Genomic DNA, 55,579 nt, shown 5'->3' on the forward strand with positions numbered 1-55,579 from the left:
CCAACGCCACCTCGGTCTGTTTTGTCGGTGCGCTTTTGGGGGGAAATGGCCGGGGGCCCGACCACCCCCCCCTGGCTGGCTGGGGGGGGGGACGTGCCCGCCAGGCCACCGACGTTCCGCCACGCACGGTCACGGGGGTGCCGAGCGCGGCAGGGGACGTCGGTCACGGTGACGGCCCCGGCAGGCGATGCCTCCCGGGGCCGTCATCCTTCCCCGTTCACTCCCCCTGCGGGCGCCTGAACTTCTCGATGGCCTGGTCGACCGCCCTGTGCGGCAAACCGGTCCTGCGGGACAGGTCCATCGGCTCCATGCCGCTCAGTACCTCGTTGACGCTCCTGCCCTCCACGCTCGCGATCTCGCACACGTAGTGCTGCACCCGGTGGACCGGGAACGGCCGGAACGGCTAGGACCCCGAGGCAGGACCCATCCATTCCGCCTCGTATCCCGCGTACGTCCCGTCGTGCGTCGCCAGGTGCGTGAACTGGTCGACGTACGCCTTGAACTCCTCGTCCCCGCGGGGCAGCGCATAGGCCTTCTCGGAGAAGGTGAAGGGCTTGTCGGGGTGCAGGGAGCAGAGCTCGGGGTGGATCTTGGACTGGTAACGGGTCTCGCTCGCGTCCGTCATCATCACGTCGGCACGGCCCGCGATGATCTCCTTGAAGATCGTGGTGTTCTCCGGGTGCAGCTTGATGGTGGCCTGCTTGATGTTCTCGCGCGCGAACTGTTCGTTCGTGCCGCCGGGGTTGACGATGACGGTGGTGCCCGGCTTGTCGATGTCCTTGAACGTGCCCTCGCCGAACTTCTCCTTGTCGGCGCAGCGCACGATCGGCGTCTTGCCGTCCTCGCGGGTCGGCTCGCTGAAGTAGACCTGGCGGGCGCGCGGCAGGGTGATGGAGACACCGCCGACGGCGATGTCACAGCGTCCGGCCGCGACGTCCTTGGTGAGGTTCGCCCAGGTGGTGGGCACGTACGTGGGCTTGGCGTCGAGGCTGTCCGCCAGGTCCTCGGCCATCTTGATGTCGACGCCGCTGTACGTCTTGTCGGCGGGGTCGAGGTGCGTGAACGGGCGGTAGTCGCCGGTCGTGCAGACCTTCAGGACGCCTTTCTTCGGCACGGAGTCCAGGAGGCTGCCGTGGTGGCGGTCCTTGCCGCGTCCCGCGTCGGGTGACGCGGGCGCGGCGGCCGTGACGGCGAGCAGGCAGACCAGGGCGGACAGGGTGGCGGCACGCTTCACGGGGGCTCCTCCGGACGGGTTCGCGGCTCGAAGGGATCACCTTCGCAGAAGCGATCTGGCCGGTGAAGCCCCTTCTCACCTGCCGAGCGGCGTCAACTGGGCCGCTGTCAGGTCGGGGCCCGCCCCGTCGTCGTACGCGTCCTCGTCGAACGGGTAGAGCGGGCGCTCCACCCGGTGGTGGCCGAGCCGCAGCAGGTCCTGGTCGACACCGCCCGGGGTGAGGGCGAGGAGCCAGTCGGCGGCCATGTCGTGCAGCTCGGGCTCCAGATAGCCGATCTTGACGACGACCAGGTCGAAGGTGCGCGGGTCGATGCCGAGGCCGCCGTCGGCCGGGCCCATGAAGTCCGCGAGGGTGTGGAAGGGCTTGCGGCGCTCGACCAGGATCACGGTCACGCCGCCGGTCCGCACCGCAGCCATGTCGACCCCGCGGTCGTAGGCGCCGCCCTCCGCCCGGTCCTTCTGCTCGGTCGCGCGCTGCAACGCCACTACGGTGCCAGTGAGTTCGTACGGTCCGCCATGGTTCGCGTCGACCTTGCCGCCCACGCTCAGGGCGACCTCGGCGCCCACTCCGGCCTCGAAGCAGCGGGCGACGGCGACCGGGTCGGTGATGCCGGGGTGGACGGCGGTGACCTTCCCGGAGCGGATGTCCTCGTTCTCCAGGAGCTTTTTCAGCATGTAGGCGAGGTCGCCGGCGCCGCCCGCGGTCGGATTGTCGCCGGAGTCGCTGATCAGGAAGGGCCGCTTGTCCGATGCCACCGCCTTCTCGATGCATTCCTCGGCGCCGCCGGTCGGCCCGACGAAGACGAAGTCACGGCGTGCGTCCCAGTAGCGGCGGGCCAGCTTCTCGGCCTCGGCGGCGGCCAGTTCGGGGTCGTCGCCGGTGACGACGATCGCGGCCTTGCAGCGCGGTTCATCCGCCCAGGCGTAGCCGACCCACATCGCGGCGTCGAGGATGCCGGGCAGCTTCTCGATGTCGGCGAGCGAGGAGTAGAGGGACTTGGCGGGCTCCAGGCGCGTGCTGGTCTTCTCGCCGGGCAGGAGCACCGGCACCTGCACCCAGGCGCGGTGTGGCCGGACCCCCTCGCGCAGACAGCGCACGAGATTGCGGGCGGCGCGCTCGCGGGTGTCCCAGGCGTCCTCGTGCGGGGCGAGGCGGTGGGCGGTGAGCAGGTCGATCGGCTCGGCGAACCGGCGTGAGACGTTGCCGTGCAGGTCCATGGCGGTCGAGATCATCGGGCGGCCGCCGTCGGGGGTGCCGACGGCGTCGAGCGCGGCGCGCACGGCTTCGGTCAGGTCGGCCTCGGCGTCGGTCAGCCCGATGACGCTCATCGCGCCGTGGATGTCGTAGACCAGGCCGTCCAGGGGGCCCGCTTCCCTTATGCGGGTGACCAGTTCGTCCTTGAGGATCAGATACGACTCCGCTTCCACCGGGCCGCCGGGCAGCGAGGTCGCGTGCAGGAGCGGCACCCATTCGACCGTGTGGGCGAGGTCCGATTCCGGCCGGGTCCAGGTGTAGCGGTCCAGGAGGTCCTGGCCGCGGGTCTGGCGGAAGTCGTCCACCGTGGAGCGGTGCGGGCAGAAGGTGGACGACTCGATGCCGATGCCGCCGATGCCGATGCGGAGGCGGCGCTGACGGGTGGCGGGGGAGGTCATGCGGGGGCGCTCTCTTCCTGGGGTGCCGGGGTCGTCGGGAGGTTCTGGCGCAGGGCGGTGAGCCCGGCGCCGAGGAGGCCCGCGTCGCGGCCCGTCACGGTGGTGGTGATCTCCAGGTCCGCGGTGGCCAGGGGCAGGCAGCGCTCGTAGAGGACACCGCGTACGGCGGCGACGAGCGGTTCGGCGGTGGCGAGGACGCCGCCGAGGGCGACGGCCTGGGGGTTGAAGAAGTTCACGACGACGGAGAGGACCGTGCCGATGTGCCGTCCCGCGGCGCGCACGAGCGTGGTTGCCTGCGGGTCGCCGTCGGCGACGAGCCGCAGGAGCGCGGTGGTGTCCTCCACCTCGACGCCCTGCAGGGCGAGTTCGCGGATGAGCGCGGCGCCGCTCGCCACCGTTTCAAGGCAGCCGATGTTGCCGCAGCTGCACGGGCGGTCGCCCGCCGCCTCGATGCGTACGTGACTGATGTCGCCCGCGGAGCCGTTCGCGCCGTCGTGCGGGCGGCCCGCCACGATGACGCCGCTGCCGATGCCGCGGCCCGCCTTGACGACGACCATGTGATCGAGTCCGGGGCGTGCGGTGCGGTGCTCGCCGACGGCCATCATCGTGGCGTCGTTGTCGACGGTGACGGGGATGCCGAGGCGTTCGGCGAGGACGTCGCGCAGCGGGTAGCGATGCCAGCCGGGCATGCGGGAGGGGCTCAGTACGCGGCCTTCGGCGGGTTGCACGGGCCCCGGAAAGGCGACACCCAGGGCGCGGACGGTGCGGCCCGCCTCGCGCTGCCGGGCGCCGAGTTCGGCGACCTGGCCGCAGAGCCAGTCGACGGCTGACTCAGGCCCGGCGGTGATGTCGTGCGGCAGGTCGACGGCGTCCAGGACGGTGCCGCCGAGGTCGACGACACCGATGCGCGCGTGGTGGCTGCCGAGGTCGGCGGCGAGGGCCACGCCGCCCTGTGCCCGGACGCGCAGGAGCCGGGGACGGCGGCCGCCGCGTGAGGCTCCCTCGCCGGATTCGGTGAGCACGCCTGCGGTGACGAGTTCCTGCACGCGCAGCGACACGGTGGAGGGAGCGAGGCCCAGCTCCCGTACGAGATCGGCCCGGGAGGAGGCGGCGCCCGAGGAGACCAGCTGCAGGATGTGCTGCGCCGACCCCGGTTCGCCGTGCGGTGTTCCGGCCATGCCGCCCCCAGTTGCTTCGATCAGTTCGTTCGACATCGAGAGGAACACTAGGTGCCTTCGAAGCAAGTTGGCCAGACCCTCCCGACTTTAGGACTTCTTGCCGAACGAAGCCCTTGACTTGATTTTGTCGCCAGACCTAGCGTTCAGGCGCCGCCCGTCGATCTCCGGCACGGTCCGGCTCTCGCATCCTTGGAGGCCCTTCGCCATGCGCTCACGGCGATCACGTCCCCGCGCCCGGCGCCGGGCGCTCATAGCCGCGGCGGCATCCGTCGCCGCGCTCGCCCTCACGGCGGTCACCGGCTGCACGCAGGAGGGCGGCCGTATCGACATGGGCCCCACCGGCGGCACTCCGGTCGAGGGCGGCACCGCCACCATGGCCCTGCCGCCCGCCGCGACGCCGAACTGGATCTTCCCGATCGGCGCCCCCGGCTACGGGGCCTCGTACAACTACGGCATCCAGTCGCTGCTCTACATGCCGGTGTACGACGCCGTGCAGGACACGGGCAAGAGCGAGCTGACCACGCACGGCCCGAGCACGCTGGGCCAGGAGCCGAAGTTCAGTGACGGCAACAAGACGGTGACCGTGCCGCTGCGTGAGGGCGTGACGTGGTCCGACGGGAAGCCGGTCACCTCGCGGGACATCGAGTTCTGGTTCAACCTCGTCAAGGCCAACAAGACGAGCTGGGGCAACTACTCGGTCGGCACGATGCCCGACAACGTCAAGCGGTTCGAGACGGTCGACGACCACACCGTGCGCCTGCACCTGAGCCGCGCGTACAACCCGGACTGGTTCACCGCCAACCAGCTCACCCTGATGCGCGCCCTCCCCCAGCACGCCTGGGACGCCAAGACCGACGGCGGTGAGGTCGGTGACTGGGACCGCACCAAGTCCGGCGCCAAGGCAGTCTTCGCGCGGCTCACGCGGCACGCCAAGAGCCTGGGGGCGTACGGCTCCGATCCACTCTGGAGGACGGTCAACGGCCCCTGGAAACTTGCGGGTTGGCGGGACAGCGGCCAGGTCACCATCGTCCCGAACGAGAAGTACACCGGTCCGAAGTCGCAGCGCCCGCACCTGGACAAGGTCGTCTTCAAGCCCTTCACCACCGCCGACTCCGAGTACAACGTCCTGCGCTCCGGCGGCGTGGACTACGGCTACATCCCGCCGTCGGTCATGGCACAGAAGGAGAAGTTCGAGGAGAAGGGCTACCGCACCGACCCCTGGGAGGGCTGGGCGGCGACGTACATCGTCTACAACTTCAACTCCACGCACGCGGGCCCGATGATGGACCAGCTCTACATCAGGCAGGCGATGCAGCACCTCGTCGACCAGAAGGCGATGAGCGACGTCATCTGGCAGGGCAGCGCCACGCCGACGCTCGGTCCGGTGCCGGTGACCCCGAAGAGCCAGTACCTGTCCGAGGCGATGGAGAAGAACCAGTACCCCTTCTCCGTCTCGGAGGCCAAGAAGCTGCTCAGCGAGCACGGCTGGCGGACGGAGAACGGCACCGCCCGCTGCGTACGCCCCGGGGCGGGCCCCGACGAGTGCGGCAAGGGCATCGCGAGGAACGCACCTCTCGAACTCACCCTGCTCTCGCAGTCCGGCTCCACCGAGACCACGAACATGATGCAGGAGCTCAAGTCCTCGCTCTCCAAGGGCGGAATCGACCTGACCGTGCGCCAGCAGCCGCTGAACTCGGTGCTCGGCAACTCCGTGCCCTGCAAGGCGAAGGACCCCGGCTGCGACTGGGACATGTCGTTCTTCGGCACGGCCGGCAGCTGGTACTACCCGCTCAACCCGAGCGGTGAGCAGCTCTTCTCCACCGGCGCCTCGGCCAACTTCGGCAACTACAGCGACAAGAAGGCCGACCGGATCATCCGCGGCGTGCAGTACTCGCCCGACATGAAGGCCGTGCACGAGTACGGCGAGTACCTGGCCGAGCAGCTGCCGGTGATGTGGATGCCCAACCCCGCCTACCAGGTCTCGGTGATCCGCAACGACTTGCGGGGCGTCAGCCAGAACCCGACGGTCACCTTCGCGCCGCAGGACTGGTACTACGTCAAGAAGAAGGGAGCCGACAAGTGACCGGCTTTCTGGTCAAGCGCTTCCTTCAGGCGCTGGTCGTGCTGTTCCTGGTCTCGATCATCGTCTTCACCCTCCTCCACATGCTGCCCGGCGGCCCCGCCCGCGCCATCCTCGGCCCCAAGGGCACACCGCAGCAGATCGATACCTTCAACCACCAGCAGGGCTACGACCGTTCACTGCCCGCGCAGTACGTGATGTACCTGAAGCGGCTGTTCACCGGCGACCTCGGCGAGTCGTTCAAGCTCAACTCGCCGGTCTTCGACCTGCTCAAGCAGCGCCTGCCGAAGACGCTGCTCCTGACGGTGCTGTCCACCGCGCTGGCCGTGATCATCGCCGTCCCGCTCGGCCTGCTCCAGGCCGTGCGGCGCGGCAAGGCGTCGGACTACGCGCTGACGGGACTCGCCTTCCTCCTCTACGCGACGCCGGTGTTCTTCCTCGGCCTCATCATGATCATCCTGTTCGCGCAGGTGCTGCCGATCCTCCCGGCGGAGGCACCGCAAGGCGAGAGCGTCGGCGAACTCCTCGGCGACTTCACGGGGTTGGTCCTTCCGGTCGTCACCATGGCGTTTGGCATCGTGGCGATGTTCAGCCGTTACATGCGCTCGGCGGTCCTCGACAACCTCACCGAGGAATACGTCCGTACGGCGATGGCCAAGGGTCAGTCCAGCCGCCGGATCATGGTCCGGCACGTCCTGCGCAACGCCCTGATTCCGCTGGCCACTCTCCTCGGCCTCTACCTGCCGACGCTCTTCAGCGGCGCGCTCGTCGTCGAGTCGATGTTCAACTACCCCGGCATGGGGCTGCTGTTCTGGAACGCGGCGCAGGGCTCGGACTTCCCGGTGCTGCTCGGCGTGACCCTCGTCGTCGGCGTCGCGACCGTCGTCGGCTCGCTGCTCACCGACATCCTGTACGCCGTCCTCGACCCCCGGATCCGGAGCGTGGCATGAGTACCGCGACCGCAGACGTCACCCCCGAGGCGGCCCCGGGGAACGAGGCGGCGGCCCAGGCCACGCCCTCGCTCGCCCGCCGCACGCTCCAGGTCTTCACCGGCAACAAGCTCGCCCTGACGGGCGTGGTGGTCCTGGTGCTGCTGCTCGGCTTCAGCTACCTCGGGCCGCTCCTGTACACCACCGAGCAGACCCACACCGACCTGTCCCAGGCCAACCTCGCGCCGGGCAGCTCCGGCCATCTCCTGGGCACCACCGACCTCGGGTACGACATGGTCGGGCGGCTGATGGTCGCCGGGCAGACGTCGCTCGAAATCGGCCTGGCGGCGGGCCTGTTGGCGACGCTCTTCGGGACCGTGTACGGCGCCGTCGCGGGGTACTTCGGCGGCTGGGTGGACGCGGCCATGATGCGGATCACGGACGCGGCGCTCGCCATCCCGGCGATGTTCCTGCTCGTCGTGGTCGCCGCGATCATCACGCCCAGCAAGGGCGTCCTCATCGTCATCATCGCGTCCGTCGCCTGGCTCTCCCCCGCCCGCCTGGTGCGCGGCGAGGCGCTATCGCTGCGCGACCGCGAGTACGTACAGGCGATGCGGATGATGGGCGGCGGCGGCGCGCGGGCCGTGTTCAAGCACATCGTGCCGAACGCGATCGGCACGGTCATCGTCAACTGCACCTTCCAGATCGCCGACGCCATCCTCTACGTCAGCTATCTGGCCTTCCTCGGCCTGAGCATCCCGCCGCCGTCGGCCGACTGGGGCTCGATGCTGTCGGCCGGCATCACCTACACCCAGAACGGCTACTGGTGGCTGATCTTCCCGCCGGGCATCGCGATCGTCCTGGTCGTCGCCGCGTTCAACTTCATCGGTGACGGGCTGCGGGACGCGTTCGAAGTACGGCTGCGGAAGTAAGGGAGAACCGACACCATGACCGAGCCTCTGCTCACGATCGACGACCTGCGCGTCGACATCACCTCGCGCGAGCGCACCGTCCACGCCCTCGACGGCATCTCCCTCGAACTCGCCGCGGGTGAGGCCCTGGGCATCGTCGGCGAATCGGGCTGCGGCAAGACGATGACCGCGCTCAGCGTGCTCGGCCTGCTCCCGCCCGGCGGCGACATCACCGGCGGGCGCGTCCTGTTCGACGGCCAGGACCTGGCCGCGGCCCCCGCGCTGGCGCTTCAAGGCGTACGGGGCAACACCATCGGCATGGTCTTCCAGGACCCGCTCACCTCGCTCAACCCGACGATGACCATCGGCGCGCAGGTGGCCGAGCCGCTCGTCCTGCACCGCCCCGAGCTGAGCAGGAAAGAGACATGGGCGCGGGCCGAGGAGATGCTGCGCCTGGTCGGCATGCCGCAGCCGGCCGAGCGGATGAAGGCGTATCCGCACCAGCTGTCCGGCGGCATGCGCCAGCGCGTGGCGATCGCCATGGCCCTGGTCTGCGAGCCGAAACTGCTCATCGCGGACGAGCCGACCACCGCCCTCGACGTGACGACGCAGCACCAGATCCTGGAACTGATCGACGGCCTGCGCGAGCGCCTCGGCATGGCGATGATCCTGGTCACGCACGACCTGGGCGTCATCGCCAACCGGGTCGACCGGGTCGCGGTGATGTACGCGGGCAAGGTCGCCGAACAGGCCGACGTACGCGGCCTGTTCGCGAGGCCCCGGCACCGCTACACCGAGGCGCTCTTCGCCTCGCTCCCCGAGCGGGCCGCGGACAGCGGCACCGCGCTCCACACGATCCCGGGCCTCCCGCCCAACCTGGCGGCTCGCCACACCGGGTGCCGCTTCGCACCGCGCTGCACCTTCGCCACGGACGAGTGCCGTGAGCGGGAGCCGCAACTCGCGGACGACCAACTGCAAGGAGCAGAGCATCGGTTCGCCTGTTTCCACCCGGTGCCGGACAACGCGTCGGAGGACGAGGTCGTGATCCCGCCGACCGTGCCCGCGCCGCGGGCGCCCGGTGACGTACTGCTCGAACTCGACTCCCTGGTCAAGGAGTTCCCGCTCAAGGGCGGCGCCTTCTCCCGCACCCGTGGCACGGTGAGCGCGGTCGGCGGGGTGACGCTGGCGGTCCGCAAGGGCGAGACGTTCGGCATGGTCGGCGAGTCCGGGTGCGGCAAGACCACACTCGGCCGGATCGTCGCGGGCCTGGAGGAGCCGACGGCCGGGCACGTGCGCTTCGAGGGCCAGGACCCGGCGCGGATGTCGCGGGCCGAGCGGCGGGCGCACCGGCGGCGGGTGCAGCTGATGTTCCAGGACTCCACGGCCGCCATGGACCCCCGGATGCGGGTGGGCGAAATCCTCCGGGAGCCCCTCGTCATCCAGGGCGTCGGCAGCCGCGCCGAGCAGGAGAAACTGATCGGCGAACTCCTGGACGCGGTGGGCCTGCCGCGCGGGGCCGTGCACCGCTACCCGCATGAGTTCTCCGGCGGTCAGCGGCAACGCCTGGGTCTGGCACGGGCGTTGACGCTCTCCCCCGACCTGGTGGTCGCGGACGAGCCGGTGTCCGCGCTCGACGTGTCGGTGCAGGCGCAGATCCTGAACCTGATGCGGGAGCTGCAGCGGGAGCGCGGCCTGACGTATCTGTTCATCTCGCACGACCTGGCGGTGGTGCGCCACCTCGCGGACACCGTCGGCGTGATGTACCTGGGCAAGCTGGTCGAGTCGGGGCCCGCCGAGCAGGTGTACGCCCATCCCCTGCACCCCTATACGCGGGGACTCCTCGACACGGTCAACCTGCCGGACCCGAATGCGGCGGAGGGCTTGGAGCGGGCGCCACTGGAGGGCGAGACACCGTCGGCCGCGAAACCGCCCTCGGGCTGCCGCTTCCGCACCCGCTGTCCGCTCGCCCAGGAGGTGTGCGCCACCACGGAGCCGCCGGTGTCAACGCCGAACGGTGCGGGACACCAGGTCGCGTGCCACTTCCCCCTGTCCGCGCCTCGGCTAGCGTCGGCTGTGTGAAAGTCGACAGTGTGAAACTCGCGGATGCCCTGACCCGACGCCCGCTCGTGCTCGACGGCGGCCTCTCCAACCAGCTGGAGGCCGCGGGGCACGACCTGAGCGACGCCCTTTGGTCGGCACGGCTGCTCGCCGACCGGCCGGAGGCCATCGCGGCGGCACACCGGGCGTACTACGAGGCGGGCGCGGACATCGCCACCACGGCGAGCTATCAGGCAACGTTCGAGGGCTTCGCGAAGCACGGAGTCGACGCGGTGAGCACCGCAGAACTGATGCGCCTGAGCGTCGAGTTGGCCCGGGAAGCGGGCGCGGATGCGGGCCGTGAGGTGTGGGTGGCCGCCTCCGCGGGACCGTACGGCGCGATGCTCGCGGACGGCTCCGAGTACCGGGGCAGGTACGGCCTGACGGTGGCAGAGCTCGAACGCTTCCACCGCCCGCGCCTGGAGGTCCTTGCCGACGCGGAACCGGATGTCATCGCTCTGGAGACGGTGCCGGACACCGACGAGGCGCGGGCCCTGCTGCGGGCGGTGCGCGGCCTGGGGGTGCCCGCCTGGCTCTCGTACACCGTCTCCGGCGGCTACACGCGGGCGGGCCAGCCCTTGACGGAGGCTTTCGCGCTGGCCGCCGACGCCGAGGAGATCCTCGCGGTCGGCGTCAACTGCTGCGACCCGCAGGACGCGGAGGCCGCGGTGCGCCTCGCCGCAACGATCACCGGGAAGCCGGTGGTGGCGTACCCGAACAGCGGCGAGACGTGGGACGCGACCGCCAGGGCCTGGCGGGGTCCGTCGCACTTCACCCCGGGCCGGGTCGCGGGCCTGCGGGACGCGGGGGCGCGCCTGATCGGAGGGTGCTGCCGGGTGGGGCCGGAATCGATCGCGCGGGTGGCCGCGGAACTGTCCGGGACCGACCGGCCCACGTGAGGGCCAACGGCGCGCGACACCTCCGCCACACCCGCCCCGACCTGCGAGGACGCCTGGCTCAGGGGTAACTGTCAGTGCCGGGGTGCAGACTGAGCCGTACCTGAGACAACGACGTCCCGGAGGTGGCTCACCATGGCCGAGATCATCCTGACCGTAGGCACCCGCAAAGGGCTCTTCATCGGCCGCAAGCGCGCCGGTACGGACACCTGGCAGTTCGACGACAGCCCGTACTTCAACGCCCAGGCCATCTACTCGGTGGCCATCGACACCCGCGGCAGCGCCCCGCGGCTGCTCGTGGGCGGCGACAGTTCCCATTTCGGTCCGTCCGTCTTCCACTCCGACGACCTCGGCAGGACCTGGACGGAGCCGTCCAAGGCAGCCGTCAAGTTCCCCAAGGACACCGAGGCCTCCCTGGAGCGGGTCTGGCAGCTGCACCCGGCCGCCGCCGAACCGGACGTCGTGTACGCGGGCACGGAACCGGCCGCCCTGTACAAATCGCAGGACCGGGGTGAGACCTTCGAGCTCGTGCGCCCGCTCTGGGAGCACCCCACACGCGGCCGGTGGGAGCCGGGAGGCGGCGGCGAAGGCCTGCACACCATCCTGACCGACCCCCGCGACCCGGACGCGGTGACGGTCGCCGTCTCCACCGCCGGAGTCTTCCGCACCCAGGACGGCGGCAAGAGCTGGACCCCGGCGAACAACGGGGTCTCCGCGGTCTTCCTGCCCGACCCGAACCCGGAGTTCGGCCAGTGCGTGCACAAGGTCGCGCGGGACGCGGTGGACCCGGACCGCCTGTATCTGCAGAACCACTGGGGCGTGTTCCGCAGCGACGACGCGGGCGGGCACTGGACGGACATCGGTGAGGGCCTGCCGTCCGACTTCGGTTTCGCCGCCGTCGCCCACCCGCACCGGGCGGACACCGCCTACGTCTTTCCCATCAACGCCGACATGGACCGCGTCCCCGCCGACCACCGCTGCCGCGTCTACCGCACGTCCGACGCCGGCAAGAGCTGGGAGCCGCTCAGCCAGGGCCTCCCGGCGGGCGACCACTACGGCACGGTGCTGCGCGACGCGATGTGCAGCGACGGCCAGAATCCCGCGGGCATCTACTTCGGCAATCGCAACGGCGAGGTGTACGCATCGGCGGACGACGGGGACAGCTGGCGGGAGTTGGCGTCCCATCTGCCCGACGTACTGTGCGTGAGGGCGGCGGCCATCGGTTGATCGACGACACCGTTGCGGCAGTAGGGTGACGCCGTGGCACCACGACCCTTGCATGAAATCGTCGAGTCGGGCTGGGCGAAGGCCCTCGAACCCGTCGCCGGGAAGATCACCGAGATGGGAGACTTCCTGCGCGCGGAGATCGCCGCGGGACGCACCTACCTCCCGTCCGGGCCGAACGTGCTGCGCGCGTTCCAACAGCCCTTCGACGAGGTACGGGTGCTGATCGTCGGCCAGGACCCCTATCCGACCCCCGGGCACGCGGTGGGTCTGTCGTTCTCGGTCGCGCCCGAGGTGCGCCCGCTGCCCGGCAGTCTCATCAACATCTACCGCGAGCTCGGCTCCGACCTGAACCTCCCGCAGCCGTCGAACGGCGATCTGACGCCCTGGACGCAGCAGGGCGTTCTGCTGCTCAACAAGGCGCTCACCACGGCCCCGGGGCGCCCCGCCGCGCACCGGGGCAAGGGCTGGGAGGAGGTCACCGAGCAGGCCATCAAGGCGCTCGCCGCACGCGGCCGTCCCCTCGTCTCCATCCTGTGGGGGCGTGACGCGCGCAATCTGCGGCCGCTGCTCGGCCCGCTGCCGTCGGTCGAGTCGTCGCACCCCTCGCCGATGTCGGCGGACCGCGGCTTCTTCGGCTCGCGCCCCTTCAGCCGCGCCAACGACCTGCTCGTCCAGCAGGGCGGGCAGCCGGTGGACTGGCGGCTTCCGTGACGGACACCTCGTGGGTCCTCGGGGTGGACTCGGGCGGCTCCGGGATGCGGGTCGCCCTCGGTGGCCCGCACGGCGCGGCTGTCCCGGCCCCGGTGAGCTCGAGGGAGCCGGTGCGCACGGGCGCGCGCGGCATCGACGCCGAACACTTCACCGGGCAACTGGTGCCCATGGTCAGGGAGTTGCTGACCCAGGCGGGCGGGGGGCACATCACCGCCGTCGCCGTCGGTGCGGCGGGCATGGCAAGCCTCGGTGAGGATCTGCGCGCACGGCTGCCGGGGGCGCTCCACCAAGCCCTGGGGGTACGACGCCTGGCCCTCGCGGCGGACGGTGTCACCGCGTACGTGGGCGCGCTCGGCGACCGTCCCGGCGCGGTCGTCGCCGCGGGCACCGGCATGATCGCGATCGGAACGGACCTGGCCGCCTGGCACCGCGCCGACGGCTGGGGCCATCTGCTCGGCGACTGCGGCGGTGGCGCCTGGATCGGCCGTGCAGGGCTCGAAGCGGCGATGCGGGCGTTCGACGGCAGGCACCACGGCTCGAAGGCGCTGCTCGCCCGCGCCGAGGAACTCTTCGGCCCGGCGTCAGGACTGCCAGGTCAGCTCTATCCCCGTACGGACCGGCCCGCGATGCTCGCCTCGTTCGCACCCGAGGTGGCGCGCTGCGCCCCCGATGACCCCGTGGCCGACGCGATCCTGCGGGACGCCGCCCGGCACATCGCCGAGGCGGCGGCCGCCGTCTGCCCGGCGTCCGACGCGGTGAGCCAGGGCGAGATGCCCGAAGTCGCCCTGACCGGGGGCCTGTTCAAGATGGGCAGGGCATTGCTCGGCCCGGTGCACGCGGAGTTGCGGGACCTGCTGCGGCACGTGCGGCTCGTGGCGGCCGCCGGTGACCCGCTGGACGGCGCGGTGCGCATCGCCGCCGATCTAGCCGCGGACCGGCTGCGTCTGCCGCTCGACCCGCGCATGCTGACCGTGCACGTGATGCAGGACGGGTGAAGCGCCGGTGAGAGGGCAGTCGGCCACGCCGGAATTGACCACTCCGGAATATGACAGTCGAGCTTTACGTAACTCATAAGACAAAAGCGGACTTATACCGCCCACCTGTACCCTCCCCGAACAGCGAAGCCCTCGAAACCAGTAGCATGCGGCGCCATGAGCTCCTCCACTGGGCCCGCATCAGGCCTGCCCGTACGAATGCCGCGACCCCGCCAGCCCGGTCGGCACCGCCGCCCGGAGCCCGTGGCGGCTCCCGAGAACGCGCCCGCGCTCGTTCTCGCCGTACCGGGCGTACCCAGCAGCGCCACGCGCAGCCTCGCCGAGGAAGTCGTGAGCATCGCCCGCTCCGAGCTGCCCGGCCTCGACGCCCGCATCGGGTACCTCGACGGAACCGAGGACGCCACGGTCACCTCGTTCCCGGAGTTCCCCTCTCTGCACTCCGTGCTCGCGCACGCCGCCGCCGAGCGCACCGCGCGCTTCGAGCAGGCGCGCGCCGCGGGAGCGGACGTCGCCGAGCCCGACGGCCCCGTCGCCGTCGTGGTCCCCCTCCTCGCGGGCCCCGACAACGCGCTGATGCGGCGCGTGCGCCAGGCCGTGATGGACAGCCGCGCCCCCGCCGAGCTGACCGACGTCCTCGGCCCGCACCCGCTGCTCGCCGAGGGACTGCACGTGCGCCTGTCGGAGGCCGGCCTGGCCCGCGCCGACCGCGCCCGCCTGTTCACGGTGGCCACCGCGGCGGACGGCATCGTCCTCGCCACGGTCGGCGGCGAGGAAGCCGTGCAGGCCGCCGGGATCACCGGCATGCTGCTCGCGGCCCGCCTCGCGGTGCCGGTGATGGCCGCCGCGCTCGACCAGGAGGGCGCCATCGCGAACACCGCCGAGGAGCTGCGCGGCTCCGGCTCCACGCAGCTGGCGCTCGCCCCGTACCTGATCGGTCCCGAGATCGACGCCGGCCTGCTCGACGCCGCCGCCAAGGAGGCCGGCTGCTCGGTCGCCGAGTCGCTCGGCGCCTACCCCGCCATCGGCAAGCTCGCCCTCTCCAAGTACACGTCGGCGCTCGGCATCGCCCCGCAGCAGCCGTCGGGCGCGCCGGTCCACTGACCGCACCGCGCCGGCAGATCTGATGCCGTCACGCCGATGGGCCCGCCCCCTGATGCAGGGGGCGGGCCCATCGGCGTACGCGGGCGCGGAGGCTCAGTTGAAGATCACGCAGGAGGCGGCCGGCGCCTCGATCGAGCCCGCACGCCGCGGAATGCCCGTCTCCGGATCCACCGCGAACCACGTCACGTCGCCGGAGCGTTCATTGGCCGCGTACAGGAACCGCCCCGACGGATCGATGGCCAGGTCACGCGGCCAGTGGCCGCCGCACGGCACGGTGGCGGTGAGGCGCGGCCGGTCACCCGCCTCGTCGACGGCGAGCACCGAGATGACGTCCTGACCTCGGGTCGCGGTCCACAGGAAGCGGCCGTCGGGGGCGATGACGACCTCGGAGGGGTAGGCCTCGCCGTCGCCGTTCGTCGGGCCCGGCAGGACGGCCGCCTCGCCGAGCGGCTTGAGCGTCCCCTCGGCGGCGTCCCAGGCGCAGATGGTGAGGGTGGGGGCGAGTTCGTTCAGGACGTAGGCGCGGTCGCCGCGCGGGTGGAACACGAGATGCCGCGGTCCCGAGCCGGGCCGCAGCGCGATCTCGCGGCGCAGGGTCGGCTCGCCAGCCGCCGAGAGCTCGCAGACGCGTACGGAATCGGTGCCGAGGTCGACGCTCACCACCCACCGGCCGCTCGGGTCGGGCAGGACCTGATGGGCGTGCGGACGCTGCTGACGCTGCGGGTGGGGTCCCGAGCCGGTGTGCGCAAGGACGCCGGAGGGGGCGGGCCCAAGGCTGCCGTCGGAGCGCACGGGCAGGACGGTGACGCTGCCCGAGCCGTAGTTGGCGGTCAGGACGTGCCCTGCGTGCAGGGCCAGATGGGTGGGCGCGTCCCCGCCGACCGCGACCGGCGGCCCGGTCTGCTCGGGCTTGTCGCCGTCGAGGCGGTACGCGACGACAGCGCCGTCGGTGGTCTCACTGACGGCGTAGAGGGTGTCGCCCGCCGCCGACAGCGCGAGGTACGAGGGGTCGGCGACGGTCTCCGTGGCGCCGAGGACGGCCAGCGCACCGCTGTCAGGGTCGACGGCCGCGGTGAGGATCCCGGCACCGCCCGCCGCGGTGAAGGAGCCGATGTACGCCCGTTGGCTGTCGCCGTGCCTGCCGACCACTGCGTTCCCCTCTCGACTGCGGACCGAGCACCGGGTTCGGGGGCGCTCGTGCGGCAGACGCTAGCAGGCGGTCTAGACCAAGGCGCCGTGGCTTTCGCCGCGCGTCCTCGCGAGCGCCGCCGGGCGAGGCCCGTTGGCGTGGCGTACGAACAGGTCGTACGTACGAGCGAAGAGGGGGTCGCGCTGGGGTTTCGTGCTCAAGGGGAGCTTTCCGCGGTCAGGCGCGGTCGCCGTGGTCAGGGGGAGGTCGCCGCGGCCGTGTGCCGCGCGGCGTCTCTGATGGCGGGCAGTGCGAGGGCGCCGGCCAGCTCGGCCAGTTCCTCGTCGGTCGGGCGGACGGGCCCTTCGGCGCCGTCCTCCGCGAAGGCCCGGATGCGTGGGGTGCGGATCCCCGTCTTGTCCGCGATCGCCTGCGGCGTCAGATGACGGCGGCGCATGGTCTGTTGGAGTAGCTGAGACAGGTCGTCCATTGACCTCTCCTGCCCGGCCCGGGCGGTCTCATTCCGTATGCCTGCGCACACGGCCCGCGCCGCGCGGCGCGGGCGGCCGCTAGCGGGGCAGTACGGCCCGGATGGTCTTGCCGTTCGGCCCCCTGGTCACGGTGACCGTCCTTGCCATGTGCTGGACCATGGGCCAGCCGAATCCGCCGGTGCCACCCGCCAGGTCGGGCGCCCGCTCCTGCGGCGGTCGCGGATCGGCGTCGCCGACCGTCACGGCCACCCCGTCCGGCTCCGCCTGCAGGCGCAGGGAACACGATGTCCCGCGCGCATGCCGTACGACGTTGGTGATGAGTTCGGACACCGCGAGCTCGATGCTCACGACGTCCTGGGGCTGCACGGCCGGGCTGAGCCCGTCCACGAAAGCGCGTGCGAAGTCCCGGGCATGGGCGACGGATTCCGGCCGTTTGTCGAAGACCGCTCCGTCCGACGGTCCGGCGTCCAGGTGCGACGGACCTGTGTCCAGTCGCGTCCCGTGCGTCCTCATGAGCCCTCCTCGTACGGGGTTGACCTCTGTCCGAATGTGGGGTGGCCTCTGTCCGAGATGCACACTTGCCCGCAATACGGGCCCTGTAACGCTCCGGCGAACAACGGATCTTGTTGCAAAGTGACGTGCATAAAGCGCCGACGTGCGGGTACGTGCGCTTCACCGGCCGGTCGGGGGACGACGGAGGGCCGGCGGACAGGGAGGGACATCATGACAACGGCCACCGGTACATCCACGGGCACCGACATCGCGGAACTGCCGGAGATCGTCTCTCCCCAAGAGGTCAGTCCCAAGGACGCGCGCGACCTGTCGAAGCTGTTCTTCACCCGGCTCGCCGCGCTCGAAGAGGGCACGCACGAGTACCAGTACGCGCGCAACACCCTCGTCGAGATGAACATGTCGCTGGTCCGGTACGCCGCAGGAAGGTTTCGTCACCGCGGCGACGACATGGAGGACATCGTCCAGGTCGGCACGATCGGCCTGATCAAGGCCATCGACCGCTTCGAGCTCTCCCGCGAGGTCCAGTTCGCCACGTTCGCCGTGCCGTACATCGTCGGGGAGATCAAGCGGTTCTTCCGCGACACCTCCTGGGCCGTCCACGTTCCGCGCCGCCTCCAGGAGGCACGCGTCGAACTCGCCAAGGCCACTGACGAGCTCAGCACCCGCCTCGGCCGCGCCCCCAAGGTCAGCGAACTGGCCGAGCTGATGAACCTCAGCGAAGAAGAGGTCATCGAGGCCCGCACGGCGGCCAACGGCTACAACTCCACCTCCCTGGACGCGACGCTGCACGGCGGCGACCGCGACGACAACGAGGCGCCGCTCGCCGACTTCATCGGTGCGGAGGACCCCGCCATGGAGCTCGTGGAGGACTTCCACGCCCTGTCGCCGCTGCTCGCCCGGCTCAGCGAGCGCGACCGGGAGATCCTGCGGCTGCGGTTCGTGGACGAGCTCACCCAGTCGCAGATCGGCGAACGCCTCGGCGTCTCCCAGATGCACGTCTCGCGTCTGCTCTCCCGCACCCTGTCCCGCCTGCGCGAGGGCATGCTCACCACGCAGTGACGCCCTCGTGGCGAGAGGGCGGGACGAAGGCGGGATGTGGGCCGCCGTCGGGCGCTAGCATCAGTGCACCGCTGATGTTTGATTCAGTACTCCGCTGATGTTTGACGCAGCGCACCGCTGATGTCCGATCGAGAAGGCGACTCCCCCGCGATGGCCGACGACGCATACCTCTTCCTCCTCCCCGAGCGGCACCCCCGGCTGGGGACGGCACTCGCCGCCGTCGGCGCCCTCGAGTGCGCGGAGACCCCCGCCGTACTCGGCTGGCTCCAGGCTCATGACGCTGCGGCCTCCTCCGAGTTGGTCCGCATCCTGCCCGCGGAATCGGAGGCGTTGATCCCCGAGGACGCCGAGCGCCTGCTGGTGCCGTTGAGCGAGGAGGAGGCGCTGCGGGTCCAGCAGGAGTGCGCGCCGCAGTCCGTCACGGACATGGAGGGCGAACTCCTGGAGTTCCGGGAGACGACCCAGGACTGGGAGGCCCTGGTGCACCGGGCCTTGGCCGCGGGTATCCCCGCGGCCCGCATCGCCCGGCTCACCGGCCTCGACCCGCAGGACATCGGCCGCCTGACCGTGTGACCGTTCGGCCGTTCCCGACCGGCGGACGGTGTGGTCAGCGGGCGTCGGTGGACCGCTTCGTGAAGCGGTGCCACCAATGCCGGCGGCGAGGGTGCACGGCACGGCCGAGCCTGCGGCCGATCAGCAGGTAACCGAGCACGGCGCCCGTGGTGTTGAGCAGCACGTCGTCGACGTCGAAGGCTCGCCCGGTGACCAGGAAACCCTGGGCGAGCTCGACAAGGAACATCACCAGTGCCGTGACGGCTATGACGCGTATGAGTCCCCGGGCGCGCGGCACGAGCACCGGCAGCAGCATGCCGAACGGCAGGCCGAGCACGATGTTGCCGCCGAGCTGTTTGACGGTGTCACGGAACGCGGGCTGATCGAGGTAGTCGCGGATCGAGTCGCCGGGTCGCAGATTGCTGTGCGTCAAGGACTCGGAGGCGACCGAGGGTTCCAGCGTGAGGCGGGCCAGCAGCACGGCGAAGACCACCGTTCCCGCGAAGGCCACCAGCATGGCCATCGCCCGCGCCCACCCCGAGAGCGGGGGCGCCGTACCAGGAGCGCTCCCGCCCCCTGCTTCCTTGGTGGCCTTGCCCTGCGGAACTGTCCGTGCCATCGCGAGCCTCCATTCAGGGGGTCTTTCGTCTGCGTCTTCCCTCGGGCGTGCGGTGGATCCGCCTCCGGTCGACTTTCCGCACGCGGATCACACGGGGTCCGTACGGCCGAAGAGACCGGCGTGCCCCGGCGGAAGCTGCGTGATGATGCGGCGCAGCAGGGCGTCGTCGGCGACCTCCGCGACGGTGGCGAGCACCGCGGTGACGGCACGGCGTGCCTGCCGGACGTCGGCGTCGGCGCGTGCGCCCACCGCCGCGACGAAGGCCGCGGGCGTCAGGGGTTCGTCGGCCGGTGAGCCCTCGGTGAGCAGCGCTCCGCACTGCCGGGGCAGCAGGCGTGCGAGGTCGGTGCGGTCGTCCCCCACCAGATGCTCGCCCAGGGCCTCCAAAACGCTCTGCACGGCTCCGGCGGCCTGCTGCCGCTCCGTGTAACCCCCGCGTTCCCGGACACGGTCAAGCAGCACTTCCACGGGCTCGTTCATGTCCGCTCCTCTCCTCCGGCACGCCGTCGTGGTGGGCGCGGGACGGCTGGAGGACGGTGTCGGCCACGTCGAGCAGCGAGAGGCCGTCGCGCGCGCTCACCTTCTGCAGCCATGCCAGCCCCTCGGCAACGGCGCACTCCTGACGGGCGGCCACGTAGTCCGCCGCCTGGTGGATGCGCTCCCAGCGGGCCGCGCGCGTGCTGGTGGTCCACACCTGGCGCCGGCAGCCGGAGCCCGTGTCGTGCACGGGCCGCCAGCGCAGCAGTGCCTCCAGCGCGAGGGCGGCGGCGCGCTGCGCGTGGGTGATGTGGTCGGAGGTCACATCGGTGCGCTCGGTGTAGTAGAGGCACAGCACGCCGACCGGTGTGTGCCGGTCGTGCAGCGGGAGCGCGAGCACCCGCCGGGTGCCCGGCAGTTCCTCGGCCAGGGGCGGTCCGGTGCGGCACGGGTAGTCGCGCAGGTCCGGCACGAACACGGGCTGCATCCCCAGCGCGGCGCTGACCGAGGGGCCGTCGGCGCGGGTGAACTGTGCGGCCTCGGCCTGCAGGGCCGGTTCGTCGGTGGCGTGCAGGAGCTGCCAGTGTTCGAGCCTGGGCAGCCAGGAGAGGGCCGCGCGCTGTGCGCCGAGCGACTGCGTGAACGCGGTGCAGAGCCGGTTGGGCAGCGCGCGTCGCCCGACGGCTGCCGCGACCGACACGTCATGCACGATCGACGGTGATTCCTCCGGCATGGTCAGCATCCCTCTCAGTCGCGCGCCTCAAGGTCCGGCAGCACCCCCGGGACGGAGGCGCACGGCTGGGCCCGGCGCCCGGAGGAGCGGAAGTCCGTCTACCACGCGATGTGCCGACTCATGTCTCGCCGGCCGGAGTCGACGAGCGAAACCGTCGATCGGCATAGTCGCTCAGGCCTCCGAAACGGAGGGAAATGTGCCTGCTCAGGCCCCTATCAGAGGCGTACGGGTCGAACTGCGCAGCGGCACGGCCAATGCGACGAGCGCCTTCTCCAGGCCGTGCAGATGGGCCAGTACGGGCTCCACGGTGGAGGGGTGCGGCAGGGCGGCGGCGTCGGGGGCCGGTCCACGCGCGGCCTCCGGCGCGGTGAGCGCCTCCACCGCGGCCTCCACGCGCCAGCAGGCGGCGGCGAGCCGGTCGTCGTGCGAGGCCTCGGGGTCGGCGGCGATCGAGGCAAGACCGCGCACCTCGTCGGCGCAGGCGTCGAGCAGCGCGAGCACCTGCCGGGCGCGCTCCTTGCGGGCCCGCAGCGGACTGAACGGGTGCACCAGCGGAGCGAGCGAGAACCGCACCTTCCCCAGGAGCTGCTCCAGCTCGGCGACGAGCGGCGCGGGGTCGGCGCTCCCGGAGCCGGCGAGCCGGGCGGCGGCCTCCGCCGTGCAGGCGTGCACGCACCGCAGGGCGCGCTCGATCCAGGCGTTGGTGGTGGCGTGCGTGGTGACGGGCAGGACCAGGAGCACGGCGAGGACGGCGCCGAGCGCCCCCACGCCGGTCTCCGCGACCCGCAGGGCGAGCAGCCCCGGGTTGAGCACTCCAAGGAGGCCGTAGAGCACCCCGGCCATCACGGTGACCGCGAGCATCATCCAGGTGTAGGAGACCGCCGCGGTGTAGAAGATCCCGAAGACGCTGATGGCGACGATGATCGCCGAGGGCACGGGCGCGCCGTGCAGCGGTACCGCGAGGACGAAGCCCGCGCCGATGCCGATGACCGTGCCGAGGACCCGCCGGAAGCCGCGCACCAGCGTCTCCCCGCTCGACGCGGTGTTCACGAACACCCACCAGGTGGCGCCCACGGCCCAGTACCACCGCTCGTGGGAGAGCACCTGGCCGGCCGCGAGCGCGAAGGCGCCGCCGAGTGTCGCCTGGACCGCCTGCCGGGTGGTCGTCCTGGCCAGTCCCGTGCCACCGGGCGGCGCTGGTGCGACCGGGGGCGGCAGCCGGCGCTCGTAGCACCACGCCCCGAAGCGCACGGCCGAGGAGGCGCACAGGGACAGCACGATGGCCGTGAACAGCTCGGGCAGCTGCCCCGGTCCCGTGTGCAGGAACTGCGTCGCGAAGAACATCATGAACGCGAACACGCCGAGCGAGTGTCCGCGCGGCCCCCACCGCCGCGCGTACACGCCCGCGCCCATCACGGCCAGGAAGGCGACGTCCCGCGCCACGGGCACGTCGTGCAGCCCGGCCGCGAGCGCCAGCACGGGGAATCCGACCACCGGCAGCAGAAGCGTGGTGACGGCCTGCCTCTTCACCGTCGCGTCGCTCACGGTGAACAGGGCGAGCAGCGCCGCGAGCCCACCGGTGATCGCCGCGGCCAGCGAGTGCCCGGCCAGTCCGCACACGGCCACCGCAAGCGCGATGCCGATGACGGCCCGCAGCGCGAAACGCAGCCGCGCCCGCCCCGGATCCGGCGCCACGAACACCCTCTTCAGCACGGCTACCCCGCCCCTTCCGCGTACGACTCGACCTGCCCGCATGAAAAAGGCGCCGCGGGGATCCGCAGCGCCATCGACAGCAACATTTCACCATCCGAGGCCCGACTGGCTCAACCGGCACCGATTCCACTGGGCCAATGGCCCACTCACCTGCCTGCGGGCCGTACCACGGGAGGGCCAACGGATCATTCGACGCGGGCGTGCCGGCTTACGGCGTACATCCTGCGCGCCGGGGTACCCGTCGAGGGCCCCGTCGTAGGCTGACAGGCCTCGAGTCTTAAGGAGTCGGCATGCCTGGAGTCATCAACCGCATCAAGCAGTTCGTCCGCAGCCCCCAGGGGCAGCGCACGATCCAGCAGGCCCGTCGGGCCTCGGCCGATCCCCGGAAGCGGGCCCAGGCCAAGCGGATGCTCGGCAAGTTCCGAGGTCGTCGCTGAGCCGTCGTTCAGGGCTCCGTCGGCGGCCACTGAGGGCGCTGGTCGGCCGGGAGGGTCTGCAGCGCCTGGCCGACCGTGCGGTAAGCGGGGAGCAGGTCCGTGCTGCCGGTCAGCGCCAGCATCTCCGACAGCCGCCGCCCCGCACCCGCGAGCAGCAGCCTGCCCTCGCGGCGGGCGAGCAGCCAGCGCACGGCGAGCAGGCAGTTCAGCCCGCGCGAGTCGCAGAACATCAGCGCCGTCACGTCGAGGACCAGGTGCCGGTGCCCGGCCTCGACGGAAGCGCCGAGGGTACGCAGAAAGTACTCCTCGCAGGACTGGTCGAGTTCGCCGCTGACCCGCAGCACCGCGGAGTCGGAGCAACTCGCGAGCTCGGTGATGGTCAGGCGATGGGTCTCAGTGGACATCACACCCCCAAGAGCCATCGTACCGAGGTCAGCCCAGCGGCCTCTCCCGAAACAGCTCCGCGCGGCGCGTCCCCCGCCGGCCCTGCCTCCTGACCTGCGCTGTCTACCTTTTGTCGGTGAGCTTGGCCCGAAGCCGCCCGAGGGTCCGGTTGAGGATGCGCGAGACGTGCATCTGGGAGATGCCCAGCTCCGCGCCGATCTCACTCTGCGTCATGTCGGCGGCGAATCGCATCGCGAGGATCGTGCGTTCGCGGGCCGGCAGCGCGGCGATGAGCGGCTTCAGGGAGTGCAGGTCCTCGACCTTGTCCAGCGCCGGGTCGCTGTAGCCGACGTGATCGGCCAGCGTGTCGTCCGAGTCGACGCCGTCGGCCGGGAAGTCCAGGGAGGCCGTGGTGTAGCCGTTGGCCGCGGTGAGGCCCTCGCTGATCTCGGCCTCGTCCAGGTCCAGGTACTCGGCGAGTTCGGCCGTGGTCGGGGCGTGGCCGTTGGCCTGTTCGAGGACGGTGGTGGCCTTCACCAGGTCGAGGCGGAGTTCCTGCAGCCGCCGCGGGACGCGGACGGCCCAGGTGGTGTCGCGGAAGAAGCGCTTGATCTCGCCCATGATCGTCGGCAGCGCGAAGGTGGTGAACTCCACGCCACGCTGGAGGTCGAAGCGGTTGATCGCCTTGATCAGACCGATCGTGCCGACCTGCACGACGTCCTCGTACGACTCATCGCGCGGGCGCATCCGATGCGCCGCGTACTGCACGAGGTTGAGGTTCAGCTCCACCAGGGAGTTGCGTACGTACGCGTGCTCGGGTGTCCCTTCCTCCACTTCGTCCAGGCGGGCGAAGAGCGCCTTGGAGAGGGCCCGGAGGTCGGCCGTGCGCCGACTGCCGGTGTTCGACCCGGTGTACGGCGGGGGGTGCTCGATGCCCGTCGGGTCGGCGGCGGTGAAGTCGGGGCCGTCGGTATGTCGTTCGGCGTACGACATCGTGGGGACTGCGCTGCTGGTCGTCGGGGCCACCGTCGTCACTCCCGGTCCAGAGGGCGCCCTCCGTGCGAGAGCGCGCTGTGCACGGGCTCTTACCCTCCATCTCCCGTTACATTCCTGTGACTTGACTCTCCGTATCTCCGTATAGGAAGCGCCTTTCGGGGAACTCGGCTCAACCGTGGGATGACACGGGAGGTGGACGGCTGTGATCTGGTGGATGTGGCTTGCCGTGGTACTCGTCGCACTGCTCCTGCTGGGCGGTGCGGTTCTCGGGGTTCAGGCGAAACGCCGTGGCGGCGGCGCGATCGTGGTCCGGCGGGGGCGCCGCGCGGGACGCGGGGGGATTCGATGATCACCCTGATGCTCGTCGCGGAGCTCACCAAGCGGCCCGTGGTCACGCTCGGCGGGGAGGCGGTGGCCCAGGTCAAGGACACCGTCTTCGACGCCTCGGGCGGGCAGATCACCGGGTTCACGCTGGCGGGCCGCGGGCTGCTGTCCGGCCCGCTCAAGCAGAGCCTGCCCTGGTCCGGCGTCCACGCCCTCGGACCGGACGCGGTGATGATCCCGTCCGCCGATGTCCTGCAGGCCAGGGACGCGGTGGTGGACCGGGGCGAAGCCGACACCGGCCAGGTGCGTGGCGCCCGCGTACTGAGCGATGGGGGGCTGGAGTTGGGCACCGTACTGGACGCGGTGGTGGAGAGCGGCGTCAGCGGCCGGGTGGCCGGCTTCGAGATCGCGACCACCGAGGCGATGGGCCGCCACGAGCGCAAGGCGTTCCTGCCGGCGCACGGACAACTGGCCATGACCGGGGACACGTTGGTGATCCCGGCCGGGCTCGCCGAGCAGGCGGTGGACGACCTCGACGCGCTGACCGCGGCGTGGCATCGGAACCGGGCCGCGGGTGAGACGGGGCTCCGGAAGGGGGACGCGCGATGATGCTGCTCAGCCAGGTCCTGGGGCATCCGGTCATCGGCGCCGATGACGCGCGGCCCGCCGGTGAGGTGGACGGTCTCGGCATCGATCCGCGGACCCGCCGGATCACGGAGCTGTATCTGCGGGGCGCCAGGAGCGGCGGCGACAGCGTTCCCTGGGCGCAGGTGCGCGGGATGGGACCGGACGCCGTGATCATCGACACCACCGCCGCCGCGACCGATGCGGTACGCGGCGGTTCGCACTCCCGAGCGCACAAGAGGCTGCTGGGCAAGCGGGTTCTCACCGAGTACGGCGAGGACATCGGCACGCTCACCGAAGTCACGTTCGACCCGGACACCGGCAGCGTCGGCGATCTCTACATCGGGCGCGAACAGGTCCCCGGCAGCCGCCTCGTGGGCCTGGGCGCCTACGCACTGGTCCTCGGCACGCAGATCCCGACCGTGCCCGCGGGCTGATCCACCCCGCACCGGGCCGGCCACCCCATTGGGTGAGAATGCGCCTTTGGCCCTCGGGCAGCAGAAGCGTCATGCGAGCCATCAGCCTGATCGAACACGCCATGGAACGCTGGACAACCACCCTGTGGACCCTGCTGCTTCCACCGAAACAGAAGCGCGGGGAAGTGGTCGCCATACTGCGCCGGCAGTGCGATGACAGCGCGTTGATCCTCGGGCGCGAGCGCGTTCTGGTGCCCAACTCGTTCGTCATCGACCTGCCGCCGGAGAGCCACCGGCAGCTGACCACCACCGGCACGGAGCTGAACCGCTACCTCGCCGCTCAGGTGCACCGCCACGCCGCCGAACAGGGCTACACGTTCGCCGGGCCCGTGGCCGTCAGGCTGCGGTCGGCCGGTGGTGACGCGGTCGGCAGGTTCCAGATCCACGGCCATATCGCCCCGCAGAAGACGGGGTGATCCGCGGGCCTGTCCGCCTGCCTGCCACCTGCCTGCCACCTGCCGCAGAAACGCTGCGTTTCGAGCGGGGCAATATGTGTGCCGGCCGTGAGAGAAATCAGCTACAGGCGCTCTGAGGGTTTCTTGTGCGACGCCCGGAACGCATTTTTTTACCACGCGTCGCCGTCCCCACCGTGCTACTGTCGATCTCAGTTGCAGTTGTGGTTCCCAAAAAACTTCAAGTGCCCTCACCGCCTTTTCGGCCGGTGGGAGCACTTTTGTATTTCCGGTCATTTCCGGCGGGGCAATCATCGCGGCGACGCGGAGTCAGCACAGTGCGGCTCCGGGCACTGCCCCGAAGGAGATAGACATGGCTAACGGCACCGTGAAGTGGTTCAACTCGGAAAAGGGCTTCGGCTTCATCGAGCAGGACGGCGGCGGCCCCGACGTCTTCGCCCACTACTCGAACATCGCCGCCCAGGGTTTCCGTGAGCTCCAGGAAGGCCAGAAGGTGAGCTTCGAGATCGCCCAGGGCCAGAAGGGCCCGACGGCCGAGAACATCGTTCCCGCCTGACGCTCACGCGTACTTCGCAGCTGGGGCCCGCACCTTGGGGTGCGGGCCCCAGCTCGTGCATTTTCAGCAGCATCCAGGGTCACTAATTCCTGCGCGCATATCTTTTTCTTGATCTCGCGCCTGCCGTGCCCTGCCCGGAACGCCAGACGTTCCCGCGCATCCGCCCGCAGAACATCGCAGCCGGCCGGATTCGCCTCACGCATTTCATCCGGCCCGTTCTCGCGATTCTCCGCGCTGCGTTCTCGCTGCGGATATTCCTTGGTACGTGCCGCATCGAGGAAGGTTCCGCATGAACCGCACACGCTCAAACGACCGCCCTTACCGCGCCCGCTCGGGCTCCGGCTCGGGCTCCAGCTACGGCTCCGGCTCGCGCTCCGGTTCCGGCGCACCTCGCCGTTCCGGTGGCTACGGCCGCCGGCCGTCGGCGCCCCAGGGTGAGTTCGCCCTGCCGGTCACCGTGACCCCCGCTCTCCCGGCCGTCGAGACGTTCGCGGATCTCGCCATGCCGGCGCCGCTGCTCGCCGCGCTCGGCCGCGAGGGCATGAGCGTGCCGTTCCCGATCCAGGGGGCGACGCTGCCCAACTCCCTCGCCGGCCGTGACGTACTCGGCCGTGGCCGCACCGGTTCGGGCAAGACGCTCGCCTTCGGACTCGCGCTGCTCGCCCGCACGGAAGGCCAGCGCGCCGAGCCGCGTCAGCCGCTCGCCCTGGTCCTCGTGCCCACCCGCGAACTGGCCCAGCAGGTCACCGACGCGCTCACGCCGTACGCCCGCGCCCTGCGGCTGAAGCTCGCCACAGTGGTCGGCGGCATGTCGATCGGCAGGCAGGCCGGCGCACTCCGCTCCGGCGCCGAGGTCGTCGTCGCCACGCCCGGCCGCCTGAAGGACCTCATCGACCGCGGCGAGTGCCGGCTGAACCAGGTCGCCATCACCGTCCTGGACGAGGCCGACCAGATGGCCGACATGGGCTTCATGCCCCAGGTCACCGCGCTGCTCGACCAGGTGCGCCCCGAGGGCCAGCGGATGCTGTTCTCGGCCACGCTCGACCGCAACGTCGACCTGCTGGTCCGCCGCTACCTCAACGACCCGGTCGTCCACTCCGTCGACCCCTCGCAGGGTGCGGTGACCACGATGGAGCACCACGTGCTGCACGTGCACGGCGCGGACAAGAACCAGGCCACCACCGAGATCGCGGCCCGCGACGGCCGGGTGATCATGTTCCTGGACACCAAGCACGGCGTCGACCGGCTGACCGAGCACCTGCTGAACAGCGGCGTCCGCGCCGCGGCCCTGCACGGCGGGAAGTCCCAGCCGCAGCGCACGCGGACCCTGACCCAGTTCAAGACCGGTCATGTGACGGTGCTCGTGGCGACCAACGTCGCCGCGCGCGGGATCCACGTCGACAACCTCGACCTGGTCGTGAACGTCGACCCGCCCACCGACCACAAGGACTACCTCCACCGCGGCGGGCGTACGGCCCGTGCCGGTGAGTCCGGCAGCGTGGTCACCCTGGTGACACCGGGCCAGCGTCGCGACATGAGCCGCCTGATGGCCGCCGCGGGCATCACCCCGCAGACCACCCAAGTGCGCTCCGGCGAGGAGGAGTTGAGCCGCATCACCGGCGCGCAGGCTCCTTCGGGCGTCCCGGTCACCATCGCGAGGCCGGTCACCGAGCGCCCCCGGCGCGGCAGTTCGGCCTCTTCCCGTGGCCGACGCAGCCGCAGCGCCCAGGACCGCCGCACCGACCGCGCCCCGCGCCGCCCCGCGCAGGGACCGACCAGCTCGGCGGCCTAGAGCTCGCGCGACGATCAGGCTCACCCACCTTTGCAGGAGGCATCTTTGACACCGGTTCAGGCACCGTCACGCGGACCGCACGTCCGTGACGACATGACCGTCGAGCTCGCACTGTCGGTGATGGCAGGCGGGGGCGCCGGCCATCTGTTCCTGTGCGACGAGGACGACCAGCGCACGCGCGTGGTCACGCGTGCCCGGCTCATCGAGGTCCGCGAAGGCCTCGCCTACTCGGACCAGGTCCGCCTACGGGACGTTCTCACCCTCACGCGTTGAGCGTCCCGCCCCTGTCACCGCCCCATCTCCCCACCTGTGAGGCACCATGCGCTGTGTCATCGCCCGTTTCCCTTTCGACCTCACCAAGTCCGGGGTGCTCGACGCGATGAAGGGGGTCAAGCCCGAGCCCGTCACGGGTGACTCCGTCATCGTCGGCCGCCGCCACTACCCCATCAAGCAGGTGGGCGCCGTGATCACCCGGCAGGACCGGCGTGACTTCAGCGCCGCCGAGGTCACCCGCGCCATGCGGCTGCTCGGCTTCACCTGCCGCACGCCTTCCGAGGACGCCGCCCCGCGCGACCTCACCCCGCTCCAGACGGCGTCGGCAATGCTCGGCGCCCCCGCTCCCGTGTAGCGGGAGACACGCGACACGAACACCAGAACCACGAAGAGGGCCCTGCCGGCGCACCGGCGGGGCCCTCTTTGCTTTGTCCAGCCACATGCACCAGCGAGACAGGCCACAAAATCTATGCTCGCCATGGTAGACATTGCGCGTTCGCATGATTAAGGTTTCTCTCGTAGCTGGAAACCCGGATGAAGAACCCAGAGGGAGAACGGAGGGAGCAGACGCCATCAGGATCGCCCGGCCCGAGATCGATTCGGCCCGGGTACCGCAAGACCCCGGAACGGAAGGTGGTCCTCGGTCACGCATCCGCGATCCCCGCATTTCCGCCCTCTCGCAGGGCCGGACAGCGGAAACAGGAGGTCGGCGCAGCAATAGGGCCGACAGATGGTGTTGAATTTCCTTCGGGGCCCTGGTGCCGTACGGCACCAGGGCCCCTCGACGCGTTGGCATAACGAGGTGACATGACAGCAGATACCCCGCTCAGTGGTCGTCTGGACGACGACGACTACCCCGCCTACACCATGGGGCGGGCCGCCGAGATGCTCGGCACCACTCCCGGCTTCCTGCGGGCCATCGGTGAGGCCCGCCTGATCACTCCGCTCCGCTCGGAAGGCGGGCACCGGAGGTACTCCCGCTACCAACTGCGGATCGCCGCTCGCGCCCGCGAACTGGTGGACCAAGGCACTCCGGTCGAGGCGGCCTGCCGCATCGTCATCCTCGAGGATCAGCTCGAGGAGGCACAGCGCATCAACGCCGAGTACCGCCGCACCACGGCGGAGTCGGGCGAGAGCCAGAACTGAGCCCGCCCCTCCCAGGAGGGGCCACTCCCCCGGCAGGCCCGGTTCACGGGGCCGGAGGCCACACGCCCGGGACGAGAACCCCCAGCGCGTATGCCCGCGCCACCAGTTCCGTACGGTTCGCCGCGCCCCAGCGCTCGGTCAGGCGGCGCAGGTGGTAGGTGACGCCGTCCGTGGTGAGGCCCGTTCCGCGGGCCGCCTGAGCCGTGGTGGCGCCACCGGCGAGGAGGGCCAGGATGCGGGCCTCGGCCGCCGTGGCGGACTGGGCGGGCGGCTCCGGATCCGGGGCGTGCTCCTCGCCGAGGACACGCAGCAGCACCAGGAGCCCGGGGACCGCGTCGGCCGTGTCACTCACCGGCTCCGCCGTCAGCTCGCCGTGGCGACGCGCCCCGTCAGCCGCGTCCCAGTGCACCGCGACGGGGTAGCGCGAGCGGCGCCCAAGACGCACGGCCTCGGCGATCCGCAGGACCTGCGTCTCCTCCTCGGGCCGGAACAGCTCCAGTACGTTGCGGCCGCGCAGGGAGCCGGAGGTCTCGCCCCATTCCGCCGTCATCGCCGGATTGGCGAGGATGATCGCCCCGTTCGCGTCGCACACCGCGATCGGCATCGGGATGCGGTCGAAGAGAGTCATGGCGCGGTTGCGCCACAGCACGGAGTCCGTGGAGTCCACGGGGCGACTCCTTCCAGGCAGGGCAGTCAAGAGCGGGGCAGTCAAGAGCAGGGCGTCGTTCCCCACTACACAATCATGTAGGGGCACGGCGCGGACCTGCGGGAACCGGCGATCAAGCTGGTCAGGAGTGACTTCCGTACGGCGAAAGGCAGTTGTCACGCCATGCCCCCCACCACCACCGCACCGCTCCCCCAGGACGCCGGCCCCGGCCTCGACGGTGTACCGCTGATCGACATCTCCGCCACCGGGCCAGGGCCCGCCCCGCTGCAGCAGGTCATGGAGCTGGTGCGCCGGCACGGGCCCGTGGTGCGACGGCGGCTGCACGGCCGCGACGCGCTGTTCGTGAGCGATCTCGATCTCGTGACCGAGCTCGCCGACGAGACCCGGTTCGCCAAGCACGTCGGGCCCGCCCTGGAGAACGTGCGCGAGTTCACCGCCGACGGTCTGTTCACCGCGTACAACGACGAGCCCAACTGGGCCCGTGCGCACGACATCCTGATGCCCGCGTTCGCCATGGGTTCGATGCGGACGTACCACCCGATGATGCTGCGCGTCGCCCGGCGGCTCGTCGAGTCGTGGGACCGGGGCGCGCGCGACGGGCGCCCCGTGGACGTGCCGGGCGACATGACCCGGATGACCCTGGACACGATCGGGCTCGCCGGGTTCGGCTACGACTTCGGTTCGTTCGAGCGGGCCGAGCCGCATCCCTTCGTCGACGCCATGGTGCGCTGCCTGGAGTGGAGCATGACGCGGCTGAGCCGTACGCCGGGCAGCGACCACGCGGCGGCGGACGCGGCCTTCCGGGCGGACGCCGGTTATCTGGCGCAGGTGGTGGACGAGGTCATCTCCGCGCGGCAGGGCGACACGGCCGGCGCGGGGCCCGCCGAGGACCTGCTCGGGCTCATGCTCAGCGCCGCGCACCCGGGCGACGGCACGAAGCTGGACACCGCCAACATCCGCAACCAGGTCATCACCTTCCTGATCGCGGGGCACGAGACCACGTCCGGCGCGATGTCGTTCGCGCTGTACTACCTGGCCAAGCACCCCGCCGTGCTCGACCTCGTGCGGCGCGAGGTCGACGCATTGTGGGGCGACGCATCCGATCCCGAACCGACCTTCGACGACGTCGGGCGGCTCACGTACGCCCGTCAGGTCCTCAACGAGGCGCTGCGGCTGTGGCCGACAGCCGCCGCGTTCGGTCGGCACGCCCGTGCGGACACGCTCCTCGGCGGTCGCATCCCGCTGCGCGAGGGGCAGGGCGTCACCGTCCTGACACCGATGCTGCACCGACAGCCCGTGTGGGGCGACAACCCGGAGCTCTTCGACCCGGCGCGCTTCACCGCCGAGGCGGAGGCCGCGCGCTCGCCGCACGCGTTCAAGCCGTTCGGCACGGGTGAACGAGCCTGCATCGGGCGGCAGTTCGCGCTGCACGAGGCGACGATGCTGCTCGGGATGCTGGTGCACCGCTACCGGTTGCACGATCACGCCGACTACCGGCTCACCGTCAAGGAGACGCTCACCCTCAAGCCCGACGGTTTCACGCTCACGCTGGCGCCGCGTACCGCCGCCGACCGTGTGCACGGCGCGCTGCCGGGCGTGACGGCCGTCCCCGCCGTGGCGGATCCCGACGCCGCCGTCCTGCCCGCGCGCGTCATGCCCGGCACCCGTGCACTCTTCCTGCACGGCAGCAACTACGGGACCTGCCGGGATTTCGCGGCCCAACTCGCGGACGAGGCGGCGTCGGTGGGCTGCGCGACGGAGGTCGCGCCGCTGGACGAGTACACCGGAGCCCTTCCCTCCGACCGCCCCGTCATCATCACCGCCGCCTCCTACAACGGCCGGCCCACCGACGACGCCGCGGCGTTCGCCTCCTGGCTGGACGGCGCCCCGGAGGACACCGCCGAGAGCGTCACTTACGCAGTCCTCGGCGTGGGTGACCGCAACTGGGCCGCCACGTATCAGCACGTCCCGACGCGCTTCGACGAGCGGCTCGCGGAGCTGGGCGGCACCCGGATCCTGGAGCGTACGGCGGCCGACGCCTCGGGGGATCTCGGCGGCACCGTACGCGAGTTCACCGCGCGGCTGCGCAGGGCCCTCCTGGAGCGGTACGGCGATCCCGACGAGCTTGAGGCGCCGGACACCGCGGCCTCCTCGGACGCGTACGAGGTCCGCGAGCTGACCGGTGGCCCGCTGGACGCGCTCGCCGCGCGGCACGGCCTCGTCCCCATGACGGTCACCGAGGCCCACGACCTCACCGCGCCCGGACACCCCCGTACGAAGCGCTTCGTGCGGCTCGCTCTGCCCGCGGGCACGACCTATCGCACCGGCGACCACCTCACCGTGCTGCCCGTCAACGACCCGGCGCTCGTCGAGCGGGCCGCCACCGCCCTCGGGGTGGACCTGGACACTGTCCTCGACATCCGCGCGAGCCGCCCGCGCCGCGACGGCCTCGCCGTGGACCGGCCGTTGACTGTACGTCAACTGCTCACTCATCACGTCGAGTTGCAGGGCCGCCCCACCGCTGAACAGCTCGCCGTGCTCGCCGCCGCCAATCCCTGCCCGCCGGAGCGGGCCGAGCTCGCGGCCCTCGCCGCCGACGCCGAAGCCCACGCGGGTGACGGACGCACGCTGCTCGAACTGGTCGAGGCCTGCCCCGCGCTGCGCGGGGCCCTGGCGTGGCCGCGGCTGCTCGACGTGCTCACGCCGCTGCGGCCCCGCCACTACTCGGTGTCGTCATCGCCGGGCACGCGGCCCGGCCACGCCGACCTGATGGTCTCCCTCCTGGAGGCACCGGCCCGCTCGGGCAGCGGGCTGCTGTACCGCGGGACGGGCTCCGGCCACCTCAACGGGGTTCGGCCGGGCGACACCGTCCTGGCCAGGGTCCAGCCCTGCCGCGAGGCCTTCCGCATCGACCACGCGGACACCGCGCCCGTCATCATGGTCGCCGCGGGCACCGGCCTCGCGCCGTTCCGCGGGACCATCGCGGACCGCACGGCCCTGATCGCGACAGGCACCCAACTGCCGCCCGCCCTCTGCTACTTCGGATGCGACCACCCGGACGCCGACTTCCTGCACGCGGCGGAACTGCGCGCCGCGGAGGCCGCCGGAGCAGTCTCGCTGCGCCCTGCCTTCAGCGCCTCCCCCGTCGACGGGGTGGCCTTCGTCCAGCACCGCATCGCTGCGGAGGGTGCGGAGGTGTGGGCCCTGCTGACCGCCGGAGCCCGGGTGTACGTGTGCGGCGACGGCTCCCGCATGGCTCCGGGCGTACGGGACGCCCTGCGCGCTCTTCACCGGGAGCGCACTCCGGGGGCCACGCCCGCGGACTCCGCCCGCTGGCTGGATGAGTTGACCGCGCAGGGGCGTTACGTGGAGGACGTGTACGCGGCGGGGTAGGGAACGCGACGCGGGGACGGGCGGCTCACGCCGGGCCTGCGGGGAACAACTCCCGCAAGGCGTGCGCCGTTTCGTCGCTGTGTATGTGGTGCAGCCCCCTGATGCCCAGGCGGGCCGCGCCGGTCAGGTTGTGTTCCAGGTCGTCGACCATGACGCAGGCGGACGGGTCGACGCCGAGGCGGTCGCAGGCCGTCCGGTAGATGCGGCGGCCCGGCTTGCGGGAACCGATGCGGCTGGAGATCACCACGACGTCCGCGAGCGCGTCCAGGTCGTAGCCCTGGTAGCAGTCGTCGCCGAGTGCGTTCGACACGATCGCCACCGGGACGCCCTGGGCGCGCAGCTCGCTCAGTACCGCGAGCATCGTTTCGTCCGGCCGCATCCCCGCCCCGATCGCGGTGACGAGGCCCGCGGGTTCGACGTCCACGCCCTTCTCGCGCAGCCGCCCCGCGATGCCCCGCTCGAACTCGGCCTCGCTCATGCGCCCGCACTCGTGCTCCACCAGGAGCGCCGAGGACTCCGTGTCCTCGCGAAAGAGCCGCTCGATCAGGAGCGGGTCGTCACTCACCCGCGTGGACCAGGCACGGAACGAGTCGAGCACGCTGGTGGTCAGCACCCCGCCGAAATCGGTGAGCACCGCACGCGGTGGGCCTTCCGCCCTTGCCTCGAGCACCTCGTCCACGGCTGCCTCCTCAAGCCCCGCCCTTGGCGGCGTAGTCGAATCGTCGGTCGAGGATCTCAAGGACACGCTCTCCCCAGCGCAGGTTCGACTCCTCCAGGGACCTGCCGGCCATCAGCGTGAGGTAGGGGCCGACGCGCTCGGCCTCTCGTAGGTACGCCTCTTCCTCGCGGCCGCCGAGCAGGTGCAGGCGCAGCCGTTCGTACCGGGCGAGCTTGCCACGCGACCACTCCATGCGCTCCTCGATCAGCGCGCGGGTGGCGGCCGGGTCGCCGCCGTCCATGGCCTGCACCTTGACCATGAGCTCGTCCCGGATGGCGATGGGCCGGGGCGGCTCGGCGGCGAAGGCGTGCAGATCCCGCAGGCCGGTGTCGGTGAGCGTGAACATCCGTTTGTTCGGCCTGCGTTCCTGCTGCACCACGCGTGCGTCGATCAGGCCGTCGGCGGCAAGGCGCTCCAGCTCGCGGTAGAGCTGCTGGGGCGTCGCGGACCAGAAGTTCGACACGGAGACGTCGAAGATCTTGGCCAGGTCGTAGCCGGACGACTCACCCTCCAGGAGCGCCGCGAGCACCGCGTACTTCAGGGACATCTGGACACCGTACACCGATGTGATTACTCTCCTTCGCACTTACTCAACAAGTTGACTATCAACGCTTACCTGCGAGGTATGGACATGCAGGCTTTCCGCAAGGCCGTCGAGGCCAACGATCACGCCGCCATCGAGGCGCTCCTGGCCGAGGACGTGGTCTTCTCCAGCCCGGTCGTGTTCCGCCCCTACCCGGGCAAGGCGACGACCGCCGCGATCCTGCACGGCGTGACACGGGTCTTCGAGGATTTCCGGTACGTACGCGAGATCAACGACGCCGAGGGCCGCGACTCCGCGCTCGTCTTCGAGGCACGGGTCGGCGACCGGCAGATCACCGGCTGCGACTTCCTGCACGTGAACGAGGAGGGCCTGATCGACGAGTTCATGGTGATGGTCCGTCCCCTGTCGGCCGCGCAGGCGCTCGCGGCGGCCATGGGCGCCCAGTGGGACCGGATCACCCAGGAGGCGACGGGCGCCTAGGGCTCGCCGGACGGCCCCTACCAGGCGCGTGCCGACCGGATCAGGTGGTCGTGCACGAGGGCGACGTGCGGGTTGTCCGCAGACCCCGGGCGGCGCACCAGGAAGCCCGTGTTGATCGGTGCGTCCTCCGGATCGTGCAGGAGGGTCAGCACACCGGCCGCCAGGGCGTCGCGGCAGAGGTAGCGGGGCAGTACGGCGAATCCCGCGCCCGCGGTGACCGCCGCGAGCACGCCGCGCAGGTCGGGGACCGTGACGGAGGCTTCGCAGGCCAGCCGCTTGCCGAAGACGTGCCGCCAGTAGCGGCGGGCGATCGGCAGGTCATCGGCGTAGCTCACCAGGGGGACGCCGAGCAGAACCCCGGGGCCGTCCGCGGCGATGCGCGCGCCGCCGCCGATGCGCTCGGCCCACGCGGGGGCCGCGACCAGGACGAACTCCTCGTCCGCCAGCGGCACCGAACTCAGGGAACGACCGCGGGGACGGGCCGTGGCGATCACCAGGTCGTGCCGTCCCGCCCGCAACTCGTCCAGGAGCCGGTCGGTCAGGCCTGTCGTCACGCGCAGCCTGACCCCCTGCTCGACCAGCGGTGCCAGCGCGGGCAGCGCGCAGTGGCAGAGCATCTCCGCCGGGCCCGCCAGATGGACGGGCTCGGCGGGGGCGCCGTCGAGGGGGCCGCCGTGTCCGGTGACGGCGGCGAGGGCGTCGAGGGGATCGACGATCCGGGCGGCGAGCGCTTCCGCGTACGGCGCGGGGACCACGCCCCGCGGCAGCCGCTCGAACAGCTCCCGGTCGACCTGCCGCTCAAGGGCCCGGATCTGGGTGGTGACGGTGGGCTGCGAGAGGCCGAGCACGCGGGCCGCCGCGGTGAAGGAACCCGACCGGTACACGGCGAGGAACGTGCGCAGCAGGTTCAGGTCCAGTGGACCGGCCGCCGCGCCCGCGCCCGTCGTGGCTATTCCCGCCGACCCATCGGAATTCCTATCTCCCATATGGGTCAGCCTATTGGATTTCGTTGGGTTCACCCGCCTACCTTCGAGTTCAGCACCACCTGACGCTCTGAGCACAGAACGTCAGAGATTCCAGCCTCGGAGAGACACCATGTCCAAGATCCTGTTCGTCGTGACCGGCGCCGACCACTGGACGCTGGCTGACGGCACCCAGCACCCGACCGGCTTCTGGGCCGAGGAGGCCGTCGCGCCGTACGAGGCGTTCAAGGCCGCCGGGCACGACATCGTCGTCGCGACACCGGGCGGCGTCGTGCCGACCGTCGACCAGGCGAGCCTCGCGCCCGAGTACAACGGCGGCGAGGAAGGGGCCGAGAAGATCGCCACCACGCTCGCGGAGATCGCCGAGTTCCTGAAGCCCGTCAAGCTGGAGGAGGTCGACCTCGCCGAGTACGCCGCGGTCTTCTACCCCGGCGGCCACGGCCCCATGGAGGACCTCGCCGTCAACGCCGAGTCGGGCAGGCTGCTCAGCTCCGCACTGGAGATCGGCATGCCGCTCGGCGTCGTCTGCCACGGGCCCGCCGCCCTGCTCGCCGCCACCAGGGAGGACGGCTCCAACGCGTTCGCGGGGTACGAGCTGACCGGCTTCACCAATGCCGAGGAGACGCAGTCCGGCTTCGCCGACAAGGCCAAGTGGCTCCTCCAGGACCGGCTCGTCGCGGCGGGCGTCGACTTCCGGGAGGGTGAGGCGTGGGCCCCCAAGGTGGTCGTCGACCGCAACCTGATCACCGGCCAGAACCCGGCATCCTCGGCTTCCCTGGCGGACGAGATGCTCAAGAAGCTGGCCTGACCTCATGGGCAACGACCGGCTCGAAGAGGTCCTCGACGCCACCTACGACTCCCTCACGCGGTACGGCGTACGGCGCACCACGATGGACGACATCGCCTCCACGATGGGCGTGTCCCGGTCAGCGGTCTACCAGTACGTACGCAACAAGGACGACGCCTTCCGCAAGCTCGCCGAGCGTCTGCACGCCGAGGCGCTCGCGCGGGCCCGGCAGGCGGCGGCCGATGAGACCTCCGCCGCCGAGCGCGTCCGGGGGGTGCTCGCCGCCAAGCTCGACCTGGTCCTGCGCCTGGCCGGGGACTCGCCGCACTCCGCCGAACTGCTCGACGCGAAGGCGCGCCTCTTCGGCGACATCTGCGACGGGTTCACCGGCTCGCTGCGGCGCCTGCTCATCGACCTGTTCACCGAGGCGGGGACCACGGCCGCGGTGGAGCCCGCCGAAGCCGCCGACATCTGCGTCGCCCTGGTCATGGGCCTGGAGTCCGTGCCCGACGGCCGCGCACTCTTCGGCCCCGCCACGGACGCGCTCCTGACCGGGCTGCTCGGAACGCCCGTCACCCCGCCGCCGGCCGGCTGACCCGCCCGTCCATCCCCTCCCCCCTGCACAGCACCACCTGAGACCTCCCGAGGAGACCCCTCATGCACCACCCCGAAGCCCTCGCCCCCGAAGCCCTCGTCGCAGGGCTCCGTGCCACCTTCGCCACCGGCCGCACCCGGTCCCTGGCCTGGCGCGAGGAGCAGCTCACCCAGCTGCGCTCCCTGTTCACGGAGCACCGCGAGGACATCGCGGACGCCCTCCACGCCGATCTGCACAAGCCCCGCACCGAGGCGTACACCGCCGAAGTCGACTTCCCCGTACGGGAGATCGATCACACGCTGGCCCATCTGAAGGACTGGCTGAGCCCGCAGCCGCTCGCGCCCGGCGCCCTCGCGGGACTGCCCGAGGGCTCCACCGCCGGTACGCAGTACGAGCCGCTCGGCACCGTCCTGATCATCGCGCCGTGGAACTACCCCGTGCAGCTGCTGCTCGTCCCCCTCGTGGGCGCGCTGGCCGCGGGCAACACAGCCGTCCTCAAGCCGAGTGAGGTCACCCCGGCCACCTCGCGGTTGATCGCCCGCCTCATCCCCCAGTACCTGGACATGGAGGCGGTCGCGGTCGTCGAGGGCGGCGTGCCCAAGACCACCGCGCTGCTCGCCCAGCGGTACGACCACATCTTCTACACCGGCAACGGCGCCGTCGGCCGTATCGTGATGCGCGCCGCCGCCGAGCACCTCACCCCGGTCACCCTCGAACTCGGCGGCAAGTCACCGGTGTTCGTGGACCGGGACGTCGATCTCGCCGCTGTCGCCACCCGCCTTGCCGAGTCCAAGTTCCGCAACGCGGGCCAGACATGCGTGGCCCCCGACTACGTCCTGACCGACCCGGACACCGCGCCCGCGCTTGCCGAAGAGCTGCGCACGGCCGTGGAGCGGGTGTTCGGCCCGGACCCCAAGTCCTCGGAGGCGTACGGACGCATCGTCAACGAGCGGCACTTCGACCGGGTCTCGGCGCTCCTCGGCTCCGGGACGACGGCGTTCGGCGGGCAGAGCGACCGTGACGACGTCTACATCGCGCCGACGGTACTCACCGACGTCAAGCCCGACGAGCCGGTGATGCGGGAGGAGATCTTCGGTCCCGTGCTGCCGATCGTGAACGTCGACGGACTCGACGAGGCCATCGCGTTCATCAACGACCGTGACAAGCCGCTCGCCCTCTACGGCTTCACCGAGAGCGAGACCACCCGGCGGCGTCTCGCCGCGGAGACGTCGTCGGGCGGGCTCGGCTTCGGCCTTCCGATGGCTCATCTGCGGGTCCCCGAGCTGCCGTTCGGCGGAGTCGGCGAGAGCGGCGTCGGCAACTACCACGGGCCGCACTCCATCGCCACGTTCAGCCACCGCAAGGCCCGGCTCGACGTTCCGCTGAGCTGACTCCGGGCGCGGACCGGTTACCAGCGGAGCCCGCGGCCTCATGACCGCGGGTCCGCCGGGCCGAGCAACGCGTCGAGCCCTGCGACGAGTTGCTCCGGCCCGCCCCGCCCGTCCAGGTTGACGGCGGTGGCCCGCAGGCGCGGGAACTCCTGCGCGGGCATGCGGTGCAGGCCCAGCCGGAAAGCCGGGTCCGGTTCGCCGGGCGCGTCGTCCATGGCCCGCAGTTCCACGAGGAGATAGCCGAGCAGCCACGCCGTGAACGCCCGGTGCACCTCCACCGTGCGGCGGTCACCGAGGCCCGCGCCGTGCAGTAGGGCCAGGACGCGTTCGTCGCCGCGCAGCACGGCCGCGGGGCGACGCGCCAGCGGGGTGGACAGCAGGCGGGTGGCGAGCAGCGGGACCATGTTCGGGTGCCGCAGCGCGACCCCATGGGTGGCGAGCGCGATGCGGCGCAACTCCCCTCTCCAGTCCTCGACTTGGGGCTGCCCGGCCAGTCCGTCCTCCAGCTCCTGGTAGAACGCCTCGACCAGGCCGTCCAGGAGGGCGCCCTTGCCGGCCGCGTACCGGTAGAGGGCCATCGCCTCCACGCCCAGTTCCGCACCGAGCTTGCGCATGCTCAGGCCGGAGAGCCCGTCGCGGTCGACGACCTCCAGGGCCGTGGCCAGGACGCGTTCCCTGCTGAGCCGTCCGTAGCGCCCGCGGTCGCTGGCACGACGCCCCTCGGCCGGGTTCACGTCTTTGCCTCGCGACATGTCGCCACCTCCGCCTCTTCGGCCCCCTTGACCCCAGGGAGCATCGGGTGCAAAGTCGTACATATACGACGTAAACGTACGTAGTCAGCGTACAGCGTCCGACCTCTCAGGAGCGTCGCGCCATGACGCACAGCGAGCCGATGTCGGCGGATCTGGTCCAGGTGGAGCGCGACCTCGCGCGGATGTCGGACGGCAACGTGGTCCGCGTCACCGCCGGCGGCCCCGTCTTCGGGCATCCGTTCCCGGTGCGCCGCGTCCGGCCGACGACGTTCGTGCCCGCGCTCCCCCGGCGCGACCGGGCCGCCCTCGTCGTGATCGCCGTGTGCTGGGCGCTGAGCTTCCTGTGGTTCTGGTTCTGGTGGCTGCAGCCGGAGCACCGCGTGGGGTGGGCGGGGCTGATCGTCAACAGCGCCTTGCTGCTGTACCTCACCGGCCTGCCCTGCTACTTCTTCGTCACCGCGCTCCGCCTGCGCCATGTCGACCCGCGGCTACCGGTCCCCGCGCTACCGGTCGCCTTCGCCGTGACCCGCGCCCCCTCGGAGCCGTGGCCCACCGCCCGGCAGACGCTGGAGGCGATGCTGGCGCAGGACTTCCCGCACCCGTACGACGTGTGGCTGTGCGACGAGGACCCGACCGACGAGATCATCGCCTGGTGCCGCACGCATCGGGTCCGGATGTCCTGCCGACGCGGCGTGCCTTTGTACCACCGCAGCGACTGGCCGCGCCGCACCCGCTGCAAGGAAGGCAACCTCGCCTACTTCTACGACAACTGGGGCTACGGCCGCTACGACGTGGTCGCACAGCTCGACTGCGACCACGTGCCAGCCGCGACCTACCTCGCCGAGATGGTCCGCCCCTTCGACGACCCCGCCATCGGGTACGTCGCCGCACCCAGCATGTGCGACGCCAACGGCGCGGTGTCCTGGTCGGCACGGGGGCGCCTGCACCGCGAGGCCGTCTGGCACGGTGCGGTGCAGCTGGGGCACAGCGACGGACTCGCCCCGATGTGCATCGGCTCCCACTACGCCGTGCGCACCCGCGCGCTGCGGGACATCGGGGGTCTCGGCCCTGAGCTCGCCGAGGACTTCTCCACCACGTATCTGCTCAACTCCGCGGGCTGGCACGGGGCGTTCGCCATCGACGCCGAGGCACACGGGGACGGGCCGCTCACCTTCGCCGACATGATCACGCAGGAGTACCAGTGGTCGCGGAGCCTGACCACGATGCTCCTGGGCCTGCTGCCACGCCATCTGCGACGGCTGCCTTTCGTACTGCGGCTGCGCTTCTCGTACGCCCTTGCCTACTATCCGCTCCTCGGTCTGATGATCACCGCGGGCCTCACACTCCCGCCGATCGCCGTCCTGACCGGGCTGCCGTGGATGAACGTCGACTACCTCGATTTCCTGGCCCACTTCTGGACCATGCCCGTGTGGCTGCTCCTGACCCTGTACCTGATGCGCCGCCGCGGAATGCTGCGTCCGCGCACCGCGCCGGTGATGAGCTGGGAGACGTGGCTGTTCGCGCTCGCGCGCTGGCCCTTCGTCATCCTGGGTCTGTTCGGCGCCCTCGCGCAGGAGCTGCGCCCCCGGCCGGTGACCTTCAAGGTCACGCCCAAGGAAGCCGGCGCACCACGCCCGCTGCCCACCAGGCTCATCCTGCCGTTCGCCGTGCTTGCGGCCTCCTTGTCCTGCGTCGCCCTGGTGGGCGAGCTGACGAGCCCTTCGGCGGGCTATGTCTTCCTCTGCCTCCTGGCCGCCACGACCTACGCGGTCGTCGCCCTCGCCGTCCCGCTGCTCCATGTGCGGGAGGCGGCGCGGGCCGCGGACGTCTCCTTCGGCCAGGCGCTGGTGACCGCGCGGCTCCCGGTCGCCCTCGGCGTCCTGGTGTCACTGCCGGTCGCCACCGCCACCGTCTTCTACCCGGCGTACGCCGCCGCCGTCCTGGGCTGGTGAACGGCCATGAGCACACCCTCCACCATTCTCGTCACCGGCGGTGCGGGCTTCATCGGGAGCCACACCTGCGTCGAACTCCTCGACCACGGTTACGAGTTGATCGTGATCGACGACTACTCCCACAGCACCCCGCAGGTCTTCACGCGGGTGGAACGGATCGCCGACCGCTTCGTCGGCGCCGTCTATGAACTGGACATCCGTGATCGGCGCGCCCTGTCGGCCGTCTTCGACCGCCACTCCGTGGACGCCGTCGTGCACTTTGCCGCGCACAAGGCCGTGGGCGAGTCGACACGGATGCCCGTCCAGTACTACGACAACAACGTCGGCGGCACGACCGCCCTGCTGCGGGTCATGCACGAACACGGCGTGCACCAGATGGTGTTCTCCTCGTCCTGCTCGGTCTACGGCGACGCCGGACGCGGCCCGCTGAACGAGGCCACGCCCGCCCGGCCCACCAATCCGTACGCGGCGTCCAAGTGGATCTGCGAACAGGTGCTCGCCGATGTGTGCGCCCGCTGCCCCCAGTTCACGGTGCTCGCCCTGCGTTACTTCAACCCGGTCGGCGCCCATCCCAGCGGGCTGCTCGGCGAGGACCCGGGCGGCGTCCCCGACAATCTGATGCCGTACGTGGCGCAGGTCGCCGTCGGGCGCCGCGAGCGGCTGCCCGTGTTCGGTGACGACTACGCCACCCCCGACGGCACCGCGATCCGCGACTACCTCCACGTCATGGACACCGCCGAGGCACACCGCATCGCCCTGGACCACCTCGCCGACGGGACGGGCCTGCGGGTGTTCAACCTCGGTGTCGGCAGCGGCCGTTCCGTCCTCGACGTCATCGCCGCCTTCGGCGCGGCCTGCGGCAGGGCCATCCCGTACCAGATCATGCCGCGCCGCCCCGGCGACGTGACCGAACTCGTCGCCGACGCGGGCGCGGTGGCGCGCGCCTGGGGCTGGCGCCCCAGCAGGGGACTGCCCGAGATGTGCCGGGACGCATGGCGCTTCCAGCAGCTCAACCCCCATGGCTACGCCGGCTCCGGCCGGCGCGCGAACGGCAAACGGCACACCCCGTGAAACAGGCACGACCCGTAAGGAGCGACGTCATGCGGATGACAGTGATCGGCACCGGATACGTGGGGACGGTGCACGCCGCGTGCATGGCCGACATCGGCCATCAGGTTCTCGGCATCGACATCGACCCCGAACGGATCGCATCCCTCTCGGCGGGCCGGGCGCCCATTCACGAGAGCGGCCTGGATGATCTGCTCGCGAGGACCGTCGCGTCGGGCAGGCTGCGCTTCTCCACCTCGCTCGCCGAGGGCGCCGCGTTCGCCAGGACGCACTTCGTGTGCGTGGGCACCCCGCAGCGCCCCGACAGTTTCGCCGCCGACCTGCGGTACGTGGACGCCGTCGTGGACGGTCTGGCCCCACATCTGCGGCCCGGCAGCCTGATCGTGGGCAAGTCGACCGTGCCGGTGGGTACGGCGGCCCGGCTCGCCGACCGCCTCGCCGGAACGGCCCCGGGCACGGAGGTCGCCTGGAACCCCGAGTTCCTGCGCGAGGGTTCCGCGGTCCAGGACACGATGCGGCCCGAGCGGCTCGTCGTCGGCGTGACCTCGCACCACGCCGAGGGAGTCCTGCGGGCCATCTATACGCCCATGCTCCGCGCCGGGGTGCCGTTCTTCAGCACCGACCCGGCGACCGCCGAGCTGGTGAAGGTGGCGGCGAACTCCTTCCTGGCCACCAAGATCTCCTTCATCAACGCCATGGCCGAGGTGTGTGACGCCGCGGGCGCCGACGCGTCGGTCCTGGCCGAGGCCATCGGCGCGGACGCGCGGATCGGCCCCCGCTTCCTCGCACCGGGGCTCGGCTTCGGCGGCAGTTGCTTCCCCAAGGACATCCGGGCTTTCGCCGCCCGCGCCGAGGAGATCGGCGCGGGCGAGGCGGTGGTGTTCCTGCACGAGGTCGACCGGATCAACACCCGGCAGCGCTCGCGCACCGTCGACCGGGCCCGCCTGCTGCTCGGCGGCTCGTGCACCGGCCGCAGGATCGGGGTGCTCGGCGCGGCGTTCAAGCCGGGCAGCGACGACGTCCGCGACTCGCCCGCGCTGGCCGTGGCGGCGGCCCTGCAACAACAGGGCGCCGCGGTCCGCGTGCACGACCCCCAGGGCATCGACAACGCGCGCGAGACCCATCCCGATCTTGCCTACGCGCTGGAGGTCGACAAGGCGTGCGAGGACGCCGACCTGGTCCTGCATCTCACCGACTGGCCCGAGTACCGGGACATCGACCCCGCCGCGCTCGCCGCCCTCGTGCGCTCCCCCGTCCTCCTGGACGCCCGCAACAGCCTCGACCCCCGGTCCTGGTCGGCGGCCGGCTGGACCGTGCACGCACCGGGCCGCCCACGGCTCTCCCTCCATGGGGACGCGCGGGCCAAAGCTGCCGCGGTCATCGGAGGTGCGTCATGAGGGTCGTGGTGACGGGTGGCGGCGGATTCGTCGGCTCCCATCTGTGCGAAGCCCTGCTGCGCAGAGGCGACACGGTCTTCTGCCTGGACAATTTCTGTACCGGTGAACCGCGCAACGTCGCCCACCTGCGCGACGCGCCCGGCTTCCGGCTGATCCGGGCCGACGTGACGACGCCGTTGGACGTGCCGGGGCCAGTGGACGCCGTGGCCCATCTCGCGAGCCCCGCGTCGCCGCCGGACTACCACCGGCTCGCCCTGGAGACCCTGGCCGTCGGCAGCCGCGGCACCGAGAACGCCCTGCGCCTGGCCCAGCGGCACGGCGCCCGCTTCCTGCTCACCTCCACCAGCGAGGTCTACGGCGACCCGGAGGTCCACCCGCAGCCGGAGGAGTACTGGGGCCACGTCAATCCGGTGGGCCCGCGCAGCGTCTACGACGAGGCCAAGCGGTTCGCGGAGGCGCTGGCCATGGCGTACCGGCGCAGCCACGGCGTGGACGTCGGCATCGTACGGATCTTCAACACGTACGGGCCCCGGATGCGGCCGCACGACGGGCGCGTGGTCTCCACCTTCGTCCGCCAGGCCCTGGCCGGCAGGCCGCTGACGCTCTACGGCGACGGCAGCCAGACCCGCAGTTTCTGTTACGTCGACGACCTCGTCCGGGGCCTCGTCGCGATGCTCGACAGTGACCGCGGCGGTCCGCTGAACCTGGGCAACCCGAGCGAGCGCACCGTCCGCGAACTGGCCGAACTCGTCCTGCACCTCACCGGATCGACCTCGCGGATCGTCTGCCGCCCCCTGCCCGTCGACGATCCGACCCGCCGCCGCCCGGTCATCAACCGGGCCGTGGAGCAACTCGGCTGGATGCCGCGCGTGCCGCTCGACGAGGGCCTTCGGCACACGGTGGCGTGGTTCACCGCGCGGTCCGGGCCACGGCCCGCACGAGTGCCCGTGGAGGCCTGATCCCCATGACCGGGAAAGCCGCACCGTCCGCCGCCGGGCTCCGCGCCGCCCCCGGCGTCCTCACCGCCGCGATCGTGCTGCTCGGCGCGAGCGGCTGCGCGGCCACCCCGCACTACGCGCCGACGTCCCACACGTACTACGTCAGCCCGCGGGGCGACGACCAGAACGACGGTTCCTCGCCGGGGCAAGCCTGGCGTTCCCTCACCCGCGCCGAGCGTGTGGCACTCGAACCGGGCGACCGGCTGCTGCTGGAGGGCGGCGCACGGTTCACCGGCACCGTCACCCTGGGCAGCGCCGAGGCGGGCCGCGCGGACCGGCCCGTGGTGGTCGGGTCGTACGGCGGCGGCCGGGCGACGGTCGACGCCGAGAGCTCCCCCGGCATCTCCGTGCACAACACGGCGGGCGTGGAGATCCGCGACCTCAAGGTCACCGGGGACCGCGCCTCATACGCCCGCGACGGCGGCATCAACCTCTACGCCGACCGTCCGGGCGGCGGCAAGCTCACCGGCGTCTCCGTCTCCGACGTCACCGTCTCGGGTTTCCAGGTGGGCATCGCGGTCGGCGGCGTGGAGAAGGGCAACGGCTTCAAGGATGTGACGATCCATCAGGCGAAGCTGTACGGCAACAAGGACGCCGGTCTCCTGACGTACGGCCCCGGGTTCGAACCCGCCCAACCTGCCTACGCGCACCAGGACTTCGACATCTCGGGCGTCGACGCGTACCGGAACACCGGTGACTCCGACGCGGACGACCGTCACACCGGCGACGGCATCATCCTCGGCGCCGTGCGCGACGCCACGGTGCGGGACTCCAGCGCCCACGACAACGGATCCACGTCGTCCGGCGAGGCGCCCTCCGGACCGGTGGGCATCTGGGCCTACGACGCCAAGGACGTGCTCCTGGAGCACAACACCGCCTACCGCAACCACACGGGCTCCAAGGTCGACGGTGCGGGGTTCGGGTTCGACGAGAACGTCTCGGACTCGACGATGCAGTACAACCTGGCGTTCCACAACGACGGTCCGGGCTTCTACGCGTACACCCGCAAGGCGAACGGCGCGCACAAGGACAACACGATCCGCTACAACATCACCTCCGACGACGGCCGCAAGCTGCCGCGCTTCGGCGGGCTCGCCGTCTACGGCCACGACGTGCGCAACCTGCGGATCTATCAGAACACCGTGGTGATGACGGCCCTGGAGAGCGGCAGGAGCGGTCCCGCCCTGCGTCTGATGGACGGCGAGACGGGGGTCACCGTCCGCAACAACACCTTCGTCACCGACGGTTCCCCGCTCGCCCTCGTGGACCGCGGTCTCACCGCCAAGAACGCACTGGTGCAGGGCAACAACTACCGCGCTCCCCAAGGGCAATGGACCGTCCAGTGGGGCGACCGCGCCTACACCGGGCTCGCCGCCTGGCGCCAGGCCACCGGCCAGGAACGCGTCGGCGGACGGTCGTCCGGCCTGACCGTCGACCCCTGCCTGGCCGGCGGGGAGCTGCCGTCCATCACGTCCCCCGGTGACGCCCGGCTGTTCGTCCCCGACTGCGACGCCCTCGCGGACAAGGGGCTCGACCTGCGCAAGCTGTTCGGCATCGACCCCGGTTCCTTCGACTACTTCGGCCGGGCCGTCGGCACGCCTCCGCCGGTCGGGGCCGCGCTGCCCGCGCCGGACTGAGGCCGCGGAGCGGGCCGAAGATGCAGGCGCCCAAGGCCCATGCCTACGATCGATACAGCGAGACCCCAGGTGGACGCGTCATGCGCGGCCGGGTGTCCCTGCCACGCAGGGAGGCGCTTTGCCATTGCTTCGGTCATACCCTCGGGATCCGCCACGGGCGCATCGGCTCATGGCCGCGTACGTCGTCCTGGTCGCCGCTCTCACCACCGTGTACATGACGATCCCGGGCCTGCGCGCCGCGCTCTGGGCGCTCATCGGTCTCGGCGGCGTCACCGCTGTCCTCATCGGTGTGCACGTCAACCGGCCCGCCCACCGGTGGCCGTGGTGGGTGCTCGCGACGGGGCTGCTCGCGTTCGCGGCGGGCGACACGTACTACAACGTGGTCGAGCAGTACTTCCAGGCGTCGAATCCGTTCCCATCCCCGGCCGACGCCTCCTACCTCGCGGTGTATCCGCTGCTCGCCGTGGGCCTCTTCGGTCTCGTGTACTACCGCTGGGCGGGCCGCGATCTGCCGAGCCTGCTGGACGCGCTGATCATCACCGGCGGGCTCGCGCTGCCCGTGTGGGTCTACCTCGTCCAGCCGCTCACCGAGGTCGAGGGCCTGACCTGGCCGCAGCGTGCCATCAGCATCGCCTACCCGCTGGGCGACGTACTGGTCCTCGCCCTCCTCGCGCGGCTGCTCACACCGGGCTTCGTGACCGGCCACAATCCCGCCGTACGGCTGCTCGTGCTCGGCACGTTCACCCTGCTCGCCTTCGACATCGCGTACGGGATCCTGCAGCTCAACGGGTTGTGGCAGACCGGCACGCTCCTGGACATGGGCTGGATCGTCTTCTACACGGCGTGGGGCCTCGCCGCGCTGCACCCCTCGATGGTCGAGCTGACCGCGTACACGCATCAGCGCCAGACCCTGCTCCCGCCGCCGCGCAGGCTCGTGCTGCTCGCCGCGGCCACGCTCATCGCCCCCGCGATCCTGCTCGTGGAGGCTCTCTTCGACAGCGCCCATGACGCGGCCGTCATCGCCGCCTTCTCCGGCACGCTGTTCCTCCTGGTGATCCTGCGGCTCGCGGGCATGGTCGTGGCGCACCGCAAGGCCGTGGACCGCGAACTCGCGCTGCGCGGCGCGGCCGCGTCGCTGGTGGCCGCGATCACCACGGAGGAGATCATCGAGACCTGCGAGACGACGGTCGCCGCGCTGTCCGGGCCGGGGGCCCGGCCCGGAACCCTGCTTCTGGAGGCGGGCGACTCCCCGCTGTTCCCCCACGCCGCCCTGGACCTGCGCAGCACGCGGCTGGTCCGGCCCGCGGCTCTGGGCCCGGAGATCGCCGCCCGCCTCGACGCCTCGCAGAGTGCCCTGGTCTGCCCGATGATCCCGCGCGACCGTCCGGCGGGAGACGATCCGCCGGGTGTCCTGATCGCCTCCGGCTCCGAGAAGCAGCTCACCGAGGTCTGGGGCTCCCTGGAGATCCTCGCCTCGCACGCGGGCCTGGCCAAGGAGCGCATCACACTCCGGCAGGAGATCATCCGGCGCGAGAGCGAGGCGTACTTCCGTACGTTGGTGCGCAACGCCTCCGACGTCATCCTCATCGTGGACGACGACGACACCGTCCGGTACGCGAGCCCGTCCGCGCAGGCCGTCTTCGGGGACGTCCGGCTGGTGGGGGCGGAGCTGCCCGAACTGGTGGACCCGCGGGACAGGGACCGGGCCGCGCGCGTGCTCGCGGCCATGCGCGGCGGCGGGCAGCAGGAGCCCCACGACTACTGGTGGATGCCGCGGGGCGGCGGACGCATCGAGGTGGAGGTGCGGTGCAGCGACCTGCGGCAGGACCCGACCGTGCGCGGGCTCGTCGTCACCCTGCGGGACGTGACCGAGCAGCGTCAGCTGGAGCACGAGCTGACCCAGCGGGCCTTCCACGACGCGCTGACCGGCCTGCCCAACCGGACGCTGCTCCTGGAGCGCATCGAGCGGGCACTGCTGCGCGGCCGCCGGGAGTCGACGCTGACGTGCGTGCTCTTCATCGATCTCGACGACTTCAAGGTCGTCAACGACACCTTGGGGCACTCGGTCGGCGACCGGCTCCTTGCCGCCGTCGGGTCCCGTGTCTCGCGCTCGCTGCGGCGCAGTGACACCGCGGCCCGCCTGGGCGGTGACGAGTTCGCCGTTCTGATGGAGGACGCCAAGGAGCCCGTCGACGCGGAGATCCTGGCCGCGCAGGTGGTGCAGGCGCTCAGCAGGCCGTTCCAGCTGTCCGGCGACAGCGTGAGCGTCTCGGCGAGCGTGGGCCTGTCCACGGCCGTTGACAGCGCGGGCGCCGAGGAACTCCTCGCCCACGCCGACCTCGCCCTCTACGCGGCCAAGGCGGCGGGCAAGCGTCAGTGGCGCCGCTTCCAGCAGGGGCTGCATGTACGCATGCGGGAGCGGCACGACCTGCAGGCGAGTCTGGACCGGGCGATCGCCCACGAGGAGTTCGCGCTGCGCTATCAGCCCGTCGTCGACATCAGCGCGAACGGCGTCCCGTCGGGCGGTGCCCCGCACACCGCCGAGATCGTCGGCTTCGAGGCACTGGCGCGCTGGCCGCACCCCCGGCGAGGCCTGGTGCCGCCGCAGCAGTTCATCCCGCTCGCCGAGGAGACCGGGCACATCACGCCGCTCGGCGCCTGGGTCCTGGGCAGCGCCGCCGCGGACACCGCGGGCCTGCAGAACGCGGGTGCCGCCTGCGACCGGCGCCCGTACATCAGCGTCAACGTGTCCGCGCGGCAGTTCCGCGACCCGGGCTTCCTCGGCGAGGTGCGCAGCGCCCTGGAGACACCCGGACTCGCCCCGGGCTCCCTGCAGTTGGAGCTGACCGAGTCCGTGCTGATGCGGCGTGACGGCCAGATACAGGCGGTCATGCAGGCGTTGAAGGATCTCGGCGTGCGGATCGCCGTCGACGACTTCGGTACGGGATTCTCCTCGCTGCGTTATCTCCGCGAGTTCCCCGTCGACGTACTCAAGATCGACAAGTCGTTCATCGACGACATCGCCGCCGACACCCGGCAGCTCGCCCTCGTGGAGGGCATCGTGCACCTCGCCGACAAAATGGGCCTCCAGGTCATCGCCGAGGGCATCGAGCAGGCCGCGCAACGCGATCTGCTGGCCGGGATGGGCTGCGGGTTCGGGCAGGGCTATCTCTTCGCCCGGCCGCTGACGGCCGAGCAGGGGGAACGGCTTCTGCGGCGGCGCCGGGGGCTCGACGGCGTCGCTCGGGGTCCTGACGCCGGACGTGGCCGCCGGGCCACCCGTACCGCTCGTGCCGCCCCTGCCGCCGTGATCGACCCGCCCGCCGAGCCTGCCCCGACCCCCTCGGAGAGGGAGAGCGCCATGACCGAGACGGACACCGGACTCGTGGGGGTACGGCGCGATCCGCGCTGGGGCGAACTCGACCACCTGCGGCGCACCAGCCCGATGAGCGACTGCGTCCTCGACGAGGTCCGCGGCCGGCACATCCGCAGCGGGGACCACTGGCTCATCGACTTCGCCTCCTGCAACTACCTGGGCCTCGACTGCGATCCCGAGATCATCGACGCCATCGAACCCGCCGTACGCCGCTGGGGAACCCACCCCAGCTGGTCCCGGCTCCTGGGCAGCCCCCGGCTCTACACCGAGATCGAAGAGCGGCTCACCGCGCTGCTCGGGGCGCCGGACACCCTGCTGCTGCCGACGGCCACGCTGATCCACGCCTCGGTCATCCCCGTCCTAGCCGGCGAGGGGCATGTCTTCGTCGAGGCCGCGGCGCACCGCACGGTGTACGACGGCTGCGTCTCCGCCCGCGGGCAGGGCGCCACACTGCGGCGCTTCCACGCCGACCGGCCCGACGAACTGGCCGCGCTGCTGCGGGAGGTGCCGAGCGGCTCGGCCCGCCTGGTCTGTCTCGACGGCGTCAACAGCATGAGCGGTAACATCGCCGACGTACCCGAACTGGCCGCGACCTGCCGGGACTCGGGCGCCACGCTCTACATCGACGACACCCATGGGTTCGGCGTCATCGGGGAGCGCCGTGCCGACGAGACCTGTCCCTACGGGTCCCGCGGCAACAGCGTCGTGCGGCACGCGGGCGAGACGTACGACAACATCGTCCTGGTCGGCGGCTTCTCCAAGGCCTACTCCTCGCTGCTGGCCTTCCTCGCGCTGCCGCCGTGGCTCAAGGACCATCTGAAGGTGGCCGCCGCCCCCTATCTGTACTCCGGGCCGTCGCCCACGGCCTCGCTGGCGACGGCGCTCGCCGGCCTGGAGGTCAACGACCGGCGCGGTGACGCCATCCGCGCCGATCTGCACCGCAAGACCGTCCGGGTGCTCGACCACGTGGCCGGGCTCGGCGTGGGGACGCTCAACTCCGATCAGCTGCCGATCGTGGAGATACCCCTGGCCGACGCGTCGGACCTGGACGCGGTCGCCGGTTTCCTGTGGGAGCAGGGCATCTACGTGACCCTGGCGGCCTATCCGCTCGTGCCGCGCGACCGCGTCGGGTTCCGCGTGCAGCTCACGGCCCTGAACTCCGACGACGACGTCGACCGGCTCAACACCGCCCTTACGCGCCTGTCCGAACGCTTCCCGCTGCGGCCGGGGAGCTGACACCGCCATGGCCCCGACCCGCAACGACGACGTCGACTGGGACAGCTGGCCCGTCCAGGACTACCTCGGCGAGAACTACCGCGAACTGCATCCGTCCGACGCGGCGGTCATCGCCCATCACTCCGCCTTCTATCGCCGGCTCGGCCGGGAAAGCGCCGCGTGCTCCGTGGAGTTCGGGGCGGGGCCCAACCTCTATCCGCTGATGATGGCCGCCGCCGCGAGCCGCCGCATCGACGCCGTCGAGGCGAGCGCCGCGGGTGTCGCCTATCTGGCCCGACAGCTCGAACAGGGCCCCGACGAAAGCTGGTTGCCCTTCCACGCGCTGTGCCGCCGCCTCAACCCCGGTCTGCCGCCCACGCTTATGGAGGCACTCGCGGGCGTGCGCGTCGTGCACGGCGACATCCGGGCCCTGGAGCCCGGCACGTACGACATCGCGTCGATGAACTTCGTCGCCGAGGGCGTCACCGAGGACTTCGAGGAGTTCACGGACTTCTGCCACCGCTTCGTGCGCTCGGTCGTCCCGGGCGGCCATCTCGTCGCGGCGTTCATGGAGAACATGCCGACGTACCGCATCGGGCCGGCGTCGCGGTGGCCCGGCTGTCCGGTGAACCCGGCCGTCGTCACCGAGGTGTTCGCCCCGCTCACCGGGCACCTCGCGGTCACCCGGATCGACGCCGACCCGACGCTGCCGGACTACGGGGACTCCGGGATGGTGCTCCTCACGGCAGCGCGGCGGGCATGACCGGCATTCTCAGGCGCCCGCCTCCTGCAGCGCGAACGCCGTCTCCACCAGGGCGATATGACTGAACGCCTGCGGTGCGTTCCCCAGTTGGCGGCGACTGTCCGGGTCCCACTGCTCCGCAAGCAGGCCCACGTCGTTGCGTACGTCCAGGACTCGTTCGAAGGTCTCCCGCGCCTGCGTGAGCCGGCCGGTGGCCGCCAGCGCGTCGGCGTACCAGAGGGAGCACGCCACGAACGTGCCCTCGGAGCCGCGCATGCCGTCCACGCCGGTCGCGCCCGGACCGTCGGGACCGTACCTCCGTACGAACCCGTGCTGGTCCAGGGCCCGCATCGCCCGTACGGTGTCGTGCACCCGCGCGTCGTCGGCGGGCAGGAAGCCGACCTTGGGGATCAGCAGGGCCGACGCGTCGAGGGCGGGCGATCCATAGGACTGCACGAACGTCCGCCGCCCTTCGTCCCACCCCTCGCGGCACACCTCCCTGTGCACCGCGTCCCGCATGGCGCGCCACTCCCCCGCGGACTCGTTCCTGCCGAGCAGCTCGCCCATGCGCAGGGCACGGTCGGCCGCGACCCAGGACATCACCTTGGAGTGGACGAACTGCCGCCCCGCGCCACGGACTTCCCACAGCCCCTGGTCCGGCTCGCGCCAGTGGTCCCGCAGATGGCTCATCAGGGACTCCACCAGGCTCCACAGGTGGGGCTGCATCGGGATCCCCGCCCGCAGCGACAGATAGAGCGTGTCGAGGACCTCGCCGTAGACGTCCAGCTGGAGCTGATGGGCCGCGGCGTTCCCGAACCGTACGGGTCGCGAGCCCTCGTAGCCGGAGAGCCAGGGCGCTTCGGCCTCCGGCAGCCGCCGCTGCCCCTCCACCCCGTACACCGCCTGAAGGTCGGCGGGGCCGCCCGCCACGGCACGCATCAGCCAGTCGAGCCAGGCGGTCGCCTCGTCGCGGTAGCCGCTGCGCAGCAGGGCGGAGAGGGTGAGCGTGGAGTCGCGCAGCCAGCAGAAGCGGTGGTCCCAGTTGCGTTCGCCGCCGACGCACTCGGGGAGCGAGGTGGTCGGTGCGGCGACGATGCCGCCCGTGGGCGCGTAGGTGAGGGCCTTCAGCGTGATCAGCGAGCGGGTGACCGCTTCCCGCCAGGGGCCCTGGTAGCGGCACTTGGCCGTCCAGCGCCGCCAGAAGTCGCCGGTCGCCTTCAGTGCCGTCTCCGCCGGGACCCTCAGGGGCTCGGGCGGTTCGGGCAAGTGCGAAGGAGCCCACACGAGTTGCAGCGTGAGGCGCTGGCCCGCCGAGACGGTGAAGTCCAGGGCACTGGAGTCGCGGCCGCCGGGGTCGTGGGCGGTGGTGTCAGGGGCGGTCGAATCGGGGAGGGCGGTGCGTATCTCCATCGGGCCGTCGGCGTTCAGCCAGAGGGAGTCGGGCCCGGCCACGGCGACCGTGCAGTGCTCCTGCGGGCGCACCCACGGCACGACGCGGCCCTGGTTGAAGCGCGGCCGCAGTTCACTGCGCATCGCGACGGCGCCGGACAGGCCCTCGACGACGCGCACGATGCAGGGCAGCCCCGCGCGCGGGGGCATGAAGTCCGTGACGCGCACGGCGCCGTTGGGGCACTCCCAGTGGGAGTCCATGACCAGGGTGTCCTGGCGGTAGGCCCGCCGTGTGCACGGTCCCGCGCCGACGGGGGAAACCCGCCAGAACCCGTTGTCCGCCGAGCCGAGCAGCGCGGCGAAGCAGGCCGGGGAGTCGAAGCGCGGCAGGCAGAGCCAGTCGATCGACCCGTCCCTGCCGAGCATGGCAGCGGTTTCCAGGTCACTGATGAGGGCGTAGTCCTCGATGCGAGCGTTCATGATCGAGTCACGCCGTCGTGCACATTGCCGCCCTTCCATTGTACGGCGGACAGGCCTGCCGGGCCCGTGCTCAGGCCCCCGCCCGGAGCACCACGTACACCATGTGCAACGGCCATGGACAGCTCCCGAGCGGCTGTGATCTCATCCGCCTGGGCGGATCGATCGAGTTCGCCTCCGCTCAGGCCCGAAAGACCCCCACACATGCAGAAGACCAAGTCCGCGCTCTGGGAATTCCTCCAGGGCCTCGGCAAGACGTTCATGCTCCCGGTGGCCCTGCTCGCGTTCTGCGGCATCATGCTGGGCATCGGCTCGTCGCTCTCCAGCGAAGCCGTCACCGAGAACCTCACCTTCCTCCAGGGCGAGGGCTTCCATCTCGTCTTCACATGGATGGCGAGCACCGGCCTCGTCGCCTTCAAGTTCCTGCCCGTGATGTTCGCGATAGCCATCCCGCTGGGCCTGGCCCGCGAGGACAAGGGCGTCGCGGCCTTCTCGGGCTTCGTCGGCTACGCCGCGATGAACCTGGCGGTGAACTTCTACCTCACCGCCAAGGGCGTGGACCTGGAGGACGAGAAGGCCATCGCCCACTACGGCATCGCCGACGTCATCGGCATCCAGTCCATCGATACGGGACTGCTCGGCGCCGTAGCTGTTGGCATCGTTGTCAGCGTGCTCCACCAGCGCTTTCGTGCCCAGCGGATGCCCGACGCGCTTGCCTTCTTCGGCGGTCTGCGGTTCGTGCCGATCATCTCGACGCTGGTCCTCAGCCTGCTCGGGCTGCTGATCCCGCTGGTGTGGCCGACGTTCAACGGCTGGATCACGGACCTCGGGCGCGCGATCGGTCACGCGGGCGTCTTCGGCCCCTTCTTCTTCGGCATGGGAGAGGTACTCCTGCGCCCGATCGGCCTGCACCACATCCTCGTCGCGATGTTCCGCTTCACGGACGTCGGCGGCTCCGGCGCGGTCTGCGGCGACCAGGTCTCCGGCGCGCTGAACCTCTTCTACGCCCAGCTCAACTGCGCGACCCCGCCCGGTGACGCGGTCACCGACGCCACGCACTTCCTCTCCCAGGGCAAGATGGCGGTCTACCTCGGCGGACTGCCGGGTGCGGCCCTGGCGATGTACCACTGCGCGAACAAGAAGATGCGCCCGGAGATCAAGGCACTCCTGGTCTCCGGCGTCGTCGCGTGCGTCGTCGGCGGCATCACGGAACCCCTGGAGTTCCTGTTCCTGTTCATCGCGCCGTGGCTGTACCTGATCCACGCCGTCCTTGTCGGCCTCGGGTTCCTGACCGCCGCC

At 71.2% G+C, this 55,579-nt stretch carries 53 protein-coding genes (1 of these 53 only partly in view); 33 read left to right on the forward strand and 20 right to left on the reverse strand.

The window, feature by feature from the left end; all coding sequences use genetic code 11:
• Positions 1-217 precede the first annotated feature (217 nt).
• The 4 genes from ACZ5U5_RS05105 to ACZ5U5_RS05120 all read right to left on the reverse strand — a co-directional run bounded on the left by ACZ5U5_RS05105 (position 218) and on the right by ACZ5U5_RS05120 (position 4,101).
• Positions 218-376, reverse strand: coding sequence for a hypothetical protein (locus ACZ5U5_RS05105; RefSeq protein WP_469016385.1), 159 nt, complete (start codon positions 374-376; stop codon positions 218-220).
• 27 nt (positions 377-403) lie between these two features.
• A complete protein-coding gene (locus tag ACZ5U5_RS05110; RefSeq protein WP_469016388.1) occupies positions 404-1,234 on the reverse strand; it encodes a transporter substrate-binding domain-containing protein in 831 nt (276 codons plus the stop codon).
• A gap of 75 nt (positions 1,235-1,309) precedes the next feature.
• Complete coding sequence (locus ACZ5U5_RS05115) at positions 1,310-2,887, reverse strand: M81 family metallopeptidase (protein ID WP_469016391.1); 1,578 nt, start codon at positions 2,885-2,887, stop codon at positions 1,310-1,312.
• Complete coding sequence (locus ACZ5U5_RS05120; protein ID WP_469016394.1) at positions 2,884-4,101, reverse strand: ROK family protein; 1,218 nt, start codon at positions 4,099-4,101, stop codon at positions 2,884-2,886. Before ACZ5U5_RS05120 ends, ACZ5U5_RS05115 begins: the two co-directional genes overlap by 4 nt.
• Positions 4,102-4,270: 169 nt before the next feature.
• Between ACZ5U5_RS05120 and ACZ5U5_RS05125 the strand changes: the two genes are divergently transcribed.
• The 9 genes from ACZ5U5_RS05125 (at position 4,271) to ACZ5U5_RS05165 (ending at position 15,012) form a co-directional block, all read left to right on the forward strand.
• Entirely contained in the window at positions 4,271-6,148 is a 1,878-nt protein-coding gene (locus ACZ5U5_RS05125; RefSeq protein WP_469016396.1) for a peptide ABC transporter substrate-binding protein, read from the forward strand.
• Positions 6,145-7,095 carry an ABC transporter permease gene (locus tag ACZ5U5_RS05130; protein WP_469016399.1) on the forward strand — a complete coding sequence of 317 codons (951 nt, stop codon included), beginning with the start codon at positions 6,145-6,147 and terminating at the stop codon, positions 7,093-7,095. The genes ACZ5U5_RS05125 and ACZ5U5_RS05130 overlap by 4 nt, the downstream gene beginning before the upstream one ends.
• Positions 7,092-8,006, forward strand: a complete 915-nt coding sequence (locus ACZ5U5_RS05135) for an ABC transporter permease (protein WP_469016402.1) — start codon at positions 7,092-7,094, stop codon at positions 8,004-8,006. The genes ACZ5U5_RS05130 and ACZ5U5_RS05135 overlap by 4 nt, the downstream gene beginning before the upstream one ends.
• Before the next feature lie 15 nt (positions 8,007-8,021).
• Positions 8,022-10,064: an ABC transporter ATP-binding protein gene (locus tag ACZ5U5_RS05140; protein ID WP_469016404.1), complete on the forward strand. Its 2,043-nt coding sequence runs from the start codon at positions 8,022-8,024 to the stop codon at positions 10,062-10,064.
• Complete coding sequence (gene mmuM, locus ACZ5U5_RS05145; RefSeq protein ID WP_469016406.1) at positions 10,061-10,981, forward strand: homocysteine S-methyltransferase; 921 nt, start codon at positions 10,061-10,063, stop codon at positions 10,979-10,981. The genes ACZ5U5_RS05140 and mmuM overlap by 4 nt, the downstream gene beginning before the upstream one ends.
• 132 nt (positions 10,982-11,113) lie before the next feature.
• Positions 11,114-12,205 (forward strand): WD40/YVTN/BNR-like repeat-containing protein, encoded by a 1,092-nt coding sequence (locus tag ACZ5U5_RS05150; protein ID WP_469016409.1) that lies wholly within the window; start codon positions 11,114-11,116, stop codon positions 12,203-12,205.
• Between the two features lie 33 nt (positions 12,206-12,238).
• On the forward strand, positions 12,239-12,916 hold the full coding sequence (locus ACZ5U5_RS05155) for a uracil-DNA glycosylase (protein ID WP_469016411.1): 678 nt from the start codon (positions 12,239-12,241) through the stop codon (positions 12,914-12,916).
• Complete coding sequence (locus tag ACZ5U5_RS05160) at positions 12,913-13,911, forward strand: N-acetylglucosamine kinase (RefSeq protein WP_469016413.1); 999 nt, start codon at positions 12,913-12,915, stop codon at positions 13,909-13,911. Before ACZ5U5_RS05155 ends, ACZ5U5_RS05160 begins: the two co-directional genes overlap by 4 nt.
• A gap of 156 nt (positions 13,912-14,067) precedes the next feature.
• Positions 14,068-15,012, forward strand: coding sequence for a sirohydrochlorin chelatase (locus ACZ5U5_RS05165; RefSeq protein ID WP_469016416.1), 945 nt, complete (start codon positions 14,068-14,070; stop codon positions 15,010-15,012).
• A 93-nt stretch (positions 15,013-15,105) separates the two neighbouring features.
• Here ACZ5U5_RS05165 and ACZ5U5_RS05170 read toward each other — a convergent pair whose 3' ends face one another.
• The 4 genes from ACZ5U5_RS05170 to ACZ5U5_RS05185 form a co-directional block, all read right to left on the reverse strand.
• Complete coding sequence (locus ACZ5U5_RS05170; protein ID WP_469016418.1) at positions 15,106-16,161, reverse strand: lactonase family protein; 1,056 nt, start codon at positions 16,159-16,161, stop codon at positions 15,106-15,108.
• Between the two features lie 72 nt (positions 16,162-16,233).
• Positions 16,234-16,362 carry a hypothetical protein gene (locus ACZ5U5_RS05175; RefSeq protein ID WP_469016421.1) on the reverse strand — a complete coding sequence of 43 codons (129 nt, stop codon included), beginning with the start codon at positions 16,360-16,362 and terminating at the stop codon, positions 16,234-16,236.
• A gap of 35 nt (positions 16,363-16,397) precedes the next feature.
• Positions 16,398-16,631: an XRE family transcriptional regulator gene (locus ACZ5U5_RS05180; protein ID WP_469016424.1), complete on the reverse strand. Its 234-nt coding sequence runs from the start codon at positions 16,629-16,631 to the stop codon at positions 16,398-16,400.
• Positions 16,632-16,710: 79 nt separating this feature from the next.
• Entirely contained in the window at positions 16,711-17,145 is a 435-nt protein-coding gene (locus tag ACZ5U5_RS05185; RefSeq protein WP_469016426.1) for an ATP-binding protein, read from the reverse strand.
• A 210-nt stretch (positions 17,146-17,355) separates the two neighbouring features.
• On the opposite strand from ACZ5U5_RS05185, the gene ACZ5U5_RS05190 reads away from it, so the two are divergent.
• Together ACZ5U5_RS05190 and ACZ5U5_RS05195 are read left to right on the forward strand one after the other, a co-directional pair.
• Positions 17,356-18,204, forward strand: coding sequence for an RNA polymerase sigma factor SigF (locus ACZ5U5_RS05190; RefSeq protein WP_469016429.1), 849 nt, complete (start codon positions 17,356-17,358; stop codon positions 18,202-18,204).
• Between the two features lie 120 nt (positions 18,205-18,324).
• The gene (locus tag ACZ5U5_RS05195; protein ID WP_469016431.1) at positions 18,325-18,777 is read left to right on the forward strand and encodes a DUF6003 family protein; all 453 of its coding nucleotides are present in this window, start codon (positions 18,325-18,327) and stop codon (positions 18,775-18,777) included.
• A 34-nt stretch (positions 18,778-18,811) separates the two neighbouring features.
• Here the strand turns inward: ACZ5U5_RS05195 and ACZ5U5_RS05200 are convergent, their stop codons facing one another.
• The 4 genes from ACZ5U5_RS05200 to ACZ5U5_RS05215 all read right to left on the reverse strand — a co-directional run bounded on the left by ACZ5U5_RS05200 (position 18,812) and on the right by ACZ5U5_RS05215 (position 22,298).
• Complete coding sequence (locus tag ACZ5U5_RS05200; protein ID WP_469016434.1) at positions 18,812-19,375, reverse strand: VanZ family protein; 564 nt, start codon at positions 19,373-19,375, stop codon at positions 18,812-18,814.
• Between the two features lie 87 nt (positions 19,376-19,462).
• Positions 19,463-19,855 (reverse strand): DUF2267 domain-containing protein, encoded by a 393-nt coding sequence (locus tag ACZ5U5_RS05205; RefSeq protein WP_469016436.1) that lies wholly within the window; start codon positions 19,853-19,855, stop codon positions 19,463-19,465.
• On the reverse strand, positions 19,827-20,585 hold the full coding sequence (locus tag ACZ5U5_RS05210; protein WP_469016438.1) for a GAF domain-containing protein: 759 nt from the start codon (positions 20,583-20,585) through the stop codon (positions 19,827-19,829). Before ACZ5U5_RS05210 ends, ACZ5U5_RS05205 begins: the two co-directional genes overlap by 29 nt.
• A gap of 204 nt (positions 20,586-20,789) precedes the next feature.
• A complete protein-coding gene (locus tag ACZ5U5_RS05215) occupies positions 20,790-22,298 on the reverse strand; it encodes an FUSC family protein (RefSeq protein ID WP_469016441.1) in 1,509 nt (502 codons plus the stop codon).
• 290 nt (positions 22,299-22,588) lie between these two features.
• On the opposite strand from ACZ5U5_RS05215, the gene ACZ5U5_RS05220 reads away from it, so the two are divergent.
• The gene (locus ACZ5U5_RS05220; RefSeq protein WP_469016443.1) at positions 22,589-22,735 is read left to right on the forward strand and encodes a hypothetical protein; all 147 of its coding nucleotides are present in this window, start codon (positions 22,589-22,591) and stop codon (positions 22,733-22,735) included.
• Between the two features lie 8 nt (positions 22,736-22,743).
• Here ACZ5U5_RS05220 and ACZ5U5_RS05225 read toward each other — a convergent pair whose 3' ends face one another.
• Positions 22,744-23,139, reverse strand: coding sequence for an STAS domain-containing protein (locus ACZ5U5_RS05225; RefSeq protein WP_469016446.1), 396 nt, complete (start codon positions 23,137-23,139; stop codon positions 22,744-22,746).
• A 103-nt stretch (positions 23,140-23,242) separates the two neighbouring features.
• On the reverse strand, positions 23,243-24,112 hold the full coding sequence (locus ACZ5U5_RS05230; RefSeq protein ID WP_469016973.1) for an RNA polymerase sigma factor SigF: 870 nt from the start codon (positions 24,110-24,112) through the stop codon (positions 23,243-23,245).
• A 348-nt stretch (positions 24,113-24,460) separates the two neighbouring features.
• Between ACZ5U5_RS05230 and ACZ5U5_RS05235 the strand changes: the two genes are divergently transcribed.
• The 8 genes from ACZ5U5_RS05235 (at position 24,461) to ACZ5U5_RS05270 (ending at position 29,719) form a co-directional block, all read left to right on the forward strand.
• Positions 24,461-25,048 (forward strand): PRC-barrel domain-containing protein, encoded by a 588-nt coding sequence (locus ACZ5U5_RS05235; protein WP_469016449.1) that lies wholly within the window; start codon positions 24,461-24,463, stop codon positions 25,046-25,048.
• The gene (locus ACZ5U5_RS05240) at positions 25,045-25,500 is read left to right on the forward strand and encodes a PRC-barrel domain-containing protein (protein ID WP_469016452.1); all 456 of its coding nucleotides are present in this window, start codon (positions 25,045-25,047) and stop codon (positions 25,498-25,500) included. The genes ACZ5U5_RS05235 and ACZ5U5_RS05240 overlap by 4 nt, the downstream gene beginning before the upstream one ends.
• 71 nt (positions 25,501-25,571) lie before the next feature.
• Positions 25,572-25,955 (forward strand): FhaA domain-containing protein, encoded by a 384-nt coding sequence (locus tag ACZ5U5_RS05245; RefSeq protein ID WP_469016455.1) that lies wholly within the window; start codon positions 25,572-25,574, stop codon positions 25,953-25,955.
• A 349-nt stretch (positions 25,956-26,304) separates the two neighbouring features.
• Positions 26,305-26,508, forward strand: a complete 204-nt coding sequence (locus ACZ5U5_RS05250; RefSeq protein WP_469016457.1) for a cold-shock protein — start codon at positions 26,305-26,307, stop codon at positions 26,506-26,508.
• A gap of 289 nt (positions 26,509-26,797) precedes the next feature.
• Entirely contained in the window at positions 26,798-28,300 is a 1,503-nt protein-coding gene (locus ACZ5U5_RS05255) for a DEAD/DEAH box helicase (protein WP_469016459.1), read from the forward strand.
• 93 nt (positions 28,301-28,393) lie between these two features.
• Complete coding sequence (locus ACZ5U5_RS05260) at positions 28,394-28,573, forward strand: hypothetical protein (protein WP_469016462.1); 180 nt, start codon at positions 28,394-28,396, stop codon at positions 28,571-28,573.
• 46 nt (positions 28,574-28,619) lie between these two features.
• Complete coding sequence (locus ACZ5U5_RS05265; protein ID WP_469016464.1) at positions 28,620-28,928, forward strand: SCO5918 family protein; 309 nt, start codon at positions 28,620-28,622, stop codon at positions 28,926-28,928.
• 452 nt (positions 28,929-29,380) lie between these two features.
• Positions 29,381-29,719: a MerR family transcriptional regulator gene (locus ACZ5U5_RS05270; protein WP_469016466.1), complete on the forward strand. Its 339-nt coding sequence runs from the start codon at positions 29,381-29,383 to the stop codon at positions 29,717-29,719.
• Positions 29,720-29,762: 43 nt separating this feature from the next.
• On the opposite strand, the gene ACZ5U5_RS05275 is transcribed toward ACZ5U5_RS05270, so the two are convergent.
• Complete coding sequence (locus ACZ5U5_RS05275; RefSeq protein ID WP_469016976.1) at positions 29,763-30,347, reverse strand: PAS domain-containing protein; 585 nt, start codon at positions 30,345-30,347, stop codon at positions 29,763-29,765.
• A gap of 201 nt (positions 30,348-30,548) precedes the next feature.
• Here ACZ5U5_RS05275 and ACZ5U5_RS05280 point away from each other — a divergent pair, with 201 nt between their 5' ends.
• The gene (locus tag ACZ5U5_RS05280; RefSeq protein ID WP_469016469.1) at positions 30,549-33,779 is read left to right on the forward strand and encodes a bifunctional cytochrome P450/NADPH--P450 reductase; all 3,231 of its coding nucleotides are present in this window, start codon (positions 30,549-30,551) and stop codon (positions 33,777-33,779) included.
• Positions 33,780-33,804: 25 nt separating this feature from the next.
• On the opposite strand, the gene ACZ5U5_RS05285 is transcribed toward ACZ5U5_RS05280, so the two are convergent.
• Positions 33,805-34,458 (reverse strand): HAD family hydrolase, encoded by a 654-nt coding sequence (locus tag ACZ5U5_RS05285; RefSeq protein WP_469016471.1) that lies wholly within the window; start codon positions 34,456-34,458, stop codon positions 33,805-33,807.
• 10 nt (positions 34,459-34,468) lie between these two features.
• Positions 34,469-35,044, reverse strand: a complete 576-nt coding sequence (locus tag ACZ5U5_RS05290) for a PadR family transcriptional regulator (protein WP_469016474.1) — start codon at positions 35,042-35,044, stop codon at positions 34,469-34,471.
• A gap of 84 nt (positions 35,045-35,128) precedes the next feature.
• On the opposite strand from ACZ5U5_RS05290, the gene ACZ5U5_RS05295 reads away from it, so the two are divergent.
• The gene (locus tag ACZ5U5_RS05295) at positions 35,129-35,521 is read left to right on the forward strand and encodes a nuclear transport factor 2 family protein (protein WP_469016979.1); all 393 of its coding nucleotides are present in this window, start codon (positions 35,129-35,131) and stop codon (positions 35,519-35,521) included.
• A 17-nt stretch (positions 35,522-35,538) separates the two neighbouring features.
• On the opposite strand, the gene ACZ5U5_RS05300 is transcribed toward ACZ5U5_RS05295, so the two are convergent.
• Positions 35,539-36,507, reverse strand: a complete 969-nt coding sequence (locus ACZ5U5_RS05300) for a LysR family transcriptional regulator (protein ID WP_469016476.1) — start codon at positions 36,505-36,507, stop codon at positions 35,539-35,541.
• 109 nt (positions 36,508-36,616) lie between these two features.
• On the opposite strand from ACZ5U5_RS05300, the gene ACZ5U5_RS05305 reads away from it, so the two are divergent.
• From ACZ5U5_RS05305 to ACZ5U5_RS05315, 3 genes are all read left to right on the forward strand, one after another.
• Positions 36,617-37,312 carry a type 1 glutamine amidotransferase domain-containing protein gene (locus tag ACZ5U5_RS05305; RefSeq protein ID WP_469016479.1) on the forward strand — a complete coding sequence of 232 codons (696 nt, stop codon included), beginning with the start codon at positions 36,617-36,619 and terminating at the stop codon, positions 37,310-37,312.
• A gap of 4 nt (positions 37,313-37,316) precedes the next feature.
• The gene (locus ACZ5U5_RS05310) at positions 37,317-37,886 is read left to right on the forward strand and encodes a TetR/AcrR family transcriptional regulator (RefSeq protein ID WP_469016481.1); all 570 of its coding nucleotides are present in this window, start codon (positions 37,317-37,319) and stop codon (positions 37,884-37,886) included.
• Between the two features lie 62 nt (positions 37,887-37,948).
• Positions 37,949-39,277, forward strand: a complete 1,329-nt coding sequence (locus tag ACZ5U5_RS05315; protein WP_469016483.1) for an aldehyde dehydrogenase family protein — start codon at positions 37,949-37,951, stop codon at positions 39,275-39,277.
• Positions 39,278-39,315: 38 nt separating this feature from the next.
• Here the strand turns inward: ACZ5U5_RS05315 and ACZ5U5_RS05320 are convergent, their stop codons facing one another.
• Complete coding sequence (locus ACZ5U5_RS05320; RefSeq protein ID WP_469016486.1) at positions 39,316-40,029, reverse strand: TetR/AcrR family transcriptional regulator; 714 nt, start codon at positions 40,027-40,029, stop codon at positions 39,316-39,318.
• A gap of 122 nt (positions 40,030-40,151) precedes the next feature.
• Between ACZ5U5_RS05320 and ACZ5U5_RS05325 the strand changes: the two genes are divergently transcribed.
• The 7 genes from ACZ5U5_RS05325 (at position 40,152) to ACZ5U5_RS05355 (ending at position 52,435) form a co-directional block, all read left to right on the forward strand.
• Positions 40,152-41,981, forward strand: coding sequence for a glycosyltransferase family 2 protein (locus ACZ5U5_RS05325; protein WP_469016488.1), 1,830 nt, complete (start codon positions 40,152-40,154; stop codon positions 41,979-41,981).
• A gap of 6 nt (positions 41,982-41,987) precedes the next feature.
• Positions 41,988-43,052, forward strand: coding sequence for a UDP-glucose 4-epimerase GalE (gene galE / locus ACZ5U5_RS05330; protein WP_469016491.1), 1,065 nt, complete (start codon positions 41,988-41,990; stop codon positions 43,050-43,052).
• A 29-nt stretch (positions 43,053-43,081) separates the two neighbouring features.
• The gene (locus tag ACZ5U5_RS05335; protein WP_469016493.1) at positions 43,082-44,446 is read left to right on the forward strand and encodes a UDP-glucose dehydrogenase family protein; all 1,365 of its coding nucleotides are present in this window, start codon (positions 43,082-43,084) and stop codon (positions 44,444-44,446) included.
• Positions 44,443-45,405: a UDP-glucuronic acid decarboxylase family protein gene (locus ACZ5U5_RS05340; protein WP_469016496.1), complete on the forward strand. Its 963-nt coding sequence runs from the start codon at positions 44,443-44,445 to the stop codon at positions 45,403-45,405. Before ACZ5U5_RS05335 ends, ACZ5U5_RS05340 begins: the two co-directional genes overlap by 4 nt.
• A gap of 5 nt (positions 45,406-45,410) precedes the next feature.
• Entirely contained in the window at positions 45,411-47,081 is a 1,671-nt protein-coding gene (locus ACZ5U5_RS05345; protein ID WP_469016499.1) for a right-handed parallel beta-helix repeat-containing protein, read from the forward strand.
• Between the two features lie 169 nt (positions 47,082-47,250).
• Positions 47,251-51,693, forward strand: a complete 4,443-nt coding sequence (locus ACZ5U5_RS05350; RefSeq protein WP_469016502.1) for an aminotransferase class I/II-fold pyridoxal phosphate-dependent enzyme — start codon at positions 47,251-47,253, stop codon at positions 51,691-51,693.
• Positions 51,694-51,700: 7 nt separating this feature from the next.
• Positions 51,701-52,435: a class I SAM-dependent methyltransferase gene (locus ACZ5U5_RS05355; RefSeq protein ID WP_469016505.1), complete on the forward strand. Its 735-nt coding sequence runs from the start codon at positions 51,701-51,703 to the stop codon at positions 52,433-52,435.
• Positions 52,436-52,444: 9 nt separating this feature from the next.
• Here ACZ5U5_RS05355 and ACZ5U5_RS05360 read toward each other — a convergent pair whose 3' ends face one another.
• On the reverse strand, positions 52,445-54,283 hold the full coding sequence (locus ACZ5U5_RS05360) for a glycoside hydrolase family 15 protein (RefSeq protein ID WP_469016508.1): 1,839 nt from the start codon (positions 54,281-54,283) through the stop codon (positions 52,445-52,447).
• A 201-nt stretch (positions 54,284-54,484) separates the two neighbouring features.
• On the opposite strand from ACZ5U5_RS05360, the gene malX reads away from it, so the two are divergent.
• Positions 54,485-55,579: the 5' portion of a maltose/glucose-specific PTS transporter subunit IIBC gene (gene malX, locus ACZ5U5_RS05365; protein ID WP_469016510.1), read on the forward strand. 510 nt of this gene lie beyond the right edge of the window; only the first 1,095 of its 1,605 coding nucleotides appear in the window; it begins with the start codon at positions 54,485-54,487; its stop codon lies off the right edge, out of view.

It is taken from the genome of Streptomyces sp. NPDC033177 (genome assembly GCF_055577715.1).

Bases quoted from the DNA above. Each gene is read 5' to 3' on its own strand.
- galE (WP_469016491.1), top strand. From the start codon at position 41,988: ATGAGCACACCCTCCACCATTCTCGTCACCGGCGGTGCGGGCTTCATC.
- ACZ5U5_RS05245 (WP_469016455.1), top strand. From the start codon at position 25,572: ATGCGAGCCATCAGCCTGATCGAACACGCCATGGAACGCTGGACAACC.
- ACZ5U5_RS05225 (WP_469016446.1), bottom strand. From the start codon at position 23,139: ATGTCCACTGAGACCCATCGCCTGACCATCACCGAGCTCGCGAGTTGC.
- ACZ5U5_RS05280 (WP_469016469.1), top strand. From the start codon at position 30,549: ATGCCCCCCACCACCACCGCACCGCTCCCCCAGGACGCCGGCCCCGGC.
- ACZ5U5_RS05265 (WP_469016464.1), top strand. From the start codon at position 28,620: ATGCGCTGTGTCATCGCCCGTTTCCCTTTCGACCTCACCAAGTCCGGG.
- ACZ5U5_RS05335 (WP_469016493.1), top strand. From the start codon at position 43,082: ATGCGGATGACAGTGATCGGCACCGGATACGTGGGGACGGTGCACGCC.
- ACZ5U5_RS05305 (WP_469016479.1), top strand. From the start codon at position 36,617: ATGTCCAAGATCCTGTTCGTCGTGACCGGCGCCGACCACTGGACGCTG.
- ACZ5U5_RS05140 (WP_469016404.1), top strand. From the start codon at position 8,022: ATGACCGAGCCTCTGCTCACGATCGACGACCTGCGCGTCGACATCACC.
- ACZ5U5_RS05220 (WP_469016443.1), top strand. From the start codon at position 22,589: ATGCCTGGAGTCATCAACCGCATCAAGCAGTTCGTCCGCAGCCCCCAG.
- ACZ5U5_RS05345 (WP_469016499.1), top strand. From the start codon at position 45,411: ATGACCGGGAAAGCCGCACCGTCCGCCGCCGGGCTCCGCGCCGCCCCC.
- ACZ5U5_RS05255 (WP_469016459.1), top strand. From the start codon at position 26,798: ATGAACCGCACACGCTCAAACGACCGCCCTTACCGCGCCCGCTCGGGC.
- ACZ5U5_RS05180 (WP_469016424.1), bottom strand. From the start codon at position 16,631: ATGGACGACCTGTCTCAGCTACTCCAACAGACCATGCGCCGCCGTCAT.
- ACZ5U5_RS05205 (WP_469016436.1), bottom strand. From the start codon at position 19,855: ATGAACGAGCCCGTGGAAGTGCTGCTTGACCGTGTCCGGGAACGCGGG.
- ACZ5U5_RS05230 (WP_469016973.1), bottom strand. From the start codon at position 24,112: ATGTCGTACGCCGAACGACATACCGACGGCCCCGACTTCACCGCCGCC.
- ACZ5U5_RS05240 (WP_469016452.1), top strand. From the start codon at position 25,045: ATGATGCTGCTCAGCCAGGTCCTGGGGCATCCGGTCATCGGCGCCGAT.
- ACZ5U5_RS05260 (WP_469016462.1), top strand. From the start codon at position 28,394: ATGACCGTCGAGCTCGCACTGTCGGTGATGGCAGGCGGGGGCGCCGGC.
- ACZ5U5_RS05165 (WP_469016416.1), top strand. From the start codon at position 14,068: ATGAGCTCCTCCACTGGGCCCGCATCAGGCCTGCCCGTACGAATGCCG.
- ACZ5U5_RS05340 (WP_469016496.1), top strand. From the start codon at position 44,443: ATGAGGGTCGTGGTGACGGGTGGCGGCGGATTCGTCGGCTCCCATCTG.
- ACZ5U5_RS05360 (WP_469016508.1), bottom strand. From the start codon at position 54,283: ATGAACGCTCGCATCGAGGACTACGCCCTCATCAGTGACCTGGAAACC.
- ACZ5U5_RS05115 (WP_469016391.1), bottom strand. From the start codon at position 2,887: ATGACCTCCCCCGCCACCCGTCAGCGCCGCCTCCGCATCGGCATCGGC.
- ACZ5U5_RS05195 (WP_469016431.1), top strand. From the start codon at position 18,325: ATGTCCGATCGAGAAGGCGACTCCCCCGCGATGGCCGACGACGCATAC.
- ACZ5U5_RS05290 (WP_469016474.1), bottom strand. From the start codon at position 35,044: ATGTCCCTGAAGTACGCGGTGCTCGCGGCGCTCCTGGAGGGTGAGTCG.
- ACZ5U5_RS05320 (WP_469016486.1), bottom strand. From the start codon at position 40,029: ATGTCGCGAGGCAAAGACGTGAACCCGGCCGAGGGGCGTCGTGCCAGC.
- ACZ5U5_RS05250 (WP_469016457.1), top strand. From the start codon at position 26,305: ATGGCTAACGGCACCGTGAAGTGGTTCAACTCGGAAAAGGGCTTCGGC.
- ACZ5U5_RS05235 (WP_469016449.1), top strand. From the start codon at position 24,461: ATGATCACCCTGATGCTCGTCGCGGAGCTCACCAAGCGGCCCGTGGTC.
- ACZ5U5_RS05310 (WP_469016481.1), top strand. From the start codon at position 37,317: ATGGGCAACGACCGGCTCGAAGAGGTCCTCGACGCCACCTACGACTCC.
- ACZ5U5_RS05125 (WP_469016396.1), top strand. From the start codon at position 4,271: ATGCGCTCACGGCGATCACGTCCCCGCGCCCGGCGCCGGGCGCTCATA.
- ACZ5U5_RS05190 (WP_469016429.1), top strand. From the start codon at position 17,356: ATGACAACGGCCACCGGTACATCCACGGGCACCGACATCGCGGAACTG.
- ACZ5U5_RS05270 (WP_469016466.1), top strand. From the start codon at position 29,381: ATGACAGCAGATACCCCGCTCAGTGGTCGTCTGGACGACGACGACTAC.
- ACZ5U5_RS05275 (WP_469016976.1), bottom strand. From the start codon at position 30,347: ATGACTCTCTTCGACCGCATCCCGATGCCGATCGCGGTGTGCGACGCG.
- ACZ5U5_RS05150 (WP_469016409.1), top strand. From the start codon at position 11,114: ATGGCCGAGATCATCCTGACCGTAGGCACCCGCAAAGGGCTCTTCATC.
- ACZ5U5_RS05135 (WP_469016402.1), top strand. From the start codon at position 7,092: ATGAGTACCGCGACCGCAGACGTCACCCCCGAGGCGGCCCCGGGGAAC.
- ACZ5U5_RS05300 (WP_469016476.1), bottom strand. From the start codon at position 36,507: ATGGGAGATAGGAATTCCGATGGGTCGGCGGGAATAGCCACGACGGGC.
- ACZ5U5_RS05210 (WP_469016438.1), bottom strand. From the start codon at position 20,585: ATGCCGGAGGAATCACCGTCGATCGTGCATGACGTGTCGGTCGCGGCA.
- ACZ5U5_RS05315 (WP_469016483.1), top strand. From the start codon at position 37,949: ATGCACCACCCCGAAGCCCTCGCCCCCGAAGCCCTCGTCGCAGGGCTC.
- ACZ5U5_RS05350 (WP_469016502.1), top strand. From the start codon at position 47,251: ATGGCCGCGTACGTCGTCCTGGTCGCCGCTCTCACCACCGTGTACATG.
- ACZ5U5_RS05325 (WP_469016488.1), top strand. From the start codon at position 40,152: ATGACGCACAGCGAGCCGATGTCGGCGGATCTGGTCCAGGTGGAGCGC.
- ACZ5U5_RS05355 (WP_469016505.1), top strand. From the start codon at position 51,701: ATGGCCCCGACCCGCAACGACGACGTCGACTGGGACAGCTGGCCCGTC.
- ACZ5U5_RS05185 (WP_469016426.1), bottom strand. From the start codon at position 17,145: ATGAGGACGCACGGGACGCGACTGGACACAGGTCCGTCGCACCTGGAC.
- ACZ5U5_RS05295 (WP_469016979.1), top strand. From the start codon at position 35,129: ATGCAGGCTTTCCGCAAGGCCGTCGAGGCCAACGATCACGCCGCCATC.
- ACZ5U5_RS05200 (WP_469016434.1), bottom strand. From the start codon at position 19,375: ATGGCACGGACAGTTCCGCAGGGCAAGGCCACCAAGGAAGCAGGGGGC.
- ACZ5U5_RS05120 (WP_469016394.1), bottom strand. From the start codon at position 4,101: ATGTCGAACGAACTGATCGAAGCAACTGGGGGCGGCATGGCCGGAACA.